Source organism: Phycisphaeraceae bacterium, assembly GCA_040222855.1.
Taxonomy (GTDB): Bacteria; Planctomycetota; Phycisphaerae; order Phycisphaerales; family Phycisphaeraceae; genus Mucisphaera.
Window position 1 is genome coordinate 461,374 of record JAVKCD010000025.1, and the last position, 57,671, is coordinate 519,044.

Here is a 57,671-nt window from a genome sequence, read left to right on the forward strand (position 1 = left end):
TTGATCTCGAGGCGTGCACGAGTTGCTCGGGCTGCCCGCATGGCGCGCGGTTTGACTGGGCCGAGCGGGTGGACCACAAGGTCTCGCATCGTCCGACGCTTTCGGCGCGTTGGACGGACCTGATTGATCGGGTGGTGACGCATACCTATGTCGGGCCGGGCGTGTTTGCGCTGGTGATGGCGGGGTTGTTCACGACGCTGTTTGTGATCGCGGACACGCCGATGGGGTGGATCGAGTCGTTGTTTGGTTCGCTCGGTGAGGGTGTTGGGGCGGTGCTGCCGGACGGGTATTTCAAGAGTCTTATCGTGGATGGCGTCATCGGCGGAGTGGGTGGGGTTCTGGTGTTTCTGCCTCAGATTCTGCTGTTGTTTTTCCTGCTGAGCCTGCTTGAGGACACGGGTTATCTCGCGCGGGCAGCGTTCGTGATGGACCGATGGTTCCGGAAGATGGGTCTTCCCGGTCGGGCGTTTGTACCGATGCTGTCGGCACATGCGTGTGCGATTCCAGCGATCATGTCGACGAAGGTGATTGAGAGCCGGCGCGATCGGCTGATCACGATCCTGATCATCCCGCTGCTGACCTGTGCGGCTCGGCTGCCGGTGTATGCCATGGTGATCGGGTTGCTGTTTCCCGATGATTTCCTGATGGCTGGCCTGCTGATGACCGGAGCGTACGGTCTGGGGATCGTGGCGGCGTTGGCGGCTGCTTTTGTGATGCGGCACTCGATCCTGCGTGGGCGGCCGGAGTCGCTGGTGCTGGAGCTGCCGACGTACAAGCTGCCGAGCCTGCGGAATGCACTGATGACGGCGTATGACCGGGGCATGGTGTTTCTCAAGCGGGCGGGCTCAGTGATCATGGTGATCGCGCTGGTGATGTGGGCGATGGCGACGTTCCCCGCCTTGCCTGAGGATCGCCTGATGGAGGTGGCCTCGCCCGCAGATCAGGCTCGACTCGTTGAGTTGGCCGCGTTGGAGACACTTCCGGCGACAGATGCCGACATGTTGGAGGCGATCCAGGCCGAGCGTGACGGGTTGTACAACAGCTATGCGGTGGCTCACTCGGTGGCCGGGCGGATGGGCAAGCTCGCCGAGCCGATCTTCGCCCCGCTGGGTTTCGACTGGAAGATCAACATCGGCGTGATCAGCTCGTTTGCGGCGCGCGAGGTCATCGTCTCGACGCTCGGCATCGTGTACGGGTTGGGTGATGATGCGGAGGACGAGGTGGCGCTGCGGACCGTGCTGGCGCAGCAGACTCATCCGGATGGTTCGCCGGTGTTCACGACGGCGCTGTGCCTGAGTCTGCTGGTGTTCTATGTTTTGGCAATGCAGTGCCTGCCGACGCAAGCGATCACCAAGCGTGAAACCGGATCGTGGGGTTGGGCGGTCTTCCAACTCGGCTATATGACCGTGCTGGCGTACACCGCTGCGATGGTGACCTACCAGACGGCTGCTGCACTCGGGTACTGACCAGGCCCGGCAATGGGGGGCACGGGGCGGTAGACTCCCTCCATGCTCAGACGTGCCAACCAGTTACGTGATGTGATAATTGAACGCTTCCCGACGGCAGCCGCCGGGTCCGTGCTGATCCGCGCGGGTGAGACCCGAGTGCTCTGCACGGCGAGTATCGCCAGTGAGCCGCCACGGTGGATCAAACGCGATGAAGCCGGTCAGCCGATTCACGGCTGGGTATCCGCTGAGTACGCGATGCTCCCCGGGTCTACCGGCGATCGCAAGCGACGGGGGCCTGACGGTCGATCGACAGAGATCCAGCGATTGATCGGAAGATCGTTGAGAGCAGCCGTCGATATGGACAAGATGCCTGGGCTGTCCATTACCTGCGACTGCGATGTGCTGTCTGCAGACGGTGGGACTCGGACAGCGGCGATCACCGGGGCGTGGGTGGCGCTGGCTCAGGCTATCGCCAAAGCCCGGGAAGATGGGCTGATCAAGACGAACCCGATCATTGGTCCGGTGGCTGCGGTGTCGGTCGGGATTGTTGATGGCGTCGCTCGACTGGACCTTGATTATATTCTCGACAGCGGAGCTGAGGTCGATCTGAACGTCGTGATGAACCATCGCGGCGAGTACATCGAGGTGCAGGGGACCGCAGAAGGCAAACCGTTCGATCGGGGGCGACTCGATGGATTGCTCGATCTGGCGGCAGGTGGAATTCGTAAGCTGGTCAAGACCCAGAAGGCCGCGCTGGCGGCCGGATAGACCGAGGGATCGGGCTGCATGTCCTGGACGTTGTCACGGTACATCCTGGTTGAGCTGATTAAGGTGCTGACGCTGGCGACGATCACGCTGGTGTGTGTGATCTCTTTTGCCGCGGCGATCAAGCCGTTGTCGGACGGTCTGCTGGGGCCTGCGGAGTTGCTGCGGTTTGTCGGTTACACGATGCCGACGATGCTGGGTTTTGTGCTGCCTTTTGCAGGGGCGTTCGCCTCGACGCTGGTGTTCATCAGGATGGCTTCTGACAACGAGATCATGGCGTGCTGTGCCTCGGGAATCAGTCATCGAGCCATTCTGTTGCCGGTACTCGGGTTGGGGTTGGCGGTGTCGATGAGCCTGTTTGCGTTATCGAACTTCGTGATCCCCGGTTTTTATAAGCAGGCCGCGATGACGATCGAGAAGGACCTGCTGACGGTACTGGTGGCCAAGCTCAATGATCGTGAGCCATTCACGCGGGGCAACTGGGTGGTGTACGCGGATCGGGCTGAGTCACTGCCGCCGCCGACGGCTGAGCCCGGACAACCGGTGGCAGAGAAGCTGGTCAGGCTTCGCGGGGTGGCTGTTCAGGAACTGACGCCTAGCGGAGCGATCCGTAACGATCACACGGCTGAGTCGGCCACGGCACTGCTCTACCGCGATCCGATCAGTGGGGACTCCGTGGTCACGCTCCGACTCGACGGCTTCGTGTCGTTCTCTGCGGTGGAAGGTGATTTTCGAGATGGTTATGTGTCATCGCTCAATCTTCCACCCCTGAGGCTGCCGAGTGTGCTGCGCGATAACCCGAGGTACTTTTCCTGGCCCGAGCTGGATGAGCTGGCCAGGAACCCGCAGCGGTACGATCTGGTCCGGGATGCTTCGCTGCATTATCTCCAGTTGCTCGCGGCGGAGCGGTTACTAGAAACCATCGTCGAAGAAGTGCGGTCCGGAGGAATCCGCTTGAAGGACCCAGTGTCGGGTCAGGTAGCGGTCATCAGTGCTCCGGAGGCGATAGATGTTGGCCGTGCGGTTGAGTTAAGGGGTTCACTGGATTCGCCGGTTCGCTACTGGGTTGAAGCTGACCCGGACGCTGCGACCACCTCGGCGAACTCATTGCCGCAGTTGCCCATGACGGCTGAGCGTGCCTTTGTGACCGTGAGTAGCAGGGGGGATAGCACTGGCGATCCCCGGGTTTCGGTGGAGTTGCGGAGCGTTACCCTTCGTGATGAAGTGAGGGGGCTGACCTCACAGGTGGATCGACGATTGCTCCCGGAACTGGCACGGCCCGAGCCGATTCTCGGGCAGGCGATTGATTCGATCGCAGGGGAACAGCTGCTCGATGGCACGTTCGCTCCGAAAACCGCTGGCGAGGTCGAAGCCACCTCGGAGGCGATCGCATCGCTGCGCTGGCACATCCAGCGGCTGGCGTCACGGATCATCTCGCAACTGCATGTACGGGCTTCACTGGCTGTGTCGGGCTGTCTGCTGATGCTGCTCGGAGCCTGTGTGGCGATGGTGTGGCGAGATCAGAGCCCGCTGATGGCTTATTCATGGTCATTCCTCGCGGCGATCATCACGATCATCATCATTCACTCGGGTGCGAATCTGGCGACGCGGATGGACCTTGGCGTTGGTGCGGGGCTACCGATTCTGTGGTCAGGCATTGTGCTGCTGGGGATCGCGGTGGTCGCGCTGTGTGTGAGGCTAGAAAAGCCATGACGACCCTCGATCGCTACATTTTGAAGCAGTTTTTCCTGAACTTCATCGTGTTGATGGTTGTGCTGATCGGCTTATTCGTGCTGATCGATCTGATCCTTAACTTCGATGAGTTCATGGATGCCGGGCGAGCCCGCGCCGATGACTGGGGCGGGGTGTTGCCGGCGACCGCCTACGCGGTGTTTGATTACTACGGACCTCTAGCCGTTCTGGCCATCGTGAATACAGTCGGACTGCTCGCTGTTGGAGCGATGGGTTTTACACTGGTCAGCATGTATCGCGGGCGTGAACTGGTGGCGATCGCGGCCAGTGGCGTGAGTCTGCATCGTGTGGGGCTGCCGATTCTTGTCGGTGCTGCCCTGTTATCGATCGTGAGTCTCCCACTACAGGAGACCGTCATCCCGGGTCTGGCGAGCAAGCTGACACGGGGGGCATCAGAGGTCGAACGCGATACGCTTGATGCCTTTGCTGTCCGTTTGATCCCTGACGAAAAAGGTTCTCTGGTGTCTGCCGCCAGTTTTGATGCGCAGACAGGGCGGCTTGAGGGGGTGTCCGTGCTGGAGCGTAACGACAAGGGCATGATGACCCGAAGGATCGTCGGTGAGTCGGCTGCGTGGGATGAGCTACGAGGCGGGTGGGTTTTTGATCCTGTCGGCTACGCAGCGGTTCCCTTGGGGCCAGCGGCTGACCCGTTGACGCCTGCCGCCACGGACCCCGAGCCGGTTGAGTTTTACGAGACGGAGTTGTCGCCCACACTCATCCTCGCGCGTCGTAAAGCGCTGTTCAAGCGACTGCTCTCGATGGCAGACCTGCAAACGCTCGAGCAGTCCGACGCCTTGCATCCCAGGGAGCGAGCGAGTGTGACCCAGATCATCTGGGGCCGGTTTAGCTTGCTGGTGGTCAACGTCCTGGTCGTGGCGATCGGATTGCCCCTTTTTCTGCTGAGGTCGCCTGCGAACCTGATGTCACAGTCAATCAAGGCGGCGCTCCTCTGCATCGGGTTCTGGGGCGCGGCTTTGGTAACCATCCAGACGGCTGGCGGGCTGAATCCGGTCGCGTTGGCCTGGTTACCAACAGTGCTCGGGCTCCCCTTAGCCACGATGATGCTGCAAGCGACGGAGACCTGAGATGGCCATGTCGTCCGCCTGGCTCAGGGGGCGTGGGGCCGCCTCGCGTTGGCATCTGTGGCTGGCGCGGCGCCCGATCGGGCTGGAGGGCAGACCCGGAGGCAGGCGTTGGTCGGTTTTGCTGGTTGCTATTGGCATCGTGGCCATCACGCTTGCCTTCACAGCGGATCATCCAGCGATCTATGCGGTCGATTCCTGGGACGCTTCCACCCGGCTGGTTTTGTCCTGGTTGACTGAGTTTGGCGGGTCGCGGGCCTACTTCCTCGCGGCGGCGATCTGGCTGATCCTGACAGGGCTTGCGCAGAGCTGGCGGGCCTTCAGGCCTGCGGCTCTGGTGGTGATGCTGGTTTGCGGCGTTGTCCTGATCGGGCTGGCGTTCGGTATCGAGAGTGACGGCACGCGTGAGCGAGCAGGCAACTTCTACGCAGGCCTCATGCTGTTGACGCTGGCGATCGGTCGCGTGGGCGTCAGGTTCGTACCGGTGGTCGTACTGGTCGTAGTGAGTGTGGCGGTGTCGGGGATTCTGGTGAATCTCATCAAACCGGTCGTAGGGCATACACGGCCGAAAATGCTCTTGAATGACGGCGTTGACGAGTGGCTTCCGTTCTCGCTTGGGTATGACTACGGCAGCTTCCCTTCGGGTCATGCGGCGACGGCGGGGTCAGTTGGCGGCGCTGTCGCGATGACGTTCCCTGCGATCCGGGTTCCGATACTCATACTTTCGACGATGACAGCCTCAACTCGCGTCGGGACCCTGTCGCACTATCCCTCGGACGTCGTGGTCGGTCTCTGGCTCGGGTGGGTCACGCCAGGGGTTCTCGCGGGGATCGCCAGGCGGACAATCAGGCCTCAATCAGAATCCAATTCATCGTGATCCTGAATCAGTTGGTAATCGCCATGGTTAACAGGCATCAACCATGTCTGGATAGTGAGGCTGCGGCCTTCAGAGTCAGATGAGTAGTTCCATGTGCTCTGAGTATCGATGAGGCGAGCACCGTAGGCTGACAGATCAAGGTCAAGCCTTTCGAGCCAGCGAGTGGTGATCACGAGCGCCTCTGGCGTGCTGCGATCAGAATCAGCCCAGGCCTCAACTGCTTGTGGAGAACGCTCCATCCGCAGGACCGGGTGACCGACCGTGCGACTCAGATAGTAGATTAGTGAGGGCTCGCGGTAGCCCAGGGTGTAGACAGCGGCTTCTTCGGGTAACTGGCGGCAAACGGCCGCGGCGATTTCGGGGCTGACCTTGATGGTCCTCTCGACCCACGGCAAGACCAGCGTGATGCACAGCACGACAACTATGGGCGTCGAGATGCCCAGGAGCCAGGTGAGTTCCAGCAGGCGGCGGTGGCGCAGGTGACCCAGCACCCAGGGAATCAGCAGCAGGATGATGACCGCTGGCGCGGCCGCTCGCCAGGCCAGATCGTTGGCTTGGAGCTGCTGGGGGAACCAGATCAAGCCTAGCCCAAGACAGGAAGCGATCAGTAAATAGATCAGGCGGCCAACTCGGGCGAATCGGTTGTCCGCCCGTCCGGGATTCAATGCGACCTTATCGACGAAAATACCGACAAGCAGGGCGAGTCCCGGCCAGATTGGCAGGACATAGTGGGGGAGCTTCGTGGCGATCAACGACATCACGATCAGTGTGGGGAGTATCCAGCCCCAGAGCAGAGCACGCCCCCTACCCGTGAGGATCGCTCTGCGACGGAGGCCGTTGATCGCGGAAGGCAGCATCGCGGTCCACGGCATCAAGCCGATGAGAACAATCGGGATGTAGACTGGAAGTAAGGCCACATATTCGAGGGCGTTGGACCCGCCATGACCTTCCTGTGGCGAAACCATCCGATCGACAACGTGACGGCCGAGACCGATATCGATCATCGCGCCTTGAGACTGAGTGTTGGCAGGGATCAGCCAGAAGAAAAACAGAATCACACTCAGGGCAGCGGTCACCCACAACCCGACCCAGAAGCCGATGCCTAGCCGCCAGTCATCTCGCTGATGACGACCGATCATCCACCCCGTGAACAGCATGTTGGCCAGCGGGACAGCGAGAGCGATGGGCCCCTTGACGAGTTGTCCCGCCGTCAGGGCGATCAAGAGCACCGGCATCTGCCACCACGATGGTCCGCGCATGACACGGTGAACATAGACCGCGCAGGCCTGAGTCATGCAGCCCAGCAGCAACCCATCGGCTGTGGCGAGCGTCCCCATCACCAGAGGCATGATCGACGTGAGCATGACGAGCATCGAGATGACACCAGCACGGCCACGGCCGGAAATCCAAACTCCACAGAAATAGGTGCTCAAGGCCGCCCAGAGCACCCCAATAATCGAAGGCAGGCGGAACGCGATCTCAGTCTCACCAAATGATTGGAGTCCCACGACCATCGCCCAGTAGACCCCCGCAGGCTTGTCCGGCCGGACCTCACTATTGAACGTCGGTACGAGATAGTCGCCGGTCGCCAGCATCTCGACAGCTGCGCGAGCGAAGCGAGCCTCATCCCGGTCCCAGAGGCTTGAGCTGACCGCGATCGCAACCAATAGCGTCATCCCCAGCAAAAGCAGGATGAACGCCAGGCCGGCCAGCCGGGGCTCTTTCTGCAAGTCAAGAACCTGACTGCCAACGGGCTTATCGAGTGTGGGATGATCGGGGCTGCGGCTCATCAGGACCCAGTTTATAGCGAGGGCTTTCTGGCCGGGGCGATGAGCATGATCTATCCTGCTTAAATGAATCGGATTGAAACCATCTTCGCGGAGCAGGCCGCCTCGGGCCGTCGGGCACTCATGCCTTTCATCACGGCGGGAGATCCATCAGTCCGGATGCTCCCAGGGCTCCTCTTGGAGGCTGAGCGAAGCGGGGCGAGTCTCTGCGAGATCGGCATCCCCTTCTCTGACCCGATCGCTGATGGTCCGGTGATCCAGGCGTCCATGACGCACGCGCTGAACCAAGGCGTGCGGGTCGAGGCTATCTTCAAAGCGGTCGCTTCGATCCGTTCGCAGACCCAGCTGGGGCTGGTGGCGATGGTGAGCTACTCGATCGTTCATCGCATGGGGCTCGAACGCTTCATCGGTGAGGCGGCGGCATCGGGATTCGATGGGCTCATCTTCCCCGACCTCCCGCTCGAAGCTTCCGAGCCCGCTCGAACCGTCGCTCACCGGGCGGGTCTGGTTCTCAGTTTGCTGATCGCCCCGACGAGTTCGCCCGAGCGTGCGGCCAGCCTCGCTGAGGCCAGCAGCGGCTTCGCCTACATCGTATCGAGGGCCGGGATCACCGGCGAGAGCACGACGCTCCCTGAAGGCCTCGCGGATCGCTTGGCCACCCTGCGTCGCCAGACCTCGATCCCGCTGGCGGTGGGTTTTGGGGTCTCGACCCCGGAGCATGTCCAATCACTCTCGAAACACGCCGAGGGTGTGATCGTTGGGTCGGCACTCGTGAGACGGATCGCCGAAAACCGGGATGCGGGGGATGAGAAGGTCGTGGCTGAGGCAGGACGGTTCATTCGAGAACTAGCGACCGGGCTGCCGGAGGGTGCCTCGGCATCGGGAGCTTTCAGGGCATGACCCAGCCGATACCCACCCAGGCCTTGCGGATGACGGTGGCGGGGATGGGTCTGCTGTGGTCTGCCGGGCTCTTGTTGATCGGATTCTGGGTCTGGGACCACTTCGCGGCTCAGGCCGTGATTGGGCGACTCCTGGCCATCGCCGCCATCGCTGCAGGTGAGTTTGTGCTGATGTGGCTTGTGCTGGATGACGCCCTCCAACAGGCCGATGGTCTAGTGATTGGCTTCTGTAAGGCTGTTGCTGGCGTGACCTTCTGGGCCGCTTTAGGGCTGACAGTCGTGCTTATGGGCGTCCATTGGGTCGCTTGAACGATAGAGTAGGGGGGTTGCTTCCCCTTTTTGACGCTTAGTCGAGAGATGATCCATGGTGCATCGTGAACGGCGTTTAAGTGCCTTGCTCCTCGTCCTTAGCCTGATGATGATGTCTGTTGGGGCATCCACCGCTCTCAGCCAGACTCCAGCGACAGATTCACTCGATCAGTTGCTCTCCGACCGTCTGGTGCTCTATGCCCTGCAGTACCTTCAGGGCGACGGGGGCGTGGCTGACTTTCAATACACTATGGCAGACGTGCTCTTCGAGCAGGCAATCGCACTCACGCCCGAGAGCGCGGACATCTGGCGACTCCGAGCAGACCTCGCCGCAGGTCTGGGAGACCGGTCGTTAAGGGCTACGTCGCTCCGTAGGCTGATCCGGTTAGAGCCCCAAGATGACGCCTCTCGACTCGACCTCGTCTATCTGCTCCTCGACGACATCCAGACTCTCGACGGCCGGCTGGATCGGGTCGAGCGCATGCTCACAGCGACGGGCAGCCAGCAACTCTCCGCCCCTCTCCGCTCGAGACTCGCGGTGTATGCCGCCGCAGCAGCCCGTGAGATGGGTGATGAGCAGCGGTTTGGCGCTTGGCTTAAACGCGCCATGGAATGGGATGAAGCCAACGATTCGGCCTTCAGAATGGCGCTGGACTACGCCATCGAGCGTGAGTCATCGGTCCTGACGCTCGCCGCCATCACCATGAAACTTGTCGCCTCGGCGCCCATGGATCAGGGGGCAAGAATCGAGCTGGGCACCCTCTTCCTTCGTGAGGGTGCGTATGAAAATGCCATCCAGCAGATCATGCTCGCCTCGCAACTCTCGACTCGCCCCTTGCCCCCTGAGCTGGTGGGGTCAGTGATCGTGAGCATGATGGCCTCTGGTGACCTCCTGGGGGCAGAAGCCCTGCTGGACCGCATGCGTATCACATATTTTGCTGGACCGGAGGATGAGGAAGGTAACCCGACACCCGGCCCGCTCCCGCTACCGTTGGAAGTCTTACGCCTGGTCATGCTGTCGGATCGTGAGGACGGTGCAGAGGAGGCGGCCTCGGTCTACGCACAGATCTCGCTCGCGCTGCAAGAGCGTGGAACCAGTGGATCACTAGCCGATCTCGGACGAATCACGGCGATGATCGGGCCAGAATCCATCGATCGGCTAAAACTGGCCGATGAGCTGACTGAATCAGCACCAATGATCGCTGAACTTCTTCGCCTGACCGTCGAGCTTCGCGAAGAGAATCCTGATCTCGATCAGATCAACCGACGCTTGATTGTGATTGCCGCCGAAGAGGCCATGGCACGATTGCTGCTCGCGTCGATGCCACAAACCAGTGACGAGCGTGCACGGCAGTTGTACGCCCGAGCCGTCGCTGACGGTCCCGAAGAGCTACCCGCGATCTTGGCAGGCATTCTCCATCTCCAGCGTTTTAACGAGGTCGTGAGCCCGACTCGTTCCGGTCGCCGGATGGTCGAGATGCTCGATGGCTACCCGAGTCGCCTCTGGAGCCTCGACAACAACTTCCAGGCCTGGACCGATGTCGATCTACGATTGCTGGGCGGGGGCAGCTACGACTTGCTCGATCCGATGCCTGCGACCCTCCGTGTGGCTAACCTCACCAGCCTCCCGATGACGCTCGGGGGCTCGGGCGGGACCATCAGCGACGTGGTGATGGTCAACCTCACAGTCTCGGTCATGGGCAGGCCCTACGCCCAACTCCCGCCCGTGATCGTCGATATCGACCGCCCCCTCACCCTGGGTCCGGGACGGGCCGTCGAGGTGCCGGTGAACTTCCGGCAATCGATGCTCGCCGGGATCACAGCAGACAACCCCTTCACGACCATCTTTGTCGATCTCAACGCCGTACTCGACCCACGGCCGACCCGCTTTGGCGGAATCGCTTCGGGCCCGTTAGGGGCTGCCGATGCCCTGAGAGGCGTGAGCGTCCGCTGCCCCCCTCCAACGCAGGAACGATTGGACGAGTGGATCACCGGCATGAACAACCTGGAGACGAAGGACGAAGTCCTCGCCGGGTTGCGCGTGATGGGTTCCGCGACCCAGGGCCTCATCCGTGGCCTCAATGAAGACTCCGTCGGACGAGCTGCCGGCGAGCTGATCCAGGCTTATCTGCGAGCAGACCCCAAGGCTCAGACCTATCTCATCATGGCGATGCCACCCGTGGAACGTAACAACACCCTCCTCATGACGATGCTCGATGATGCAGCAGCATCGTCTTCCCCGATGGTGCGCATGGGCTATCTGTTGCGACACGTTGGGGACCCGGATCACCCCGCCCTGGTTGAGGCGACCGACTCTTCAGACGCCACCCTCCGCATGTTTGCCGGCTCCTACCAGAGCTTTCTGAGGACAGCGATGGCACTCCGCGAAGAGCAGGGGCAACAAGCCCCGCAGACAGGCGGGTTCATCGGACTGCCCACACCCGAAGAGCTGCTGCGGCCAGTGAGTGCCGATGACCCGTTCGCCGTTCGGGAACCTGACGATGAGCAAGAATAACGGCTGGCTCATCCTGCTTGATATCGACGGCACGATCCTGACGACTGAGGGCGTGGGACCACGCCTGATGCAGCAGGCAGCCGATCGCTTGTTTGATGGCAAACTCCGCTTTGAAGGCGTTGATTTCTCAGGCAATCTTGATCCGCTCATCGTTGCCGAAGCCGCGACGCGATCGAGCTTCGATTGGAATCAGGAGCACCACACTCGTTTCCGCTCAGCGTACCTGGACGTGCTAAGCACCTGGCTCCGGGATTCAACACCTGGGCTGCTGCCCGGGGCGCAATCGCTGATCGAGTCCCTGCATCAGTCTGAGGTGCATACAGGATTGCTCACTGGCAACTACCCGGAAGCCGCCCGCCTGAAGCTCGATGCCGTGGGTCTGGCCTTCGATCGCTTCCAATCGAGCGCTTTTGGCGATGACGCGTGCGACCGGCCAGGACTCGTAGCGGTGGCTCGTGATCGCCATGAGACGCCACTCGAAGCTACTCGTGTCGTGGTCGTTGGCGACACGCCTCGGGATGTCCACTGCGCCAAAGCCCACGGCTGTACGTCCATCGCCGTCACAACCGGTCGGTTTGACCGCAATCAACTCGATGCCGCCGGGGCCGATGCCGTCCTCGATTCACTTGAATCCGCCACCCCGGTTCTCGCTGGCTTAGGGATCGACCTGATCGAGTAACACGGTAGTGGGCTGGGATAGCGTGCCGAGTTGCACTGTAGACAACTCACCCGCCGTGCTGGCCGAATCAAGGACCGGCCCACCAAAGAGCCCGAGGGCTAAAGCAAGAACCGCTGCTGCGCAAGCACCGCTGATCGCGAGTGACCCATAGGTTCCGGACGCATCCTTCTGCTCACCACTCTGGATCATGGGCCCAGCAGCCAGCCGGAGGTAGTAACCCGCGGAGATGGCCGAGTTGATGACCAACAAGGCAATGAGCACCTCGTGGCCGTCACTGAGGCCTGAGGTCATGATGTGCAGCTTGCCAAGGAAACCGATGAGTGGCGGCAACCCGAGCAACGACAGCGAACCAACAGCCAGGCTCGCGGCCAGCAGCGGGTGAGCGATCCGCAGCCCCTTGAGATCAGCGTAACGATGCCCCTCATCGGGCTCGGATTTCAGAGCAGCAAGTGCCGCAAAGCACGCAATCGTCCCCGCAGCGTAAGCAGGCAGATAGAACAGCAACGCTGCCAGTCCACTCGATCCGCCAGTCTCCCCCGGCCCGACCAGCAGCGGGATCAAGAGGTAACCGGAGTGCGCCACAGACGAATAAGCAAGCATCCGCTTGACGTTCGACTGGACCATCGCCAGCAGGTTGCCCGCGAACATCGTCAGGACCGCGATCGCTGCGACCAGGAAAGCCAGAATCTCCCCAGCGTCCGTTGCCATCGGGTTTTTATCCAGCGGCCATCCGACCAGCCCAAGGACCAGCATCATCGCGGCGAAGCCAGCGGTCTTCGGGATCACTGCCAGGAACGCGGACACCGGCGTGGCCGCCCCCTGATACACATCGGCAGCGTAGAAGTGCATTGGAAACGCCGCGAGCTTGAAACCAATCCCGAGAATCGCCAACACAAACCCCGTCGTCAGAACAGGCGACAGCGTGCCGGTCTGAGCAACCTCCGAGGTGATCGCAGAATGGATCGCGCCAAAATCAGTCGCGCCGGTTGCGCCATAGATCAAAGCGAAACCGTATAGGAAGATCGCCGCGGAAAAAGCCCCCAGGAAGAAATACTTGACGCCAGCCTCCTGCGACCGATCATCACCCCGGGACATGATCACCAAGACGTACGTCGGCAGTGAGGTCAGCTCAAGCGCCAGGAAGAGCCACACCAGATCATCAGCCCCCGCCGTTAGCATCGCACCGGCGATCGACAGCAGCATGAACGCAAAGAACTCGCCACGGCTGGATCGCCCAGGCTTGAACTGCGGACCGGCTTCTGCATCCATGACCTGCTGGATCCGATCAGGTACACCCGCCGCAACCAGAACCAGCAACAAACCCGCCAGCGGGATGAACACACGCAAATAACCAATCGCACCCACCAGCCCGACGCCACTCTCAAGGGGCTCGGCAAACCACGCTAAGCCACTCGCAACCACCAGCGACAGGCCAGCCGCCGCAGCCGTCAGAGACCGCGTCGCTTGAGTCCTCGCCAGACCCAGCGAGAGACACACAATCGCCCCAATGAGCACGGCCAACTCGGGCCAGAGGTTCAGGAGTTTGTCGATCAGTGGGTTCATCGTCGGTGGCTTACTCAGCTTCGTGGACAACGGGAAAAACCGAAACACTCGGCTCAGCGACCATCAAGGCAGGCTCACTCACTTCTGCGGTGACCGGCGTCTCAATCACGAGACGCGCCTGCTGAGTCATGCCGGCCACATCCGGCTCAAGCGTCGATAGCATCGGGTAAGGAAATAGCCCAAAGACCAGACAAAACAGGGCCAGTGGCGCCAACGCCATTAGCTCACGACCGGAAAGGTCCTGAGCATCCTCGGGCCTCTCAACCGCCCCCGAGTTTGGATAGCTGATCGCCTTGAGCGGGCCAAAACAGAAACTACCCGCCAGCCGGAGCAGGTACAGAGCCCCGATGATCAGGCCAAGACCAGCCAGCAGAGCATAAACGGGACCAAGTAGCCCTGGCGACAGAAAGGTGCCCATCAGCGTCAGGAACTCACCCACAAAACCATTCAAGCCCGGCAGCCCCACACTCGCCATCACAAAGAAAACAAAGAAGAACGACCACGCAGGCATGACCTTCGCCACCCCCGTAACCTCGCCGAGTTCCCGAGTTCGAAAACGGTCATACAGCATGCCAACACACAGCAGCAGTCCACCCGCAGCGACGCCGTGGTTGATCAGATACGCCGCCGCCCCAACGCTACCGATGTTGTCCGCATCGAGTGCAAAGATCCCCAGGATCACAAAACCCATATGAGAGATCGACGAGTAGGCGATCAACCCCTTAGCGTCGGGCTGGACCCAGGCGATCAAGCCAGCGTAGATCACGCCGATGACCGCGAGCACACCCAGCAAAGGCGCGTACTCCACCGTCGCCAGCGGGAGCATCGGAACCACAATCCGCAGCATGCCATAAGGCCCGAGCTTGAGAACCAGGGCCGCCAGATCAATCGCACCATCCGCCGACGAGCCCTGATGCGCCGTCGGCAGCCAGTTGTGCAGCGGAAACAACGGCGTCTTCACACCAAAACCCAGCATCAACGCCAGAAACACCCAGCCCTGCTCGGTCCTGCTCATGCTCGGGGCGGTCCGCAGCAGATCATCGATCGCGAAGCTCCACACGCCCGTCTCAGCAGCGTGGTGCATGGCGATGTAGGCAAGTCCCGCCGCCGTGAACAACGCACTCACAAAGCCGTAGACGAACATCGTCGTCGCCGCCTTACCACGATCCAGATGACCAAAGCGCCCGATCAGGATGTACGACGGCAGCAGCGTCAGCTCAAAGAACGCATAGAACAGAATCACGTCCCGAGCCATAAAAGCCCCGAGCATCGAGAGCAGCAGCAGATGAAGCCAGCTAAAGAACGCCCGACGATCGTCCGCCGACTGCGGCTTCGACGCGATCGCTGCCACCGGCATAATGATGGCGGTCACCAGCATGAGCCAAAGCGACAAGGCATCCACACCGAGTGAGAACGTCAACCCCAACTCGGGCATCCACTCGGTCTGCACAACAAACTGCACACCGCCTGCCGACCAGTCGTAACGATCAAACGCGATCAGCACCAGCACAAACGTGACCAAGCTGCCGATGAACCCGGTGTTCCAAACGGCCTGCGAGGTCTTAAGCAACGGACGCACCTGCACCAGAAGGGCAGTCACCAGTGGCACTAGGACCAGCAGCGGCATCAACCAGGATGTGGCGTTGCTGTCCATTTACGTGAGCACCATAAAAACAAGCAGGCAGATCACCCCAACGCCCATCGCCATGCCAAGGGCATAGCTCTGGAGTCGGCCGTTCTGGCCCTGCTGGAAGGTCAAAAAAGAGACGCCCGCAGGCAACATCGCAATCAGCGACACCAGCCCACGCAGACCGAGTTGATCAACAAGCGTCGATGCATAACTGATGATCAGAGCAGGCAGCCCGATCACAACGTGATAGGCCTCGTCGACATACAGCTTCTTCTCCAGCAGCGTCTTGATCGGTCCCAGCGATACCGCCGCCGCGTCGCCTGCCGACCTGCTCACCGCATGGAAGAACACGGCCAGGCCGATCCCAAGCAGCGCGACGATCGAACTGATGACGATCACCGCCGTGTGGATGTCCATCCCCAGAAGCGTCTTGTCCGCACCGTGATCGTCGTAGCCATGAGCTGGATGCCCGGTGACCTGATAGGCCGCATCCGGATTCGCCGACGACTCGTGGATCGCATAACCCATGATGCCGTGATCAATCGTGTGACTGTGCCCACCATGATCCAGAACATAGCTACCGGTGCCGAGATACCACCCGCCAAGGATGGCACCCACCGCCAGCACCACCAACGGCAGATTCATCGGCCACCACGGCATCTCGTGAGGCTCCGCATGCCCGTGATCATCACCATGGTGATGATCACCCATCTCCCACTGCTTGGGGCCAAGGAAGACACGAAACCACACCCGGAACGTGTAGAAAGCCGTCAGCCCAGCCGTTAATACAGCCAGCCAACCCAGCACCGAATAGAGCGCCCCGCCCTCGCCGGCACCATGCTTAAACACGATGTACAGAATCGCGTCCTTCGAGAAGAAGCCCGCCGTCAATGGGAACCCCGCAAGAGCCAGACAGCCCATCAGCATCAGGATCGCCGTGACCGGCAACTTGCTAAAGAGGCCCGACATCTTCCGGAGATCAAGTTGCCCCGCCATCGCGTGCATCACGCTGCCCGCCGTCAGGAACAGCAGCGCCTTGAAGAACGCGTGCGTGACCAGATGAAACACAGCCGCAAAGGACCCCATCGCACCCAATGCCAGGAACATGAAACCAAGCTGAGAGACCGTCGAATACGCATACACGCGTTTGATGTCGTGCTGTGCCATGGCGATCAGCCCTGCGACCAGAGCCGTGAGCCCGCCGATCACCGCCAGCACCTCAAGAGCCAACGGCGACAAGCCGAACACCGGCATTAGCCTCGACACCAGATAAACCCCAGCCGTCACCATCGTCGCCGCGTGGATCAGCGCCGACACAGGCGTCGGCCCCTCCATCGCATCCGGCAGCCAGACATACAACGGGATCTGAGCACTCTTGCCCGCAGCCCCCAGGACCATCAGCAACGGAATAGCCACCAGATCCCAGCGAGTCTCCAGCGTCTGCGGGCCGTTGGCAGCCAGAAGCTGCGCCGCCTGATTCAGAATCCCTGTCTCGCCCGACAGATTCACGGTCCCGAACGCCTGGTACGCCAGGAAGATGCCCAGCGCAAAACCCAGGTCCCCGATGCGATTAAACACAAACGCCTTCTTCGCCGCCTTAGCCGCAGCGGGGCGGTGAAACTCATGCCCAATCAACAAGTACGAAGCCAGCCCCACACCCTCCCAGCCCAGGAACAAGACAATCAGATTGTCCGCCATCACCAGCGTCGTCATCGCGAAGATAAACAGCGTCACCCCCGCAAAGAACCGGCTATACCCCGGATCGCCCTTCATGTACCCCGTCGCATACAGCGCGATCAGCGTGCCAATGCCCGTCACGACCCACAGCATCACCAGCGACAACGGGTCCAGCAGATACCCAAAGTTCACCTCAAACGATCCAAACGACAACCATGGATAGAGCACCGTCGAGACCGAACCCTCTTCGAGAATGCTCTGTGTGGTCATCGCCGTCAGGACAAAGCTCGCAAAAATCGAGAGCACCGCGATCAGGCCAGACAACCGACCCAGCGGCGCAACGTACACACCAATCGTGCACAACACCGCCCCGATCAGGGGAATCCAGGGAATCCAGTTGGCCAGTTCAGCCTGCATCCGCGGTCGTTATCCCTTCAGGTCGGCCCATGCCTGGACGTCGAGCGTGCGCTTCCTGCGAAACAGCAGGACCACCAGACCCAACGCCATCGCAGCCTCTGCCGCCGCGATCGTGATCACAAAAATGACGAACGTCTGCCCGATCTCGTGCACATGATGACGGGCAAAGGCCACCAGCGTGACAATCACGCCCTGGAACATCATCTCCGTACACAGAAAAAGGATGATCATGTTCCGGCGCGTCAGAAAACCAATCATCCCCAACACAAACAACACCGCGCCAACAGCGAGGTAATGGGCCAGGGCCAGGTTGCTCAGTTCGTGCGCCATCCAGGGCTATCCGGCCATCTCGGCCGGTCCATCTACAGTAGTTAGCGTTCAGGCCGCGGCAGCCGGCTCGTGATGATCGTCCGGAACCTCGGTCCTCGCAATGACAACAGCACTCACCAGCGAGACCAGCAGGATCACGCCAGCCAACTCAATCGCCAGCGGGTGAGAACGGAACAAGTCCAAACCCACCGCCTCAAGGTTCGAGGTCTCCTGACGAGCATTCTTCAATGCAACCACCTCAGCGGGCAGCCGATCATCATTCGTCCGCACCAGTGGCGTCGCCTCCGCCTCGACCACCATGGCCTGCGGCAGCGTGTCCGCCTGGAAACTAAAGTTCAGCAGCGTCGCCAGCAGGACAAACCCAGCCAGAACCGCCAGCATCGGCTCGCGCGCCCTGCGGTCATAAAGCGGCGAAGCGTCCTCAGCTTCAGCCTCCGCCGACTGCGAGGCCAGCATGATGACAAACATGTAAGTCACCAGAATCGCCCCCGCGTAGATCACAACCATGGCCAGCGCGATGAACTCCGCCGATAGCGTCAACAACAGCCCAGCACTCGAGAGCACCACCATGATGAACCACAACGCAGCCCGAACCGGCTGGGTATGGGTGATCACCCGAACCGCCGAGGCGATCGCCAAAAAACTGAAAACGTAGTGGTAGAAGAAAGCCGAACGATCCATCCCCAGCGCCTCGGGCAGATCACGCCCAAGGACCACCCACAGCATCGCGATGAACGCCAGCCCAACCACCGCACCGATGAAACGAAGCGCTGTAGCCCGCTGAGGCATCATCAAAAACAGCCCGATCGCTCCCAGCACGGTGGCGGCAAAGAGGCCGATGTTGTGCAGATTGACCATCAAAAAGCCTGTGGGGCGTGGAAGGTGCGAGGAACTGGCGCGGCGCGGCGACAAACACCGTCCGCACGCAAGGACTTCGCAGAATAGAAGCCCCCCCGAATCCATGCAACATCAGGTCAGCAACGGATTTCAGGAAGCGAGGCTCGGGATCGGTGCAACCACCTTCTGACGCATCATCGCCGGGCTGTCAATGCTCTGATCCGGCTCCGCCTCCCCGGTCCGAAGCGATTCGAGCCGCGTCAGATAAGCCGCCACCGTGCTCACGAACGTCGCATGGCTCCACGTCAGCGGGGAAACCGACAACGGGGCATTCGTCTCCGGGTGAACCTGCTCAGCCAGAATCCGTGACGGCAACGCACGGTCCGCCGTCCAACGGATGAAACGCGACGCCTCACGAAGCTCGTCCTCAGTCTTCGCCTTGGCGATGTAGTAGTCCGCGAGCCACAGCGTGCAGATGAACCACGGGTTACCCGGGATCTTGTCCACATCCTGACTCACCTGATGGTAGTAGTCGTTCCGGTACCTGGCCACGCCACCGACATCAGTCTTGACCCAGAGCTGATCCTCGATCGCATCCATCGTCTTCTTCACCCGCTCGTCCTCAACCGGCAACAGCCCCAGCGCGAAGATCGCATACATCGAGCTATCCAGAACCTCATCCCGGTAGTACTCGATCTCGTCCGGCGGGACCTCAGGCAAAGACACCCGATCCAGCGCATCCAGGTGCTTCTGGCCCTCAGGCATCGGATCACGACCAGCCAGGATCTCCGCCATCAACCGCGCCGTCCGCTCGGAATCCACAGGCTCGATCCGCCTCAAAAAACGCCCGTGCTCCGGACTCCAGAGATGACGGCAAAAGCCATCACGAATCTCATACGCCGCGCCGCCATAACGCTCAGCAAGCTGGCTGTCGCCAAAAGCGTTGGCAAAGTTCTGCGCCGACTTCAGGCCAGCATAAACCGACGCCACCGTGAAGGTGTGCACGCCATAACGCTCTTCCCAAAGGTCATAAGACGGCAGCGGCAACCCCGTCGCCGGATCACGGAAACGCGTCATGAAGTTCGCCGCTGGCTGGATGAGCTTCATCCACAACGGCCGCACGAACTCGATGTCACGGTAACGCACAAAGTGTCGCCACAACGCCCAGATGACCAACGCCGTCTCGTCCTCCTGAATCGGCACCTGCGGCTGGCCGTTGGACGTCCACGGGTGCCACGACGACGCCGGACTGCCATCCGGCCCGTACTTGTGCAGGAAATACCCCCGGTGATTGATGATCCGAGCACACAGCGAGAAAAACCCCCGCGCCACATCAGGATACCCCGCCCCGTCCAACGCATCGGCCACAAACGCACCATCACGCGGCCACAGATACGAGTAAGTATCCCGTGAAAACTGCATGATGTCCGAGTCGTTCGCCGCGATGATCGCCCCACCATTGTCGATCTGCGAGCGCACCACCAGCAACGACCGCTTGTACAACTCCGACACCTCAGGCCCCAACCCCGTCTCATCCCGGTCACACAGCGGGACCCGATTGGCATTCAGCCAAAGCCGCCAGTAGTTCACCGTCCGGTCAATGATCCCCTGCGGGCTCTCCCGGTGGATGAAGTGATGGATCTCCTCCAGATCGTCATAGCTCTGCCCGAACGCAAGCACCAGATAAACCACCTGCTTGCCATTCGGCTCGAGCTGAACCCGCGTGAGCATCGTCGAATCCACCGCCCCCTGACCAATCGGGTTGTTCCCCAGATGCCCGTCCTCAGCATCCCGCCAGGTGCCCTCAGCCCCACCAAATCCCGCCGTCCCCGTGGCATACTCATGAATCGCTGGCTCACCTGACGCGTAGAAACAGGCCAGCACATAGCGCTGCATCCGGTAGTGGATCAGCGACTGAACCTGCGGGTCGTAGTAAGCCGTATCACCCACCCGCGTGCCATATAAAAACAGGTCCTGATGATGAAGCACCCGCGCCTCACGCACCCGATCCGTCAGGTTGTGGACCTCAATCCGCCTGATCAGCAGCGGGCGATGAAAATCCACCGCATCCGTACACCGAAGCTCGAGCTCCAACTCCGGATGAACCATCCGAACATCCGTCGCCAGCGTGTCCGCCAGGTACCCCGGCTTGATCTCCCACCCCTGGTCCGACCAGAACAGCCGCTTACGCCGACGCTCGTTCTTAGGCGGAGTCCCGATATCGGACCATACCCCGAACCCGCAAGCACCACCCGCCCCGTGATTCTCCTGCCCGACATGCGGGTAGTACAGATCGCGGATCCGGTAATGATGGTCGAAGGTCACCAGAAGCTGACCGTTGCCTACTGGAATGTCTCGGGGCATCGGCGGTCGGTTCCTACTTCTCTCGCCGACAAGCGGCCTTGAGGTGTGATCGAAAGGCGTCCGAAGGTGCCATCATCATCGGCTAATTCGAGCTTCCGCTGGGAAGAAGTCGTTTCCACCGATCAAACGATCGCAGTTCAGGCTGCAGGCCGCACCCAGAGGTTACTCTTCGGCAGCTACTTCAGTCCACACCGGCGGCCACGCCAGACCTGGCTCCCGTCGAAACAGCCCGACCGCCTGACGCTTCCGAAGCACATTCGGCAACTCCTCACTCACTAGCACCGGCTCTCGATCCCCCACCAGCACCAGGGGCGCAATCACCCACGCCGCATCATCCCAGGCACCCTCCACAGGCGATTCCGTCGACTGATTCAGCCCCATATAGGTCTGCAACGGGTGGTACCCACTCCGTTCAAAAAGCACCCGCTCGTCACCAACCTCCCCCTCGATCGCCCGGGCAAACGACCTCGCATTCTCCGCCCAACCCACCTGCCGCTCAGGATTCAGCAGTACCTCGTTGCCAACCACAATCCCCATCACCACAACCGTCGCCGCCACGGCACCCCGGAGCACCCGCTTCAAACCCGCCCAACCCCTCGCCCACGGATGCGACACCAAACCTACCCCCATCAACGCAGCCATCGCCGGGTACATCGGCAGCAAGTAGTCATCCCGCTTCGACACCACCAGACTCATGAACCCCACCACCACAAGACACCACACCCACGCTGGCGTTAAGCAGCTCATCCGGTGACGCACGATCTTCTTCCGACTCAGCCACAACGCCACAAACAACCACGACCAAGGCAGAGCCCGAAACAAAAAGAAAAACGGCAACTCCCACGACGTCAGAATCAGCCCCAATGGATACGCAAGCACACCACCCTGCCCCTGAACCCGCGACAGTTCATTACCCAGCATGGTCTGACTCATGTAGTCCGGCGCGATCACATAAGAACCCCAGACCCACCCGACAAACGGCACCACACTCAACGGCAACCCCCACACAATCCCCGTACGCCAGACCGATCCCCACCGCCCACCCACGAGCGGCGCCGCCACAACCGCATACACCGGCACCAGCAACGCTGGCGGGCCCTTCGTTAACCACGCCAACGCCACACTCACCCACACCACCACCGGCCAGAACCAGGGCCGCTCCGGATCCTGAAGGCATCGTGTCACCGCCAACCAGCCCACCACCAGAAAAAACGCCAGCAGCATGTCCGGCCTCGCGACATACGCCAGACTCATCACAGGCGGCAACGACACCCAGATCAGACACGCAATCACCGCCGCCGCACCAACCCGATCTCGACCCCACCGTGTCGGACTAAGGACACACACCACAGCCCCCGCCGTCAGACCCAGCAGCCCAAAAAACGTAACGATGCTCGGTAGCTTGAACGACCAGTCCTCGTGAATCCCCAGACCACCGACAACCGGCAACGACACCCAGTTGTAAAAAGGCGGCTTCGTCGCCCACTGCCCCCGCACATCCTTAGGCAGCACATACCGCCCGTGCTCAGCCATATCCACCGTATACGACACCGTCTTCGGCTGATCCTTCGAATCTAGATCCGAAGGCCCCTGCGTCCGTGCCGCAATCATCAGAACACCCAGCAAAACCACCGCCACCATCCACCACCGCCAGGTCCCCGGGCCCCGAGGACTCAGATTCTGCATCACATCACGCATCAAAACTCCGCCCATACCCCACCAGGACAGGTTACATTACGACGCTTAACCTTCCCGTAACCCGCTCCACACCGAACGCGGGCAACACCCGGAGGACCACATGCCTCAGATTACCATTGACGGTCAACAATGCTCGTTCGAGGGCAAGCAGACCATCCTTCAGGTCGCGCTCGACAACGGCATCGAGATCCCCCACTACTGCTACCACCCCGGCCTCTCCGTCGTGGCCAGTTGCCGCATCTGCCTTGCCGAGGTCGCTCAGCCCAACCCCCGCAACGAAAACAAGCTCGAGCTGATCCCAAAGCTCCTGCCCACATGCCAGACCCCCGCCGTCGACGGCTCTGAAATCTACCTCCAAAGCCCCAAGTCCATCTCCAACCAGAAGTCGGTCATGGAGTTCCTCCTGATCAACCACCCGCTCGACTGCCCCGTCTGCGATCAGGCTGGCGAGTGCCACCTCCAGGACTACAGCTTCAAGTACGGCCGCTCCGAATCACGATTCGAAGAGACCAAGATCAAGCAGCCCAAGAAAGACCTCGGCCCCAACGTCCTGCTCTACTCCGACCGCTGCATCATGTGCTCCCGCTGTGTCCGCTTCACCCGCGAGGTCTCCGGCACCGGCGAGATCGGCGTCTTCGGCCGCGGGTCCAGCGAACAAATCGATGTCTTCCCCGGCCAACCCCTCGACAACGAACTCTCCGGCAACGTCGTCGATATCTGCCCCGTCGGTGCCCTCCTCGATAAAGACTTCTTGATGTCCATGCGCGTCTGGAACCTCACCGCTACCCCCGGCATCGACGGCATCACTGCCTCAGGCGACAACATCTCCGTCGAACACAACGACGGCACAATCTACCGCGTCAAACCACGGACCAACATGGAGATCAATCACTGGTGGATCTCCGATGAAATCCGCTACGGTTGGAAGTTCGTCCATCGCGAAGACCGCCTGACCTCCCCACTCATCCGTAGCGACAACCAACAGCAACCCGCCGATTGGGACACCGCCACCACCGAGGTCGCCAGACAACTTGCCGACCTGGTCAAGTACAAAGGCGACGGCTCCCTCGGCTTGATGGTCAGCCCCATGCTCACCAGCGAAGAAGCCTATCTCCTGGGCCGCTGGATCCTCCAGCTCGACCCCGGCGCAGTCATCGCCGTCGGTCCCATCCACATCGACGGCGAGGACAAGACCTTCCCAGGCGGATACACCGTCCGCGCCGAAAAAGCCCCCAACGCCCGAGGCGTCCGCCGAGCACTCGAAAAAATCGCCCAGACAGTCCTCACCTATGACGAGTTCCTCGATGTCATCCGCGAAGAAGACTCCGGCCTCTCCGGGCTCGTGCTCACCGGCAACACCCCAGAGCCCACATGGGACGATGTGCTGATCACCGGAGCTAAAGGCCGCTTCACCATTCTCATCGACACCCTGCCCAGCGACATGGCCAACGCCGTCGATGTCGTCCTCCCTTCATCCACCTGGGTCGAAAAAGCCGGCACCTTCGAGAACGCCACCGGTCGCCTACAGGCCTTCGTCTGCGCCATCCAGCCCATCGAAGGCTCCATCCCCGAAGGCCAGATCGCTCTCGACCTCATGGCCGCCGCCGACCTGGCCAAACCAAGTCGCTACGACGCCGATCGCGTCCGCAAGGACATGGGCGGGGAGTTCGCCACCGACGTCCACGTCGCTCAACGCCGTGGCCAGCGCGAAGCCGACCTCCAGTACGTCACGCTCTAAACCCGGAAATTCGCCATGACCACTGGCTGGTTCGACCGCCTACACACCGCCCTCAACGCGCGTGGCTGGAAACCATCAATCCTGCAGACCCGCAGCGGTCGCCTCCTGATCACAGAACACAACGCCCGCCTCTTCGCCATCGAAATCGATGGCCTCGATCACAACGCCCTCTGGCACGACCCCACCCACGAAAACCCCAAGTCCAACGCAGCCCTCATCGGCGGAGACCGCCTCTGGATCGCCCCCGAAGTCGCCTACTACTGGGACAGCCTCGAACTCGCTCGCCAGGACCCAGGCGGCAACGCCCGCAACCCGCCCCAGGTCGATCCCGGCCACTACACCACCACGCACACCACCGACCAGACCCTCAGCTACCACGCCACCGTCGAGCTGACCGACTCCCGAGTCGATAAATCCATCCGCTTCGAAGTCCAGCGGTCCTTCCGCGTCGCACAGTCGCTGCCGACTTTGCCCCCAGAGGTGCGTTGCCTCAGCTTCGCACTCGACAACCAACTGACCCTCACCGCTGGCGACGATGGTGCCCTCGCCGGAGGCTGGAGCATCTCCCAACTCCCGACTGGCGGAACCCTGCACTGCCCCACGCACGGCCGAGCAACCTCCGTCACCAGCTACTACGACCCCTTCCAAGATCGTGTCGAAATCGACGACACCGGCGTCCGCTTCCGCATCGACGGTCAGGCCAAAGTCAAGATGGGACTCCCCGCCGAAACCACCACCGGACGCATGGGCTACTATCGAGAGACCGGCAGCGGGGCGGTCCTCCTGCTCCGAGCCTTCCCGACCCTCCCCGGCGAGCCCTACGTCGATGTCCCCATCGCCGCTCCCGCCGACCAACGCTACGGCACCGATGTCCTCCAGGCCTACAACCACGATGGCGGACCCAACACCTTCGGCGAAATGGAATACCACGACCCCGCCATCATCGTCGGCACCCAGCCTCAGTCGCGATCAGGGACGTCCGTCACCCACGCCCTCTTCGGCCCGGTTGATCAGATCAAGGCCGTCGGCGAAACCTTCCTGGGCATGAAACTCCGCCTGATCTGAACATTCAAGGCGACGCCAGCACAAACGTCTCCCCATTCTCAAAACGACCCCGCCTCAGAAGCCCGTCACGCACCACACCCGCCACCACGATCGGGTCCAGCGTCTTCTCCGCAGGAATTGCCTTCTCCGGAAAGTTCTGCCGCAGCATCGGCGTCTCAATCGCCCCGGGCGCAACCGCAAACGCCGTGATCCCCATCCGCTGCCCCTCGTCCGCCACCGCCTTCGTAAACAGATTCACGCCCGCTTTCGCCGCAGCGTAGATATTGAACCCCTTGAACGGATCGATGCTCGCCATCGACGACACGCTGCTGATCGCCCCGCCTTTCTGCTTACGAAAATGCGGCCAGCACGCCTGCGTCAGAAACACCACCGCCTTGAGATTGATGTCCATGCACCGCTGATAAATCTCAGGCGTGATCTTCCCGATCGGCTGCAACGGCGCATCTCCCGCGACATTCGCCAGCCCATCCACCCGACCGAACTTTTCCACCGTCTCCGCCACCACCCGCTCACAAGTCTCGCTGTCCGCAAGATCACCCGGCTTCACCAGCAACTCAGGCGGATTCTCAACCTCCTCGTTAATCAGCGCGACCGTCGCTTCCAGCTTCTCCGCGGTCCGCCCAACCAGCACCACGCGAAAACCAGCCTCCGCCATCAGGCACGCCGTATCCCGCCCGACGCCGCTACCCGCTCCCGTCACGATGCATACCGGGTTCTCAACCTGCGGCCACGAACTGCCGTTCTCACTCATCGAAATCATCTTTCAAAAAAAGTTCAAGCGGGCACAGCCTCTGTCACACGCCACCGCGCACCATCGCGCACCACCGGACGGTAGATCGTGTCGCGCTCAACCGGCTCGTAACCCGCCTCGATGATCGCATCGCGCAGGTCTCGAACCGACCGCTCCTGATGGTTGTTCGATCCTCCAACCTTCGTGATGTCGTACCACACCACCGTGCCGTCAACATCATCCACACCAAAGTCCAGCGCGATCTCCGCCAGTTCCAGCGTCTGCATGATCCAGAAGCACTTGATGTGCGCGATGTTGTCCAGCATCAGCCGCGCCACCGCCAACATTCTCAAGTCCTCCAGACCCGTCGGACCCGCAAGATGCTCAAGCTCCGAGTCATCCGGGATAAACGGCAACGGGATCACCGTCTGAAACCGCCCCGGCAGACCACGCTCGATCGCATCATCCTGCTGCTCCCGCAACAGACAAAAGTGATGAATCCGATCCTCCAGCGACTCCACATGCCCGTACAGAATCGTCGCGTTGCTCATCAGCCCGATCTCATGCGCCGCCCGATGAACCTCCAGCCACTTATCCGACCGGATCTTCCCCTTAAACGCCTCATCGTGAACCCGATCATCAAACACCTCAGCCCCGCCCCCAGGCAGCGAACCCAACCCCGCCTCTTTCAAGTCCCCAAGAACACCCACCAGATCCTTCGGCCGCTTTGCAACCCGCGCCAGGTGCACAATCTCCACCGCCGTGAACGCCTTGACATGAATCTGCGGCGCCGCCGTCTTGACCGCACGCAGCACATCGAGGTAATACGAAAAAGGCAGGTACGGATGCAGCCCACCCACCATATGCACCTCGGTCGCCCCCGCCTCAGCCGCCTTGCGAGCCTCCTCAGCAATCTGCTCCGGGCTGAACTCGTAAGCGCCCTCATCACCACGCTTCCGATGAAAAGCACAAAACTTGCACGACAGGGCGCACACATTGGAGTAGTTGATGTGCCGATTGATGTTGTAGTACGTCGTTTGTTGGTGGAGTTGGTGACGAACTTGGCTCGCTAATCGACCCACAGACCATATATCTGGATGCTCCAACAGCGCCAGACCGTCCTGTGCGCTCAGCCGCTGGCGTTCGCGTACCTTGTCAGCGATCGTCTTGAGAGTTGCGTCCATCACACCATGCTAGGGCAGCCATGACCCGCGAGGGACTACCCCACACAGGATTTCCACCCATCGTCCTCGGCCACGGCGTCGACCTCACCGAGGTCAGCCGCGTCCTCGATCTCATCGAAAAACACGGCGAATCCTTCCTGGAACGCTGTTTTACCCAGGCCGAAGCCGAATACGCCAGCGACTCGAAACGGTTTGGCGAACACCTCGCCGCCCGCTTCGCCGCCAAAGAAGCCGTCCTCAAAGCCCTCGGCACCGGCCTCACCAGCGGCATCTCCTGGCAGGACATCGAGGTCATCCGCAGCCCCCTCGGCAAACCAAATGTCCGACTTTCAGGACGCGCGCACGATATCGCCGCCGAACTCGGCATCACCGACTGGCATCTCTCTCTCTCCCACACCGCTGGCTTGGCCATGGCCTCCGTCATCGCCACCGGCCCTCCACGCATCGAGCAGGGGGGATAACATCACACCATGCCCGGCAGATCGAGCAATAAAACACCCTTCGAGGTCATGGGACGACGCGACGCGGGCCCCGAGCCCTCGCCGCAGCCTTCCGAGGCCCCCAAGGCGGCGGATCGGCCCGCAGCGGATTCCGAGCCCACCACCGACCTGCTCGCGCCCAGCGAGCCGCTGGTGCTCCGTGTCCCCAAGGGCCTGGTCGCCGCCGTCGCCGTGGTGCTGCTGCTGATCCTGGGCCTCGCCTACTGGGTCGGCTACGAGCGTGGAGCCAACGGCGAGACCGAAACAACAGCCGCTGCAGTGGAAGCCCCACCCGGCCCGCTGACGACCCCTGCGGCCCCACCTCGCTTCATCGGGGCTGATCTGGAGGGTCCCGGAATCAGCCTTCTGGACCTCTCCAGAACCCCGCTGGGGGGCTATCAGGCCGATTCTCCCTCCGATCCCAGGCAGGACGGGATGAACTATCTGATCCTGGCCACCTATCCAGCCGCCGAAGCCCAGCGACTCAGCGAGTTTCTGGTGACTCACCGGGTTGCAAGTGTCCTCAAGCCCGTCAATAATGATCGATTCCAGGTCATCGCCGTCAATGTCGGTTTTACTCGAGATGCCTTCGAGCAGGGCACCCAGGAGACCTACCGACAGGCGTTACTGGAAGTCGGGCGTGCGTGGCACGCCCACAATGGCAGGCGCGGCAACGATGCCCTGCAGGACATGTACTTCTACCGTCACGGCCCAACGCCCTGACCCGAACTCCCGGCCGCAACCGGCCACGATACGGAGACTGCTCCCATGAGCCTCGACCGCAGCCTTCGCGCCAGTGGCGGCCTCGCCCGCCATCGCAACGTCCTTTCCCGCGCCGAGCGCATCGCCAAGCTCTCGGCTGAGGGCAAGTTTGTCCCCAGCGAGAACGATCCACTCGGTCTGCCCAAGCTGGCCAACCGAAAACTCGCCGCAGGCAAGACCACCAAGAAAAAGAAGGGCACCGAAACCGAAGAAGAGGCGAAGTAAGCCGCTTCCCGGTTGGATGGCCAGGCACTGAATCAGGGACTCGCTCATGCTCGATCCCGAAAGCTATCTTGCGTCCCGGGTCCACCAGATCGACGCTTCTGGGATCCGCAGGGTCTTTGACCTCGCCGCGAAACTGGACAACCCGATCAACCTGTCGATCGGCCAGCCGCACTTCGATGTGCCCGACGCTGCCAAACACGCCGCCATCCAAGCGATCGAGCAGGGCTTTAATCGCTATACCCAGACCCAAGGCGTCGCCAACCTTATCGCGCGAATCAATACAGATACGGCCAAGCAGTATCCCGGCACGCTTGGCGCAGCGGATCGAGCCCAGCTCGCCGAGGGTTTCCAGACGCTGATCACCTCGGGCGTCTCGGGCGGGCTGATGCTTATGCTGCTCGCATGCTGCAATCCCGGCGACGATGTTCTGATCCCCGATCCTTACTTCGTGATGTATCGTCATCTGGTCACACTCGCGGGCGGCAACCCAGTTTATGTCGATACCTATCCCGATTTCCAACTCACCCCCGAACGCGTGGAGCGGGCGATCACGCCCAAGTCCAAGCTGCTGCTGTTCAGTTCCCCCTCGAATCCGACAGGCGTCGTTCTGACGGAAGACAACGCCAAGGCCCTCGCGTCGCTCGCCGCGAAGCGGGGTTTGCTGCTGGCCAGCGACGAGATCTACGATCAGTTCTGCTACGACGGACCCTGCCCGTCGGTCGCCCGCCACACGGATCGAGTCATCCTGCTGCGTGGTTTTTCCAAGACCTATGCGATGACCGGCTGGCGTCTGGGCTACGCGACCGGCCCTCGCGCGATCATCGAGCAGATGACCAAGCTCCAGCAGTACTCCTTCGTCTGTGCGCCCTCGATGACGCAGGCCGCCGGTGTCGCGGCGCTCGATGTCGATATGCAGCCCTATGTGGATGAGTATCGCCAACGGAGAGACCACGTTGCCCAGCGGCTGCTTGAAGCTGGCTACAACCTGACCACACCCGGGGGCGCGTTCTACGCCTTCCCGGAGGTCCCACAGCACCTCGGCATCACGGCGAGCCAGTTTGCCGAGAGGACGGTCAAACAGGGCGTGCTGCTGATACCCGGATCGGTGTTCTCGAATCGCGACACCCACTTCCGGATCAGCTACGCATGCGGGCCCGAGCAGCTTGAGGCCGGTCTGGATGTCCTGGCGAATCTGGGTAAAGGTGCCTGAGACGATTTGTATTGGTTAAGGGGGGTTTCTCTCGGAACTCGTACTGGTTTTCGGTCGATGCTTCTGGTGGACCAACTGGGCTTATCCCCGGGAACCGCTGTGACCATGAGAACCGAGACCTCTGCGCTGTTGACCGTCGCCCTGCTTGCAGGCATCGCTGCGCCCACGGCACACGGCAACATCGTGCTCAACCCGAGCTTCGAGCAGAGTCCGACCAGTGAGACCTTTTCGAGCTGGGTCAGCAGCAACGTCGAGCGGATGGGACCGTTTATCGATTCGTATGACGGCAATCAGAGTGTCGATCTGGCCAAAGCCAAGTCGGGGTTCCTCCAGCAGCAACTCATCACGATCCCCGGCGAGACGTACCAACTCGAGTTCTACCTGTCGGCCAACATCTACAGCTTCAGGGAGTTGCCGAGGCAAGCTCGCGTCCTCTGGGGCGGGATGAGCCTTGGGCTCTTTACCTGGCTACAACTCGGCACCGAACCACCCGCTGAGGCCCGTTTCGAGCAGCACCTGATCTATAATCTCGTTGCGCCAACGAACCGAACCATCCTGCGTTTCGAAGACGTCTCGGCGACCAGCGGCTTTGGTGCCGTACTTGATGCCGTGAGCGTGACGCTGATGCCGGAGCCTGAACCCGAGACGATCCCAAGCCCCGCAGCGCTGCCCGGTGGCATCCTGCTCGGGCTCGCGGCGTTAACACGGCGCAAAACATCAGCCTGAACCAACGGGCTCAGGCTGATGGTCGATGGTCAGTTGATATCTGGAATCTCAAAGAGTTACGGGGTCGCGGCGGTTTCTTCTGCTTTCACCGTTTCACTATGCCGACCGTGGGTGTCACCCTCGCCGTAGGTAAAGGTCAGTTTCTTGGTGTCCAGAGAGTCGTCGAACTGGGCGCGCTCCTGCTCGTCGATGAGCCGGATACGCACCTGCGGGTACTCTCCCGACCAGTCGATGTCGAGCAGGCCGAAGTGGTTGTCACCCACAGCGTTCTCACTGGCACGGTGGTGGTTCTCTTCGGTGATGATGCGGCCTCCGGCGCTGTTGAGACCGGATGAGGTGACATCAACCGACATGTACGGGCCGGTGCCCCCGCAAACCGACACCTCGCCATGATGGCGATCGCCAGAGAGGAAGATCACGCCTTCGGCCTCGGAGTCTTCGATGGTCTGGAACAGTTTGTCTCGCTGCCAGGGCAGGGCGGACCATCGCTCCCAGCCGTGCTCATTGGCGACGACCTGGATGCTCGAAACGATCAACCTTAGTTCGGCAGGCTTCTTGAGTTCCTCTGCGAGCCAGGCCCACTGTGCTTCGCCGAGCATCGTGGCTGACTGATCGTCACGCTCCGCATACGGGCCGTGCTTGCGCTGATCCTCGGGCAGGCGTTCAAGGTCATCGCGGTGATACCGGGTATCCAGCAGGATGATCTGCGTGCGTTTGCCCTCTGGGCCGACGACCACGCTGTGATAAACACCTTCGCGGTCGTAGCGCGGTGAATCGGTGGGAACGCCCCAGAACTCCAGGAACTCACGCTGCGACTCGGCTTTCTTGGGGTACTCCTTGCCGCCGTCGTTGACGCCGTAGTCGTGATCGTCCCAGGTCGCGAGGATGGGGGTCGATGACTTGAGCTTCGCAAAGCCGGGCCGTGCGGCCAGCTCAGAGTACACGCCGCGCATGACGGCCATGTCTTCGGTATCGGCATAGACGTTGTCGCCTGCGAAGATAAACAGGTCTGGCGTCATGGCATTGATGACATCCCAGATCGGCTGCGGGCGGCCCTGACGGAGGCAGGAGCCGAACGCAATTCGCTCGAGCGGCTTCTCGGCCATCAGCGGCTTGTAGCCATTGATGACCGCCTCGACTACGACCGATGCTGCAGGGGTGCTTGCAATCTGCTGGTAGGAGGCCTGCTTCGCAGCGGCTGGCTTTTTCACAGCAACCGGCGCAGGCTCGGACGCCTTGGTGGCCTGAGCCTTCGGCTGAGTGGCCGCAGCGCTCGGTGTTGGTGGTGGCGTCGTTGTAGTTTCGGATGTCGCACAGCCCGACAACAGCAGGGCGGTCCACAAGGCAGGCACGGCCAGAACATGTCGAAGCATCGGAAGGCTCCTCAAAGAGTTTCGGAGCCCCGATTGTAGCCCTCCGCGCTACCGGTGCACGTTGAGACGCCGACTCAGGATTTGGCCTTCTCAGCCGGCGGCGCGTTGTACTGCATGATCAGGCCGATCACAGCAGGCACGGTCACCAGCAAGGGGATCGTCACGCTCGACTGGATCAGGGAATCGCTGACCGTCTGCCGCCAGGGCTCGAAGCTCATCACGAGGGCAAGACCGCCTATGACCACAAAGGTCGCTCCTGCGACGGCGGTAAACATCATCACCGACATGTCGAAGACGATGAACGCCAGCATCCCACAGACGAGGAGCCCGATCAGGGCACCGACCCAATGGGCTTCGGGGAGGGTCGAGCCGTTGGCCTGATTCAGGGCCAGCGTGAGTCCCGACCAGAGGTTGGAACCGATGAAAGCCCCGGACAGTCCGCCAAACAGAGCCACGGCGAACTTCATAAATGGACCGGCCAAGGCAGCGGCGATCAGCCCCAGGCAGCCGGCGACGACGTAAGGGGCCTGGACGAAATCTCCGACCCAGTAGCCGGAGAACATACCCAGCAGCAGGGCGAGTCCGATGGTCATCGTTTTGTAGAACTTGTAGCCGTTGAGCATGCAGGTCACGCCGATGACGATGAAGACCAGGGCCCAGACCACCGAGAGGGCCTGGAGGTTGGTGATCAACTCATCCGGTCGCGCCAGCGTATCGCCCCGGGAAAACACCGCGATGGTGGTTTCAAAGAGATTCTCGAGCGCTCCCTGCTCCGCTGGTTCAGAACCGGAACTCTGGGCGAGTAAGGCGACCATGGCTTATGTTCCTGCCAAAGGCTGATGCCCGGGATCGCTCCCGACGCGCATTATCTATCGGCCTTTTTTCGGAAAAGCGTCCACTGAAACGCAACACCCGCGAGAGTTATCAGACCCAGAACGACCAGTGTGCCCCTTGGCCCGGTCGGCAGCGATCCGGCTATGGCTGGAGCGAACTGGGCTAGAAGCCGAGTCCCGGGCAGGTAGATGAGCACCGAACCGAGCATCGAGGACTCGATCGACGACGCGGTGTGCGGCATCAGCAATCCGAGCAGCAACCCAACGACCGCTCCGATCAACGAGCCGGTCAGGACCGTTCCCTTTAACGCAGGCGTTAACTGATCCCACCAGGCACGAAGCGACGCCTCCTGGTCGGAGAGCGCTTCTCGAAGCGCCTCCAGCATCCGGCTGGCGGTCTCCGACCACATTGAACCGGGTTGATCGCCTGACGCCTGCTCCGCGCCGTCGTCGCTCGTTGGCGGGTCGCTCTCCGCGCCTTCCTCGTACGGGATCGAACTCTGGATCGCGTCGCGAACCTTGCCGACGATCTCTTGCACATGAGCCCGGGTCGTCTGGGCCAACTGGTCGTTGATCAAGTCCGAGGCGGTCTCGTCAGCGGAAGACAGCAAGGTCTGGCTGGTGTCGTCATCCAGATCGACGGCAGGCGGAGGCGTTCCCTGCCAGAGCAGGACGACGCAGGGGACTACTGCGGCCAGCAGTGCGGCACCTGTGACCGCGACAAAAGCTCGGAACAGGAAACCGGCGAACAACGCCCCGCCCAGAGCCCCGATCAACGAAGCGCCGACCAGCATCATCGAACTCAGCCCAAAGAACTGCCCCAAGGCCGCTCCGGCCGCAGAGCCGAGCGTGAGGCCCACAAGCACGCAGCTCGCGCGGGCCAGTTTCCTGCCAGCGAGCAACAGCACCAGCCCTACAAGCATCAGGCCGCCAGCGAGATAGACCTCGATGGCCAACCCTGAGACGGTTTCAAGCGTGTTGGCGGTTTGCGGGTCCATAACGGCTCCTTCCGAGCACCTCAAGGAGGATACGCCACCGTGGGTGACGGCCTGTTCCCCCCATGCTATCGCTCAGCGGCCTCTGCGCCCGTTACAATCTGCCCATGACTGAGAATCCGAGCCCAGTGGACCCCATGAGCATCGACGCCCAACTGGCCCCGCTGCGCGAGAAGATCGACCGGCTCGACCGCGATCTGATCGAGTTGCTCAACCAACGAGCCGAGGTCGTCGTCGAGATCGGCCGGATCAAACGCGACACCGGCGGGCCCATCTACGCACCCGACCGCGAGCAGCGGGTTCTCGAACGGGTCCGCGAACTCAACCGGGATCGCGTCCTGCCTGATTCCTGCGTCGAAGCGATCTGGCGCGAGATGATGTCAGGCAGTTTCGCGCTCGAGCGCCCCCTCCGCATCGGATACCTCGGCCCGCCGGGGTCATTTAGCCACCTCGCCGCGCGTCGTAAGTTCGGAGCCTCAGTCGAATATGACAATCTCGATGACATCCCGCTGATCTTTGAGTCGGTCGATCGAGGCGACCTCGACTACGGCCTGATCCCCATCGAGAACTCGACCGAGGGCTTCGTCACGACCTCGCTGGACTGCCTCATCACGGCCCGCTCCCGGGTGTGTGCCGAGGTGCTGCTTCCGATCCACCACAACCTGCTGGCCAACTGCGATCCACCAGACATCAAGGTCATCTATTCACACCCCCAGGCGTTGGCTCAGTGCCGACACTGGCTCAGTGCCCAGTTCCCGCAGGTGCCCCGGGTAGCGACATCGTCGACCTCCAAAGCCGCCGAGCAGGCAGCGAGCGAACCGGGTGCCGCCGCGATCGGCTCGGCCCTGGCCGCCCAGACGTTCGGGCTTGCTATGCAGTTTCAGAACATCGAAGACACCAGCGGGAACATGACGCGCTTCTACATCATCGCGCAGCAGGAGACAAACCCCACTGGCGATGACAAGACCGCGACTTTCTTTACCACCCGCCACAAGGCCGGTGCTCTGGCCGACGTTCTCGATGTCTTTCGCGAGCACGGGATCAATCTGACCCACATCGACAAACGCCCCAGCAAACGCAAGCACTGGGACTACGTCTTTTTCGTGGACCTGCTTGGGCACACAAGTGAGGCCAATGTCGCTAAGGCCATCTCGGAAGCCGCAGAGCACTGTCTCGAGCTCCGGGTGCTCGGGTCTTTCCCCCGCGCGACCCAACCCCTGTAGACTGCCGCGATGCGGCTCGCAATCGTCACCGAGACCTACCCGCCGGAAGTCAACGGCGTGGCCATGACCCTTCAGCAACTGGCTGAGGGCATGGTAGAACGCGGCCACTGCGTGGAAATCATTCGCCCGCGCCAGAACGCAGACGACAACAACCGAACCGTTGATGGTATCGAGCACGTCACGGTTCAGGGCGTGCCGCTGCCTCGCTACGACGGCCTTAAACTCGGCCTGCCCTCAGCGGGCACGATGATCCGAAGGTGGCGAGCCAATCCTCCCCATGTTGCGCACATCGCGACCGAAGGTCCGCTGGGGTTGTCAGCCTTGTGGGCGACCCACCGCGTGAAGCTGCCGGTCACCTCAGCCTTCCACACCAACTTCCACGAATACTTCGACCACTACGGGCTGAGCCCGCTGCGTCGTTTTCTGGTCTGGTACCTCAAGCGATTCCACAACGCCTGCTGCTCGACGATGGTCCCCGCCGTCCCGATGCGTGATGCGTTGGCTTCTCGAGGCTTCGAGCGTCTCACCCTCCTGGGTCGTGGCGTCGATACCGACCTCTTTCATCCCGACCATCGCTCGGACGACCTCCGCAGATCGTGGGATGCCAGCCCTGAGGATGTCGTGATGGTCTACGTCGGCCGTGTCGCCGAAGAGAAGAACATGCCGCTGGCTATTGAGGCCTTTCAGGCGGCTCGACAGACCGTACCAAACCTCAAGCTCGTGATCGTGGGCGACGGCCCGCTTCGCGAGCAACTGCAGCAGGCTCACTCCGATGTCATTTTTGCCGGCACCCGTCGAGGCGAGGAGTTGGCCGCCCACTACGCCTCCGGCGACATCTTCATCTTCGCCAGCACGACCGAGACCTATGGCAACGTTATCCCCGAGGCTATGGCGTCCGGTCTCGCTGTCGTAACCTTCGACTACGCGGCGGGCCAGGCGCTGATTCAGGACAACGACAACGGCCGCCTCGCTCATTTTGGGGACCGCGACCACTTCATCCAGGTCACCAAAGAACTCAGCTCCGACATCAATGCCATTGACCGCTGCCGATCCCAGGCCCGAACGACCACGCTCGCGCTCTCATGGTCAGCCGTCCACGAGCGATTTGAGCAACTGCTGATGGATGCCTCAAAGATGCGCTGTCCCGAAGCCGAGACCAGTGAAAAGACACGGGAAGCTGGCACTCACGTCTAGACTCAAGCCACCTCGTCACAGGCGCGACTCGCCTGCGCAGAGGGCACCCAGTGGCACACCCCGCTGTGGTCACGCAGCACCAGTCCGCTGGTGATGTCCACATCGATCACCTCCCCGCAGAGCATCTGACCGTTGACCTTCAGCGTGGCCTGCCTCCCAAGATCACTGCTGCGCACCCGCCAGCGTTCGGCCAGGTCACCCGTATCGAGTTTCGTGAGTGATACGAATCGCTCCAGCACCGCGTGGGCCAGCCATAGCCGGTCGATCCGCAGCCCCAGGTCCGCCAGAGATGTCGGCGCTGTGATCGAGCCATCCAGGCGCTGCGGACCTTCAACCTCAGGCGTCCCGAGCACGTTGATGCCCCAGCCAATCACCGCCCAGGACTGCCCCGAAGCGTCGGCGACACGCTCGATCAACACGCCTGCCAGCTTGCGATCGTTGAGCAACACATCATTGGGCCACCGGATTGTCGCGGCTTGATGCGTCGGCAGGAGGTGAACAGACTCCGCTACCGCGAGACAACCGATCACCGGCATCCGTTCGACTGGCTCACTTCCTTCCAGCGGCCATGCCAAGGACATCAACAAGCCATCACCGCTTGCTGCCAACCAACTCCGCCCTCGACGGCCACGACCGGCGGTCTGCTCGTCGGCCATCGCCACGGTCGCTCCACGCTGCTCGCCATCGAGAAGCCGCTTGAGAACATCCTGCGTGCTCGACGTCTGGTGATAGACCTCCACGCGTAACTGATGCTCGATTGAGGCCTCAAGGTAGTCCGCCCAGCACGACAACCCGCTGCTGACCAGCCGCACCCGTTCAGGCCCATGGATGTCGATGCCACAACCGTCTCGACGAAGCTGGTCAAAACCACTTAGCACGTCCGCGTCAATCAGCCCAGTACGCTCGGACAACTCTTCCACCGACCAATCGCTGGCAGGTTCGAGCAAAAGTGGCAACAGCTTGATGCTGAGCGAATCACTCATCGCGATCCAGCCCCAGGTCGAGCCCACGTACCGAATGCGTGAGTGCCCCCATCGAAATGCGATCCACGCCGGTCTCCGCCACGGCCCGCAAGGTCTTCTCAGTGATCCCGCCCGACGCCTCCAGCAGGACACCCGGCGCGAGGCGATCACGCTCCGCCACGGCTTGCCGCATGACCTCGTGTGGCATGTTATCCAGCAGGACGATGTCAACGCCCGCAGCCAACATTGCGGAGAGTTGCTCAAGCCGATCGATCTCCACCTCGAAAAACTCGAGCTTCGACGAGCCGTCCTTTGCGAAGGTGATCCAGCTCTTTAATCGACTCTCTAGCTCATCATCCGGAATCGATGCCAGATGATTGTCCTTAACCAGCACAGCGTCATACAGCCCCATCCGATGTGAAACCCCGCCCCCACAAGCCACCGCATACTTATCCAATCCACGCCAACCTGGCAGCGTCTTGCGGGTATCGCACAGGACCGCTTGAGTGCCCTGAATTAGACGAGTGAGACGCGAGGTTTCCGTTGCGATCCCCGACATCCGACTCAGCAGATTCAACAGCGTGCGCTCGACAGCCAGCAGCGCCCGAAGATTCCCCGAAAGTGAGAGCACGCTCTGCCCCGCAGCGATAACCGCACCATCCTCAGCCTCGCTGACGACTCGAACATCCAGGTCGAACACGTTCAGCAAGGCGGACACCGCCGACAACCCGCTGATAACACCAGCTTCTCGCGCGACCACACGAACCGCAGCCCGCTCATCAGCGTCCACCACCAACTCCGAGGTCACATCCCGACGCGCCGGGCCGAGGTCCTCCGCGAGGGCCAGTTGCAGCAGAGCCCGTAGATGTTCCTCGCCGACATAGTCGTGCAGCCGCAGCCGGAGGGTAGGGGGCGGAGGGGTCATGCGGGCACATCCCTCCGCGGCACGACTATCTCGAACCGCCGGTTGCGCTGCCGCACCGCCCAGATGTGGTCGCCCACCTCCAGTTTCTGTCGTTCGAGCCATTGTCCCCAGCCACGCCAGCGGAAATGACCGGCCCGCAGCGACGTCCGCACCACCTCGTCGCCAACGAGAATGTCGAAATCTCCCTCCGGAAACAGATCACGATCCGCTTCCGCCACACTCAGATACCGATTCCGATTGCTCGACTCCAGGACCTCGAGCATCGCCGCAGGGAACTGCCCGGCATCGAGCAGAAACCACGCCCTGCCCGACGACCGCACCGGCGGGGTTACGTCATGCACAGCACCCACACGGTCCAGCGTGACCAGCGACAGATACGGGTGATCCCACCGCGACCGCCAGTAGTCCGCCGTCGCCCCGATCGCATCGTTGTACCGCTGCCTGAGACGACCCAGCTCGTGCCGATCACGCACCTCAACGCACATTGCTTCCCGAACCCGCGCGACGGCCATCACCGGCCCGGATGACCGCTTGAGCATAATCCGATCACCTTCGATCACCTGGCCAAAGGGGGGAATGCGATTGCGAGTCAGCCGACACTCGATGGTCTTTCGGCCGCTGAGCACTTGGCCCAGATACGGCTCCTGCAAAATAGCCAGATGATCACACAAACGCTGCCGTCTCCAATACATCACACCCCAGCGACCGTATTTCGTTGCCGCTGGGCCGCATCCATATCCGCTGCACTCGGGCTCTTGCCACTGGCCATCATCGCCATGAAGCAGTCAAACAGATACGCCGCATCGTGCGGCCCTGGACTAGCTTCGGGGTGATACTGCACCGCGAACACCGGGTGATCCTGATGCCGAAATCCCTCGAGCGTCTTGTCGTTGAGGTTGATGTGCGTCGGCTCCGCCCCAACCCTTGCCAGACTGTCAAGATCAACCGCAAACCCATGATTCTGACTGGTGATCTCGACCTTCCGCGTGCCCAGGTTCTGCACCGGCTGATTCCCGCCACGATGCCCGAACTTGAGCTTGAAAGTCTCCGCGCCCAGCGCGAGACTCAGCAACTGGTGGCCGAGGCAGATGCCGAAGATCGGCGCCTTGCCAATCAACCCCTTGACGGTCTCGATAGCTGGCGTCACCGCCGCCGGGTCGCCCGGCCCGTTCGAGATGAACACGCCGTCGGGCTGATGCTCAAGGATCGCCTCCGCCGAAGTGTCGTAAGGAACAATCGTGACCTCGCACCCGATCGAGGTCAGGTGCCGGAGGATGTTGTGCTTCGCCCCGCAGTCGATCGCAATGACCTTCTTCTGAGTCCCAGGCTCCGGCAGTGACATCCGAGAGTCCCAGGCACCCAGGTCAGTGGACCACGCCTCCGAATCAGCCCGCGTCACCGTCTTGACGAGATCAACGCCCACCAGCCCGACCGACGCCTTGGCTCGCTCGACCAGATCATCATCAGAGATCGTTGGGTCCGTACAGATCACCGCTTTGAGAGCACCGACGACACGCAGACGTCGCGTCAATGCTCGGGTATCGATACCCGTGATCCCGACCACGCCCTGCTCGTCCAGCCAGGCCGATAGCTGCTGTTCTGAGCGGTGGTTGCTCTCCCGGTTGGCGAGTTCACGAACCACGAACCCACGCAGGTGAATCTTTGTTGATTCCAGGTCCTCACGCGTCACGCCATAGTTGCCGATCAGCGGGCACGTCATGGTCACGATCTGCCCCGCATAAGAGGGATCAGTCAGTACCTCCTGATATCCCGTCAAAGACGTGTTGAAGCAGGCCTCGCCCTCCACCACGGCCGGAGCCGTATGCCCAAAGGCCTGTCCGCTGAACACCACGCCGTCTTCCAGGGCCAGCCGTGCCGTTGGTTGTTCACTATTGCTCATAACCCACATCCTAGCCGTTCCGTCGGGGTTCAAAAAAGCCCACCCATCGGCAGACGGGCGGGCTCGTGTCAATCGTCAGGTCAAAGGCCTCGATCAGGCCACGCCATCCTGCTTGGCCATGTGTGCCAGCAGATCAACCACACGGTTCGAGTAGCCCCATTCGTTGTCGTACCACGACACGACCTTGAAGAACTTGGAACTCAGCTCGATACCGGCACCCGCATCGAACGTCGAGCTGGCCGGATCGTGAATGAAGTCGGTCGAGACCACCGGCTCATCGGTGTACGCCAGGATACCCTTGAGCGGACCCGATTCCGACGCCTTCTTCATCGCGGCGCAGATGTCCTTGTACGACGTCTCCTTCTCGGTCCGGACCGTCAGGTCCACGACCGAGACATCAGCCGTCGGGATACGGAATGCCATGCCCGTGAGCTTGCCCTTTAGCTCCGGCATCGCCAGGCCAACGGCCTTGGCCGCGCCGGTCGAGGCCGGGATGATGTTAAAGCCGGCAGCACGCCCGCCACGCAGATCCTTCTTGGAAGGACCGTCCTGCGTGGGCTGAGTCGCCGTCACGGCATGCACCGTGGTCATCAAACCTTCGACAATCCCAAAGTTGTCCTGAAGGACCTTGGCGATCGGGGCCAGGCAGTTGGTCGTGCATGAGGCGTTCGAGACGACTTTGGCATCCTTGGCCAACGACTCGTGATTCACGCCCATCACGATCGTCGGGACCTGGTCCGGACTGCTCGTCGGGGCCGAGATCACCACACGCTTTGCGCCTGCGTCGATGTGCTGCTTGGCACCGTCAAAGGCCGTGAAAAAGCCGGTTGACTCGACGACATAATCCACGCCGAGCTTGCCCCAGGGCAGGTCAGCGGGATTACGCTCAGCGCAACACGGGATCTTCTTGCCGTTGACGATCAGCGCATCATCCGTCGCCTCGACCGTGCCGGGAAACCGGCCATGAATCGAGTCGTACTTGAGCAGGTAAGCGAGCGACGCCGGCGGGAACAGATCGTTGATCCCGACAAACTCGACGTTGCCCTGTTCCAGGCCAGCCCGGAACACCAGGCGGCCGATGCGGCCGAAGCCATTGATCGCGACCTTGATGGACATGGATCCAGACTCCAAATCTAGGGGGTGAGGGGAGCTTGAGCGGACAGGCGTCCGGCTCGTCTAAGGATAATAAGGTACGGAGTTGGCCGCTGATTCGCAATCAGCGGTTGACCCCGCCTCGCGGGGAGACCACCATCCTAGCGAGATACACAGGTCGCGTGCGACCAACCCAGCATGGAGACGATCTCTGCCCGGCACCTCTGCCAAACCCGACGCCCCGCTCACGGTCAGCCAGGCCGCCGGGCTCATCCAGCGCACCATTCAGCAAGCCATCCCCGGCCGCATCCGGGTGCTTGGGGAAATCTCCAGCCTCTCGGCTCGCACCCACTGGTACTTCACGCTCAAAGACCGCGACGCCTCGCTCCGCTGCGCCTGCTTCGCCAGCAGCGCCCAGCGAGTCCCCTTCCAACCCGAGAACGGCATGGCGGTCGTCGCCACCGGCCGCATCGACTTCTATCCGCCTCAGGGCAGCCTGCAGATGATCGTCGACAGCCTCGAAGTCGCTGGCCAGGGCGACCTCGAAGCCGAACTCCGCCGCAGGGTCGCCGAACTGCGTGAGTTGGGCTATTTCGACGAAGCCCGCAAGAAGCCTCTCCCGCTGATCCCCACCCGAGTCGCTGTCGTCACCTCGGGTGCCGGGGCCGCGCTGCAGGACGTGATCGACACCACACGCCGACGCTGGCCCGCCGTCCAGTTGCTGCTGGTCGATGTCCCGGTCCAGGGAGCCGCCGCCGCCCCGGCCATCACCAAGGCTATTGAGCAACTTTCCCGGCACGCCCGCCAACTCAATCTCGACGCCATCATCCTCACCCGTGGCGGGGGCTCGATGGAAGACCTCTGGGCCTTCAACGAACGCTCCATCGCCGATGCCATCTTCCGCTGCCCCATCCCATTCGTCGCAGCGATTGGTCACGAAGTGGACACCACCATCGCCGAGCTGGTCGCCGACGCCCGCGCCGCCACCCCGACCCAGGCTGCCATGCAGTTGATCCCCGATCGGGCCGCGCTCGACCGACAGGTCGATCAGCAGGCGCGCCGCCTCAGCCTACTCACGCAGCGTGAGGTCGAGCGTCAACAGGATCGTCTCGACGCCGTCGCACGCTCAACCATCTTCAGGCAACCCGACCAGTGGCTGGCCTCGCAGCGTGATCATTTGCTCCGCCTCAGCGATCGCCTCCGGCTCGCCACCCGCCAGGGCGCGACCCCACACCGCCAGCACCTCGGTCGCCTGACCCGAGACCTCGCCCGCACGACCCATCAGCGACTCAAAGCCGCCAGCCTTAGCCTGGCCAGCCTGGCCCCCCAACTCCACCGCGAAATCAACCGTCGACTCGACACCGACAGCAACCGCTTCTACGCCCTGACACGCCAGCTCGAGGCCGTCGGCCCCAAACAGGTCCTCGGCCGCGGCTTCACCTACACCCTCGGCCCCGACGGCAAGCCGCTCCGGTCCGCCGAGGCTGCGAAAGCCGTGGGCAAGCTCCGTACCGTGTTTAAGGACGGGGAAGTGAAGAGCACGATCGACGACGCCCCGCCCAAGCCCAAGAAACGACGCCAGTCATCAGCCGATACCACCAGCCTCTTCGATCCACCCGAACCAGCCTGACATCCCGCTACACTGCAACCCATGGCCGCATCCAAACCCAAACCTCCCAAAGACCTCTCCTTCGAGCAGGCGATCGACGAGCTCGAGACCATCATCGAGGCCATCGAAGCCGGTGAGATCGGCCTCGAAGACGTGCTCCAGCGGTACGAGCGCGGCGTCGGCCTCATCCAACGCTGCCGAGACGTTCTCACCGGCGCCGAGACGAAGCTCAAGAAACTCAACCTCGATCAGCTCGACGACGCCAACGACCTCGATGAAGAGTCCTGACGTATGGCGATCATCGTCTACGGTTTTCTCCTCGCCCTGGGCCTCTGCATCGGCAGTTTCCTCAACGTCGTCATCCTCCGCATGCCCGAGGGCCTCAGCGTCGTTCACCCTCCTTCGCGCTGCCCTCGATGCGGAACCGGCCTCCGCGCGATCGACAACATCCCCGTCCTCTCATGGCTCATGCTCCGCGGTCAGTGTCGCGGATGCTCCCAACCCATCAGCATCCAGTACCCGCTGGTCGAACTCGCCTTCGGGCTGCTCACGCTTGGCCTGGGCTGGTGGCAGATCAACACCTGGGCACCCAACCTCCCGATTCTCGACGCCCTCCGGCTCCTCGGCCCGCTGCTGATCACTCAGCTCGTGCTGCTGGCCTGTCTTTTTGCCGCGACACTCATCGACGCCCGCCACTACATCATCCCGCTGAGCCTCTGCTGGGTCCCGTTCTTCGTCGCTATCACCCTCATGCCCGTGTCGGTCGCCACGGGCTGGCCCGCCATCGGCCCTACGCTCCCCATCGGCTGGACCGAGCCGGTAGGGGGGTTGACGCTCGGCGTGCTGATCTCCATCGCCCTCCTCCAACTCGGCGTGATCCCCCGCAGCTACGCCGACTACGAGCAGGTCATGCAAGACCTCACCGGCCAACAAGCTGACTCCGATGTCGCCGCCGAGAACGCTCTCTACCCCCACGCTCGACGGGAAACCCTCAAGGAACTCCTCTTCCTGCTCCCACCCACCCTCGGCTTGATCGCTGGCGTCATCCTCTCCAGCCCGACGCCCACCACCGGCTGGCTCGAAACGCTCCTCGCCGCGCTCGCCGGAGCGATCTTCGGCGCAGGCCTGGTCTGGGGAACCCGCATCCTCGGCACCCTCGCCTTCGGCAAGGAGGCCATGGGCCTGGGCGATGTCCACCTCATGGCGGGGGTCGGTGCCGTCCTCGGCTGGCGCGATGTAACCCTCGCCTTCTTCATCGCGCCCTTCCTCGGGCTGCTAGGCACCTTCGCCCTCACCGGACTGGCTTCCGTTCGCAGTGCCGAGGCTCGGGTCATCCCCTACGGCCCCTACCTCGCGGTCGGCTCCATCATCGCACTGCTCGCCTCAGACCCCATCCTCGAAGCTCTTGGGTTTTCTGGTATCTTCACACCCTGAAGGCCGATACCACATGGCCCGATAACCTCGCTCGCTTCATCGAAAGGAAGACGATGGGTCTCACGACACGGATGGTCGCTTGCTGCCTTGGCCTCATGATGCTCGCTTTAGTTGGATGCCAGCCTCCCTACCGCGTCCTCGAAGAGCGTGAGGCCCTCTACATCCAGAACCAGGAACTCCAGGACCAGCTCAACCAGGCTCGGACCGCTGTCGAAGTCTGCGAGCGTGATCGCTCCAACCTCCTTGGCGAGATCGAGCGTCTCAAGCGTGAACTGGCTATGACGCCAACTACCGTGGTCCCCGCCAACGCTTTCGCCGGTATCGCTGGCATCGAAACCGAACAGAGCGACACCCAGATCAAGGTCCGCGTCCCCGGCGACGTACTCTTCGCCTCCGGTGCCATCGACCTCAAGAACGCCTCGAAGAGCACGCTGAACCAGATCGCCAGCGTCATCCAGCGTGAATACCCCAACCAGACGATCCGCGTCGAGGGACACACCGATACCGACCCGATCCGCAAGAGCAGTTGGAAGGACAACCTCGAACTCAGCCTCGAGCGGTCCGCCGCCGTCCATCGCCACCTGCAGACCCAGGGCATCGACCCCAAGCGAATGTACGCAGCGGGCTTCGGCGAGTGGCGACCACAACCCACCAAGGACCGCAGCCGCCGCGTGACCATTGTCGTGGTCCTCGTCGAGTAGCGGACGACCCGACCACAACCCACCGGAGATCGCCGTGCTCGGGATCGTCAACTATGGCATGGGCAACCTGCGCTCGGTCCAGAAGGCCATTGAACGCGTTGGCGGGAGCGCCGCCATCGTCGATAGCGCCGATGCCATCTCCAGTTGTGATCGTTTGATCCTCCCAGGCGTCGGGGCCTTCGCCGACGCCATGGACCTGCTCCACCAGCGATCGCTGCTCCAGCCGGTTCTCGACTACGCCCACTCAGGCCGCCCCTTCCTCGGCATCTGTCTCGGGATGCAGTTGATGCTCGATCACTCCGAGGAAACCATCTCGCCAACCGACACGCCGGTCGCTGGTCTCGGCCTCATCCCCGGGTCGGTCCGCCGATTCCAGTTCTCTCCAGGACCCGATGGCCGCACGCCCAAAGTCCCCCACATGGGCTGGAATGCCATCAACCCCCTCCGAGAACACCTCTTGACCGATGGAATCGAACACGGCGACCACGCCTACTTCGTCCACGGCTTTTTCTGCGATCCCACAAACGACGCCGACCGCCTCGCCAGCACCGACTACAGCGGGGACTTCTGCAGCATGATCGCTCGCGGCAACCTCCTGGGCTGCCAGTTCCACCCCGAGAAATCCCAAGCCGTTGGCCTGCGCATCCTCGCCAACTTCCTGTCCTTCACCCCCCAGAACCCATCATGATCACGACCGCCAACCCCTGTTACGCCCCCATTGGCCAAGACTCTGCTGACCCGATCACCCACCATCAGGCCTTCCCACTCCTCGCCGATGCCAGCAGTTACAACGCCTGCCTCTGGGACCTTCGCCACCTCGAAAACCCGCGCGCCTACTGGCTCGACTTGTTTCGCCGCCACTTCGCATCGCTGCTCGATCATGCCCGCAGCGAACGGCTCGAATCCGGTGAGCCACCCGATCAGGTCGAAGGACGTTGCCGACAAGCCAGCACCCACTTCCTCGCCTGGCTCGATCACGCCGAAGACAGCCCGTCACACTTTGATCGCCTCGATGTCCTGACCATCTGCTGGGCCCGCGAGCGAGCGCTCCGCGCCGCCTGCATCCCCGACCCCTACCGACTAGCTAAAGCCGAACAGACCGCCGCCGCTCTGATTCATCTCCCCGGCTGGCTCACCGAACTCGACGCCATGGACCGGGATGACAAATGGCTCAGCCTCCTCCGTGGCGTCTTCGCAGGCAACCTCTTCGACCTCGGCGCGACCAAGACCCTCGATATGTACGCCGATGGCTCGGCCCCAGATTTCCACACGACACTGAACAACCTCAAGCCTCGCCCCTGGTTCATCGATGACGGAGACGCTTTCCTCGCCCGCTGGGCCGGTCGCCGTTTCCGTGAGGCGATCCTCTTTGTCGATAACGCCGGCCCGGATGTCACACTCGGCATGATCCCGCTGGCCCGTGAGCTGGCCCGCTACGGCCGCGTCATCCTCTCGGCCAACTCGGCCCCCTCTCTCAATGACATCACCCACGCGGAGCTTCTGCCTCTACTCGATCAAGTCGCCCGGCTCGACCCAACGATCGCCGAGCAACGCGCCAGCGACCGCCTCGTCGCCATCCCCTCGGGCAACTGGGCCCCGCTGATGGACCTAACCCGCATGGCCCCCGATCTCTGCGCCGCCGCTGACCGGGGCACCGACCTGGTCATCCTCGAGGGCATGGGCCGGGGTATCGAGTCCAACCACGAGGCCCAACTCACCTGCGACACCCTCAAAATCGCCATGATCAAGGACGAAGGCGTCGCCGAAGCCCAGGGGGCCTCCCTCTTCGATCTGGTCTGCCGATTCGACCCTGCTCCAGATAAATAATCTGTAGACAAGCATTTCCCCGAACTCCCTGCAATACTAAAGCAGTTCAGCCGTTGGAGACCCATGACTTTGCGCGATCCCCGCACCCGTGCCTTTACCCTCATCGAACTCCTGGTGGTGATCTCTATCATCGCCATCCTCATCGGCATCCTCCTCCCGGCCCTCTCCGGCGTCCGCCAAGCCGCCATCGCCCTGGCCTGCAAATCCAACCTCCGCCAGATCGGGCTGGTCATGAACATGTATCTCGATCAGAACGCCCAGGTCTTCCCCGCAGCCCGGTACATGCCCGAGCCATTCCTGTCCGGAGCATCGACGCCCATCTACGACTTCTTCCAGGCCTATCTCCCCGATGAGCAAAACAACGAAGGCGGGGTCTACTGGTGTCCCGCCGACGACATCGTCGCGCCGCTTGCCAGCATCAGCTACGACTACAACTCCGGCCTCGGCAACCGAAAACTCGAAGATTCCTGGTACATGAGACGCCTCCGGTTCGACCCTAGCGAAGTCTGGATCCTCAAAGATTTCGACGGCGGGAGCATGGCGTTATCGGATAACACCAATCTAGAAGTCCCCTTCTTCCACCGCAGCCGCAACGCCTACTGGGCTGATGGCCACGTCGCCGACCTCGAAACCAACTATGGAACCGTGAGAAACTAACCGGCCCGCGCCCACAGGAGATGTCCCGATGGAATCACTCAAGCACATGGACCCCAAGAAAAAAGCCATCCTCGCCTCCGGCCTGGGCGTTCTGGCCATCGTCGTCGTCAGCTTAGGCGGGTACCTCTACTGGGCCAACCAACTCCCCGCCATGCCGGAGACCGCTGACGATGTCGTCGCCCTGCTCTCCGACTCCCGATTCGACAACCTCCCGCCCGAGAGACGCGAAGCCTACGTCCAGCGGATGTTCGACATCCGTTCCACCCTCGACGAAGACGAGCGAAGCAGACTCTTCGACACCATGCGTGACAACGACATCGCCCGCGACAACATGCGTGCACTCATGGAACAGACGATGGTCTCCAACGCCCGCGCCTTCGCCCGTGCGTCAGAAGATGAACGCCAGGTGATCCTCACCAATGTTTCCCAGATGTTCCAGGGCATGCGCCCACCCGGACAACGAGGTGACGGTGGCCAACGACCCGAAGGGGGAGACCGTGATAGCCGACGTGAGCGTATGCAGGAACGCATCATGGATCGCGCCGCCTCCGGCAACCCCCAGGACTCCGCCATGATCCGCGAGTTCTTCACGGCGCTCCGTCAGCAACGTGAGCAGCAGCGCAACAACGGCTAAGTTACGAACCCAACCCGGCCTCGCGCTCAATCAGTTCCAGCAACGACGCACGCAGCTTCGCGGTCACAGGACCGATCCTCCCGCCCCCGATCTCCTGACGCTCGATCTTCGTGACAGGCAGTAGCTGCCAGCCCGAGTTGGTCAGGAACACCTCGTCGGCGTCCAGCAGATCGTCGATCGTCAGCATCCGCTTATGAGCCTCGATCCCCTCAGCCGCGGCAGACTCCAACACCGCCGCCCGCGTCACGCCGGGCAGCACCGGCGATCCGAGCGATCCCTGCACCTCCTCGCCCCGAGCGATCGGCGTCGACACCACACCATCCTTCACTAGAAACAGGTTGCTGATGGACCCCGATGCCAGGTGATTGGTGACACTCAGCCAGATCGCCTCCCCAGCCCCCGCCGCTGCCGCCTGACGGAGCGTTCGCAGCCTCTGCCAGTAGTTCAACGTCTTGTGCCCCGCTGTCGGGTCCAGCGGATTGGCGTGCGATGGAGAGATCAGCGCCATCACACCCTCCTCGAAATACCTTGGGTCGTACTCCGTCGCTGGCGTCGGCTGAATCGCCAGCGTCGGCATCGGCCGAACCGGCTCGCCACGACCCGGCAGCAGACTCACAGGCCCCGCCGTCAGCGTCAGTCGTAGCCGAGCCTCGCGCAGGTGATTGTGCTTAATCGTCTGATCAATCGCCTCGGCCAGCGAACCCGTGTCCAGCCCATCCACCAGCCCCAACTCACGAGCAGAGACTTCCAGCCGTTCCAGATGAGCCCCCGCCCGGAACGCCGCCCCGTGACGCACCGCCAAAGTCTCAAAAAGGCCGATCCCGTGCTGGAAACCGGCGTCATCGAGCCGCACCACGGCTTCCTCCGGCTCCACAAACCGACCCTGCAGGAAAACCCGCCAGGTCACCCCATCCGATCCGCTTTCCACAGGCTCGACCACGATTTGGCTCCCAAACTGTCTTAGGCTACACTACTCGGCTCGACCGGTGGGGGCCAGGAGCACGCTTATGAAGAAGGACATCCATCCAACCTACCGTCCCGTCGTCTTTGAAGACGTGTCGGCTGGTCTGCGTTTCATCACTCGCTCGACCATCCCCGCCAAAGACACAACCAAGTGGGAGGATGGCAAAGAGTATCCCCTCGTCAAGGTTGATATCTCCAGCGCCTCACACCCCTTCTTCACCGGCAAGCAGAAGTTCGTCGATACCGCAGGCCGCGTTGAAAAGTTCCAGCGCAAGTTCGCTGGCGGCTACTTCGATAAGAAGAAATAATCCCACCCACCCCCGCACGCCGGCCCCAAACCCATGGCCGACCTCCATCAGCGGATCCTGGAGAAACTCGACGCCCTGCGCGACGAGTTCAACCAGATCAATCAGCAACTCGAATCCCCCGAGGTCATCACCGACCACGAGAAGGTACGCACGCTCTCCGTGCGCCGTGCCGCGCTCACACCGATCGCCGAGCGCTACAACACCTGGCTCGAACTCACGAACCAAGGTGATGAACACCAAAGCCTGATCGACGACAACGCCGACGCCGACCTCGTCGAACTCGCCCGCGAAGAGCTCCCCGCCCTCCGTGAGCAGGCCGAAGCCCTCCTGACCGAGATCAGCCACGAACTCGTCACGGCAGATGACCGATCCGTCGCCTCGGTCATCCTGGAAATCCGTGCCGGCACGGGCGGCGACGAGGCCGCGCTTTGGGCTGGCGACCTCCTCGAGATGTATCAGAGCTACGCCCGCAATCACCGCTGGAAGCTCGAGCCCATGAGCTTCACGCCCGGCGAGCAAGGCGGGATTCGCGCCGCCGTCCTCTCGGTCCGCGGCGAGGGTGTCTGGCAGGGCCTTGGCTACGAAGGCGGGGTTCACTGCGTCAAACGAGTCCCCGCGACCGAGACTCAGGGCCGCGTTCACACCTCCACGGCCACGGTCGCTGTCCTCCCCGAGCCTGAAGCCGTCGAGGTCCAGATCAACCCCGAGGATGTCGATGTCCACGTCACCACGGCCCAGGGTCCCGGCGGGCAGAACGTCAACAAGGTCGCCACCGCCGTCCACATCATCCACAAGCCCACCGGCATCGAGGTCCGGATGCAGGAATCCAAGAGCCAGCAGCAGAACCGCGACCGAGCCTGGCAGATTCTTCGGGCTCGCCTCTTCCAGCACGCCAAGGATCAGATCGACGCCGCCCGCGCAGAATCCCGATCGGCCATGATCGGTACCGGCGCCCGCTCCGAGCGCATCCGCACCTACCGCTACAAGGACAACATCGCCGTCGATCACCGTCTCAGCGCGTCGTTCAACCTCCAGACCGTCCTCGCTGGCGGACTGGACGACATCATCGAGGGCCTGATCGCCGAAGACCGAGCCCTACGCCTCGCCAACCTCTGACAGACCCCCGTTTCCTCACCCCCGGCCAGCTCAAAACCCGATAACAACCCCGTGAAGCACTCCTTCCCCGGCTGTCCCTGCGCCGCCCGGCTCCTGACGCTCATCCTCGGCGTCTTGCTGATCCTGCCGACGTTTTCTCTCGCGCAGGAACGTGAGCAGGTCCTGGTCAGCCCGAAGCGACTCGTCCATCACTTCGATTTCGAGGACACCAACGAACAGGGCATCAAGATCGGCAGCAGTTACCCGCTGCCCAAGCACTGGTACGCCGTTGGCCGCGATCCCCTCAACCCCGACCCCAACTTCCTGAATCTCCCAGTCCACGCTGATCTAATCGCCCGCGAGCGCTATCCTTCCTACACCCACGTCGGCTTCGATGACAGCCAGACGTATTCCGGCGACTATGCCCTGCACCTAGCGCTCGATGGCGGGAACGCCGCCGCCTTCCTGCAGGTCGGCGCACTGCCCGTTCTCACCCGCAGCGATTATCTGATTACCGCCCGATTCCGCACCGAGAAGCTCAGAGGTGCCCGCGCCGCGATCCGATCTTACTTCGTCAACAGACAAGGCGAGCGGATTGCCGACAGCGAACGCAGCACCGGTCCGATCCGATCCGAGAACGGCTGGTCGGCCGTCTCCATCAAGCTCATCGGCAACTACCCCGAGGCCGCATGGATCGGTCTCGAAGTCGAACTCCTCCAGCCCACCGACTCTCCCGACAACCCTCTGGGCACCCAGCAGATCGTGCTCCAGGACCTCGATGCCAAACTCTGGGTTGATGACATCGGCGTCTGGCTTCTGCCACACGTCGAGATCGGCACGCAGGACCCGACCAACCTGATCGTCTCGCCACAGCAACCCACCATCAACGCCACGGTCCGTGACCTCACCGGACAACTCCTCCGCGTCGAGATCAATCTCTACGACCATAATCGCACCCGCGTCGAGCAGCGAACCTGGCTCGTTGGCGACGGATCGGCGGACACCTGGGACTGGACCCCGCAACTCCCCGGCTTCGGCTGGTACCTCGTCGAACTCGCCGTGTTCGAGACTGAAGGCGACTACGCTGGCAACCAGCCCCTCGCTCGGTCCATCGGTGCCCTGGCTTACATGCCCAACCACCGCCTGCGCATCGCACCCGATCTCGAACGCTTCACGCTTATCGCCGAGCGCATGCCGCCGATCGAGGAGCGACTGATCCCGAGCCTCCTCGAGCGAACCGGTCTCCGTTCCGTAGTGCTATCCGTATGGAACCGTGAGACCACCCTCGAAACCCTCAACGCCGAGCAGCACCACCTCGAAAACCTGCTCCGCACCATCATGGGAGACAACCGTTCGGTCGCTCTATCGTTCAGCCCGGTCCCGACGGCGCTGGCGCAGACGCCCGGCATCGAAACCACCAGCCCGATGACGCTGCTCCAGACCGATGAGGAACTCTGGCAACCCTTCGTCGCCCCCGTCATGCTCCGCCACGGCCAACGCATCAAGCAATGGCACCTAGGCGTGCTCGACGCCAACGAACCGTTCTTTATCGAACGACTCAGCGACACCACAAGACGCATCACCGACCGGCTTCGCCGCCTGAGCCCCTCGCCCCGGCTCCACCTGCCCTGGCGAATCGATCAGGCTCGCCGCGATGACATGCCGTCGAACATCGCCTACACGATCGAAGTCCCCGCCAGCATCCAGCCCGAGTCTGTCGAAGGCTATCTCGAATCCTGGATGTCCCCGCCTCTGATGCACAGCCTCCGCCTGGTCGAGTCCAACGCCCAGAACTACCCGCACGCCCAGCGACTCGCCTCCCTCGCTCGCCGCATGGTTATGGGTTGGGTCGCTGGCGCTGAGGGTCTAAGCATCGACCGCCCGTGGACTACCGGCTTCGAGCGCCGGCTGGCGATCCTACCCGACCCTCTGCTCCCGGCCTTTGCCAACATCGCCCAACTCCTCGCCGAGCGTCGTTACATCACCCGACTCGACCTGGGCGAGCAACGCAGAGCCATTGTCTTTGATGGCTCGCCCGGATCACTGATGGTCCTCTGGGACGGCGCGAGCGAACCCTCAGACCTCGATATGTACCTCGGTATCAACCCCAAAGCCTCTGACATCTGGGGCAACGCCTCCAGCGTCCCGACCATCGACCGCAAGCACAGCCTGACCCTCAATGAGATCCCGATCTTTGTGGAAGGCATCGATGTCCAACTCGCCCGCCTCCGCGCCTCGTTCACAATCGACGATCCCTTCATCCCATCGACTCAGGTCGTCCATCGCAGGACCATCAGCCTCATCAACCCCTTCAGCGTCACCATGCAGGGCCGACTGACCTTCACCGGTCCGGAGAACTGGCGCATCGAGCCCGTCCAGCACGACTTCACCCTCGACCCGGGCGGAACCCTCGAACTGCCCATCGGCCTCTCCTTCCCGATCCAGGAAATCGCCGGTTCCAAGGTGCTGGTGGCCCACGCGGTGTTCACCTCGAACCGAACCTACGACGTGGACCTCACTCTGCCTCTGGAACTCGGTCTCCGCGACCTCCATGTCAACTCCTCGCTGTCACTGGTCCGCAACGATGAGGGCGGGCTCGACGCCGTCGCCATTATGGTGGTGACCAATCAGGCCGAAGAATCACGTTCGTTCTACGGATTCGCCACCATGCGCGACCGCCGCGGGCTTGAGCGCATCATCGCGCGGCTCAACCCCGGCCAGACAGTCATCGAACGCTTCCGTTTCTCCGACGTAGGCGACGTGATCGAGACCACGCCGATCCGACTCGGCGTGCGTGAAGCCCGCGGCCCCGCGATGCTCAACAAACGACTCAGCTTCAACGACGCGTTTGAATCCACCGGTCGCTGAGATTCAGCACACTCATAAACCCGCGATGGTAGGAATCAAGGAACCGGTGTGTGTGGGGGATTATCCGACTCGGCTGGCGGCCTCGGTGTTGCCAGCAGACTGAGGCCCCCCGACCAGATCAGCATTGGTGGGGAAACGCTCGAGCGCTTTGAGTAGCTGTTCGATCTGCGTCATCGGCTGCATGTTGAGCAATCGACGCCTGAGCGCATTAACCGTCGCCAACTCGGGCTCGGCCATGAGCTTGTGCTCCTTGCGTGTCCCCGACGCCGCAAGGTCTATCGCCGGGAACAACCGCCGCTCGGCGATCTTCCGGTCGAGGATCAGCTCCATATTCCCCGTGCCCTTGAACTCCTCGAAGATCACCTGGTCGCCCTGCGATCCGGTGTCCACCAGGGCGGTGGCAATGATCGTGAGTGACCCGCCCTCTTCAAACTTTCTCGCCGCACCGAACAACTGTTTCGGGATCGCCAGTGCACCGGCATCAATACCGCCCGAGAGCGTGCGCCCGGTGCCCTGCATGCCCGGAGCGGTGTTAAACGCACGACCGAGCCGCGTCAGCGAATCGAGCAGGAAGACCACGTCCTTGCCCTGCTCGGCGAGTCGGCGTCCGCGATCGATCGCCAGCATCGCCAGCCCGCAGTGGCGGTCCGGAGTGTGGTCGTTTGACGAGGCCCAGACGGTACAGGGGACATTGCGACGAAAATCAGTCACTTCCTCGGGGCGCTCGTCGATCAGCAGGGCGTAGACTTCGGCTTCGGGGTAGTTGCGAGAAACCGAGTTTGCGATGTTCTGCAGCAGGGTGGTCTTACCTGCCTTGGGCGGGGACACGATCATCCCGCGCTGGCCGAAACCGATCGGGCAGAACAGATCAATCAGCCGGCAGGCGGGGGGGCAGCCATCGTGCTCAAGGGTGATCCGCGGCTCGGGATCGATCGTTGTCAGGTCCTCGTAGCGGGGATGCTCTTCGAGGTTGTTCGTGTCGACGCCCTCGACTGAGAGCACCCTTGTCGCACGCCGGGCGTCCATCGCGACCGCCGAGATGCGTTGGCGCTTGGGCTTGTTGTTCTGGTGATGCTGGCGGCCGGGGTTGCCCCCGCCCACCGGCTTACCCAGGTCCACCTCGATCATCTGGCCCGACCGCAGGTCGTACTTTTCGATGAGATGCTTGGGGATCAGCGGGTCCGAAGGCGACGCGATGTAGCTCGTGTCCAGCTTTCTGAGGCGCCCGTCGGGGCGCTGACCGATCTCAAGGATGCCGGAAACTGTGCTCATAAGGGGTCCGATACCTTCGGTGGAGCCGGTGCGGACGCGTCTGACGATAAGACGTGACCGCCTGGAGAATCTCCGGGCCGGCGTGGCGAAAACCAATGTTGTCCGCTGGACACACGGGCTCAGGCAGCGATTCGGCCTGAGACGGTGTCTTCTTCATCTCTCTGGGTGCACGGGTGATCTGCGAAAATCCGTGCTCACCTGCTATCTTTGTAACGCTCTGCCCCGCTTGGGGCAAGTCAAACCGCACCGGAGTCCCCCGATATGTCGCCCCAGGCCCCTATTCAGCCGCTTGATCCCGCCACGTCTCAGGATGTCCGGAGGGTCGCCATGGTCAGCCTCGGCTGCCCGAAAAACCTTGTGGACTCGGAGAAAATGCTGGGTTTGCTGGCCGAAGACGGCATCAGCATCGTGCCGGAGGACGATCATCCGGACGCCATCATCATCAATACCTGCGGGTTCTTGGAGGCGTCCAAGACCGAGTCGGTGGGGGAGATCCAGAAGGCGGTGGACCGGAAGAACTCGGGGGAGCTCAAGCGGGTGATCGTGGCGGGGTGCCTGGTGCAGCGGCATCGGGCGAAGATTCTAGACTGGGTCCCGGGGGTGGATGCGCTGATTGGCGTGTTTGACCGGGACCGGATTACGCCGGCGGTGACGGGATCAATGCCGACGGGGGACGATGTGCTGGTGGAGTTGCCGGTGTATTCGAGCATCGCGAGCAACGACGTGATCGCCAGGCGGCGGCGGGAGATCGAGACGGCGGGGTATCACGAGTCGGACAACGCACGGGTGCGGCTGACGCCTCGGCACTACGCGTACCTGCGGATTTCGGAGGGGTGCAACCAGAACTGTGCGTTCTGCACGATCCCGTCGATTCGCGGGAAAATGCGATCTAAACCGCTGGATCGGATGCTGGCCGAGGCGCGGGAGCTGATGAGTGACGGCGCGTTTGAGCTGAATCTGATCGGTCAGGACACCACGAGCTATGGCGAGGACATCGGTTATCCGGCGGGATTGTCGGGGATGCTGCGGGAGCTTGATAAGACGACGCGTGAGTTTGGCGGGGGATGGTTGCGGCTGATGTACGCGTACCCATCGTGTTTTACGGATGAGATGATCGACACGATTGGGAGTCTGGACAGTGTGCTGAAGTACATCGATATGCCGCTGCAGCATATTAATGATCAGGTGCTGGATTCGATGCGTCGGAAGACGAGTCGGAAGCTGATTGAGACGCTGCTGGAGAAGCTGCGGGACCGGATTCCGGGGATCGCGATCCGGACGACGTTTATCTCGGGATTCCCGGGTGAGACGTGCGCGCAGCATGACGAGCTGGTTGAGTTCGTGCGGTCGTTTGGATTTGATGCGATGGGGGTGTTCCCGTATTCGCCGGAGCCGGGTACGCCGGCGGGGACGCTGCATGAGGAGGGTGGGGCGGTTCCGGAGGCGGAGATCCAGCGGCGGATTGATGAGTTAATGCTGGCGCAGCAAGAGGTTGCGTTCGAGGGCAATGAGGCGATGGCGGAGGATGGGGTGGAACTGCCGGTGCTGGTGGACGAGGTGATGGATGGCCCGCCTGAGGGTCTGGAGGCGGAGGAGCCGGGTCTGACGTGGCATGTGGGCCGAGGGCCGCATCAGGCGCCGGGGATTGATGGGGTGACGTATCTTGTTGCTCCTGAGAGGTTTAGTCCGGGTGAGCTGATTCATGCGGAGGTGGTGGGGGCGTCGGATTACGATCTGGTGGCGGAGCCGGCGACGAGTGCGGGGGCGGATGTGCGGCTGAATGTTTTGCGGGGCTGAGCGGTGTGTTTGGGGTGCGGTTGTGAATCTGGGGTGTATGATTGATTTAGCTGGCTGGTGCAGTCGGCAGAGGTGTTGCAGAGCGATGGAACGCTTTGTGGAATCGTGACTTAGGCTTGGACAAGGACGTCGGCCGTGGCAGGCTTCTCGTGTGAGAGGTCTGTTTTGAAGGGCGTCTGATGTCTGAGTTGACGACATCGAGCGAACGATTGAGGCTGGTGCGGCCGCGGCCGGAGCGGGGTGATGTGGCTGCGCGGAGGCCTGGTGATGGGGCTGGAAAGCGTGCGCACAGGGGGCAGAATCGTCGGTTTGACGCTGGAGTCGTCGATCAAATGCGCCCAAGCGACCCACGTTGGGTGCTGGCTGTGCGCACGGCGGAGGTGATGGAGGCGGGCGGGGTACTGCCACCAGACCGTCGTGAGCGGCTGACGCGGGTGGGGCGGATGCTGGGTCTGACGGCGTTTGATGTGAGTCTGGTGATCGCGATCGTGCAGGACCAGGTGCGGCGGGGGCACAGCACGCTGAACGCGCCGGGCGCGGGTGTGGAGCAGCTGCAGATGATTCAGATGAAGCCGGGGGTGAAGGGGTCTGCGTGGTCGCGGTGGTGGCCGGCGGCGGTGGTGGCGGGGATGGTGCTGGTGGCGGAGGTTGTGGTGGTTTGGGGTTGGTTTTGGGGTTGATGAACTCAGACTGTAGCTGCTCAGCAGATTGCATAGCTGCATCGCTTGATGCAGTTACTCTCGCGTCAGAACAAATGACTTTTCTATATTTAGTATAGCTCAGGCCTACACAATCTTCTGCATGTGCCGCAAACTCAGCCTAAACGTCGGATGATTTTGATTGGGAGAGATCAGGCCAAATAAGAGCTCTGGCTGAATCGGTTATCTACTTAGCTAAGCCGCGACAAGGCTCTTGAAGTTAAATCGCCGCGCAGTTAGGATCTAAATTGTGCTTCAAGTTTTTCTGCCCATCTGAGGCGATGTCGTCCACTGCACAAGTTTGGTTAGTGCAGACCTAAATAACTTGCTGATGCTATAAAACGATAGGAGAGAAGACACATGAGACTCTTACGTTCTAATCTATATTTCATTATATTTTTTAGCCAGCTCGTCACAGTTGGTCGTGTTGAGGCTCTCGACTATCTTTGGCTCGGAAGAACTCCAGTTAGTGAAGGCCGAGAATCTTTTTCTGATGCGTCTAACTGGGTATACACACCCTTCACTGCTCGCGATGTACCCGGCACATCGGACAGAGCCACCTT

The 57,671-nt window shown here is 61.9% G+C and carries 52 protein-coding genes (2 of these 52 only partly in view); 32 read left to right on the forward strand and 20 right to left on the reverse strand.

What is annotated here, in order from left to right; all coding sequences use genetic code 11:
• The 5 genes in view from RIG82_11695 to RIG82_11715 are tightly spaced (at most 42 nt apart) and all read left to right on the forward strand, a layout consistent with a single transcriptional unit that may run on beyond the window.
• Positions 1-1,466, forward strand: the 3' portion of a protein-coding gene (locus RIG82_11695; GenBank protein MEQ9461602.1) for a ferrous iron transporter B. It extends 580 nt beyond the left edge of the window; 1,466 of the gene's 2,046 nt are visible here — the last part of the coding sequence; its start codon lies off the left edge, out of view; the stop codon is at positions 1,464-1,466.
• 42 nt (positions 1,467-1,508) lie between these two features.
• Positions 1,509-2,216, forward strand: a complete 708-nt coding sequence (gene rph, locus RIG82_11700) for a ribonuclease PH (protein ID MEQ9461603.1) — start codon at positions 1,509-1,511, stop codon at positions 2,214-2,216.
• Between the two features lie 18 nt (positions 2,217-2,234).
• Entirely contained in the window at positions 2,235-3,926 is a 1,692-nt protein-coding gene (locus tag RIG82_11705; GenBank protein ID MEQ9461604.1) for an LptF/LptG family permease, read from the forward strand.
• Complete coding sequence (locus RIG82_11710; protein MEQ9461605.1) at positions 3,923-5,050, forward strand: LptF/LptG family permease; 1,128 nt, start codon at positions 3,923-3,925, stop codon at positions 5,048-5,050. Before RIG82_11705 ends, RIG82_11710 begins: the two co-directional genes overlap by 4 nt.
• 1 nt (position 5,051) lies before the next feature.
• The gene (locus RIG82_11715) at positions 5,052-5,924 is read left to right on the forward strand and encodes a phosphatase PAP2 family protein (GenBank protein MEQ9461606.1); all 873 of its coding nucleotides are present in this window, start codon (positions 5,052-5,054) and stop codon (positions 5,922-5,924) included.
• Here RIG82_11715 and RIG82_11720 read toward each other — a convergent pair.
• The gene (locus tag RIG82_11720; GenBank protein MEQ9461607.1) at positions 5,900-7,714 is read right to left on the reverse strand and encodes a hypothetical protein; all 1,815 of its coding nucleotides are present in this window, start codon (positions 7,712-7,714) and stop codon (positions 5,900-5,902) included. The two genes, RIG82_11715 and RIG82_11720, sit on opposite strands and share 25 nt — an antisense overlap.
• A 63-nt stretch (positions 7,715-7,777) precedes the next feature.
• On the opposite strand from RIG82_11720, the gene trpA reads away from it, so the two are divergent.
• From trpA to RIG82_11740, 4 genes are read left to right on the forward strand one after another with little or no spacing between them, the layout of a single operon-like run.
• Positions 7,778-8,611: a tryptophan synthase subunit alpha gene (gene trpA / locus RIG82_11725; GenBank protein ID MEQ9461608.1), complete on the forward strand. Its 834-nt coding sequence runs from the start codon at positions 7,778-7,780 to the stop codon at positions 8,609-8,611.
• Positions 8,608-8,919 (forward strand): hypothetical protein, encoded by a 312-nt coding sequence (locus RIG82_11730; GenBank protein MEQ9461609.1) that lies wholly within the window; start codon positions 8,608-8,610, stop codon positions 8,917-8,919. Before trpA ends, RIG82_11730 begins: the two co-directional genes overlap by 4 nt.
• 55 nt (positions 8,920-8,974) lie before the next feature.
• Positions 8,975-11,434 carry a hypothetical protein gene (locus RIG82_11735; GenBank protein ID MEQ9461610.1) on the forward strand — a complete coding sequence of 820 codons (2,460 nt, stop codon included), beginning with the start codon at positions 8,975-8,977 and terminating at the stop codon, positions 11,432-11,434.
• Entirely contained in the window at positions 11,421-12,113 is a 693-nt protein-coding gene (locus RIG82_11740) for an HAD family hydrolase (GenBank protein ID MEQ9461611.1), read from the forward strand. Before RIG82_11735 ends, RIG82_11740 begins: the two co-directional genes overlap by 14 nt.
• Here RIG82_11740 and RIG82_11745 read toward each other — a convergent pair.
• The 7 genes from RIG82_11745 to RIG82_11775 all read right to left on the reverse strand — a co-directional run bounded on the left by RIG82_11745 (position 12,090) and on the right by RIG82_11775 (position 22,629).
• A complete protein-coding gene (locus tag RIG82_11745; GenBank protein MEQ9461612.1) occupies positions 12,090-13,676 on the reverse strand; it encodes an NADH-quinone oxidoreductase subunit N in 1,587 nt (528 codons plus the stop codon). The two genes, RIG82_11740 and RIG82_11745, sit on opposite strands and share 24 nt — an antisense overlap.
• Positions 13,677-13,686: 10 nt before the next feature.
• Complete coding sequence (locus RIG82_11750) at positions 13,687-15,330, reverse strand: NADH-quinone oxidoreductase subunit M (protein ID MEQ9461613.1); 1,644 nt, start codon at positions 15,328-15,330, stop codon at positions 13,687-13,689.
• The gene (gene nuoL / locus RIG82_11755) at positions 15,331-17,400 is read right to left on the reverse strand and encodes an NADH-quinone oxidoreductase subunit L (protein ID MEQ9461614.1); all 2,070 of its coding nucleotides are present in this window, start codon (positions 17,398-17,400) and stop codon (positions 15,331-15,333) included.
• Between the two features lie 9 nt (positions 17,401-17,409).
• Positions 17,410-17,730 carry an NADH-quinone oxidoreductase subunit NuoK gene (gene nuoK, locus RIG82_11760; GenBank protein MEQ9461615.1) on the reverse strand — a complete coding sequence of 107 codons (321 nt, stop codon included), beginning with the start codon at positions 17,728-17,730 and terminating at the stop codon, positions 17,410-17,412.
• 48 nt (positions 17,731-17,778) lie between these two features.
• Positions 17,779-18,588: an NADH-quinone oxidoreductase subunit J gene (locus RIG82_11765; GenBank protein ID MEQ9461616.1), complete on the reverse strand. Its 810-nt coding sequence runs from the start codon at positions 18,586-18,588 to the stop codon at positions 17,779-17,781.
• 129 nt (positions 18,589-18,717) lie between these two features.
• Positions 18,718-20,931, reverse strand: a complete 2,214-nt coding sequence (locus RIG82_11770; GenBank protein MEQ9461617.1) for a glycoside hydrolase family 15 protein — start codon at positions 20,929-20,931, stop codon at positions 18,718-18,720.
• Between the two features lie 162 nt (positions 20,932-21,093).
• Positions 21,094-22,629 (reverse strand): hypothetical protein, encoded by a 1,536-nt coding sequence (locus tag RIG82_11775; GenBank protein MEQ9461618.1) that lies wholly within the window; start codon positions 22,627-22,629, stop codon positions 21,094-21,096.
• 100 nt (positions 22,630-22,729) lie between these two features.
• Here RIG82_11775 and RIG82_11780 point away from each other — a divergent pair, with 100 nt between their 5' ends.
• Both RIG82_11780 and RIG82_11785 read left to right on the forward strand, forming a co-directional pair.
• Positions 22,730-24,367, forward strand: a complete 1,638-nt coding sequence (locus RIG82_11780; GenBank protein ID MEQ9461619.1) for a molybdopterin-dependent oxidoreductase — start codon at positions 22,730-22,732, stop codon at positions 24,365-24,367.
• A 15-nt stretch (positions 24,368-24,382) separates the two neighbouring features.
• Entirely contained in the window at positions 24,383-25,432 is a 1,050-nt protein-coding gene (locus tag RIG82_11785; GenBank protein MEQ9461620.1) for a hypothetical protein, read from the forward strand.
• 4 nt (positions 25,433-25,436) lie between these two features.
• Here RIG82_11785 and RIG82_11790 read toward each other — a convergent pair whose 3' ends face one another.
• Together RIG82_11790 and mqnE are read right to left on the reverse strand one after the other, a co-directional pair.
• The gene (locus RIG82_11790) at positions 25,437-26,183 is read right to left on the reverse strand and encodes an SDR family oxidoreductase (GenBank protein MEQ9461621.1); all 747 of its coding nucleotides are present in this window, start codon (positions 26,181-26,183) and stop codon (positions 25,437-25,439) included.
• Positions 26,184-26,206: 23 nt separating this feature from the next.
• The gene (gene mqnE / locus RIG82_11795; protein ID MEQ9461622.1) at positions 26,207-27,346 is read right to left on the reverse strand and encodes an aminofutalosine synthase MqnE; all 1,140 of its coding nucleotides are present in this window, start codon (positions 27,344-27,346) and stop codon (positions 26,207-26,209) included.
• A gap of 20 nt (positions 27,347-27,366) precedes the next feature.
• Here mqnE and acpS point away from each other — a divergent pair, with 20 nt between their 5' ends.
• From acpS to RIG82_11820, 5 genes are all read left to right on the forward strand, one after another.
• Positions 27,367-27,807, forward strand: a complete 441-nt coding sequence (acpS, locus tag RIG82_11800) for a holo-ACP synthase (GenBank protein ID MEQ9461623.1) — start codon at positions 27,367-27,369, stop codon at positions 27,805-27,807.
• Between the two features lie 9 nt (positions 27,808-27,816).
• Positions 27,817-28,548 (forward strand): hypothetical protein, encoded by a 732-nt coding sequence (locus RIG82_11805; protein MEQ9461624.1) that lies wholly within the window; start codon positions 27,817-27,819, stop codon positions 28,546-28,548.
• 45 nt (positions 28,549-28,593) lie between these two features.
• Complete coding sequence (locus tag RIG82_11810) at positions 28,594-28,812, forward strand: small basic protein (GenBank protein ID MEQ9461625.1); 219 nt, start codon at positions 28,594-28,596, stop codon at positions 28,810-28,812.
• A 46-nt stretch (positions 28,813-28,858) separates the two neighbouring features.
• Positions 28,859-30,022, forward strand: coding sequence for an aminotransferase class I/II-fold pyridoxal phosphate-dependent enzyme (locus tag RIG82_11815; GenBank protein MEQ9461626.1), 1,164 nt, complete (start codon positions 28,859-28,861; stop codon positions 30,020-30,022).
• A gap of 105 nt (positions 30,023-30,127) precedes the next feature.
• Positions 30,128-30,748, forward strand: coding sequence for a hypothetical protein (locus tag RIG82_11820; protein ID MEQ9461627.1), 621 nt, complete (start codon positions 30,128-30,130; stop codon positions 30,746-30,748).
• 56 nt (positions 30,749-30,804) lie between these two features.
• Here RIG82_11820 and RIG82_11825 read toward each other — a convergent pair whose 3' ends face one another.
• The 3 genes from RIG82_11825 to RIG82_11835 form a co-directional block, all read right to left on the reverse strand.
• Positions 30,805-32,121, reverse strand: coding sequence for an alkaline phosphatase D family protein (locus RIG82_11825; protein MEQ9461628.1), 1,317 nt, complete (start codon positions 32,119-32,121; stop codon positions 30,805-30,807).
• A 74-nt stretch (positions 32,122-32,195) separates the two neighbouring features.
• Complete coding sequence (locus RIG82_11830; GenBank protein MEQ9461629.1) at positions 32,196-32,936, reverse strand: hypothetical protein; 741 nt, start codon at positions 32,934-32,936, stop codon at positions 32,196-32,198.
• Positions 32,937-32,986: 50 nt separating this feature from the next.
• Positions 32,987-33,952 (reverse strand): hypothetical protein, encoded by a 966-nt coding sequence (locus RIG82_11835; protein MEQ9461630.1) that lies wholly within the window; start codon positions 33,950-33,952, stop codon positions 32,987-32,989.
• A 104-nt stretch (positions 33,953-34,056) separates the two neighbouring features.
• On the opposite strand from RIG82_11835, the gene pheA reads away from it, so the two are divergent.
• Together pheA and RIG82_11845 are read left to right on the forward strand one after the other, a co-directional pair.
• The gene (pheA, locus tag RIG82_11840; GenBank protein MEQ9461631.1) at positions 34,057-35,172 is read left to right on the forward strand and encodes a prephenate dehydratase; all 1,116 of its coding nucleotides are present in this window, start codon (positions 34,057-34,059) and stop codon (positions 35,170-35,172) included.
• A gap of 9 nt (positions 35,173-35,181) precedes the next feature.
• Entirely contained in the window at positions 35,182-36,366 is a 1,185-nt protein-coding gene (locus tag RIG82_11845) for a glycosyltransferase family 1 protein (protein MEQ9461632.1), read from the forward strand.
• A gap of 2 nt (positions 36,367-36,368) precedes the next feature.
• Here the strand turns inward: RIG82_11845 and RIG82_11850 are convergent, their stop codons facing one another.
• From RIG82_11850 to gap, 5 genes are all read right to left on the reverse strand, one after another.
• Positions 36,369-37,349: a biotin--[acetyl-CoA-carboxylase] ligase gene (locus RIG82_11850; protein ID MEQ9461633.1), complete on the reverse strand. Its 981-nt coding sequence runs from the start codon at positions 37,347-37,349 to the stop codon at positions 36,369-36,371.
• Positions 37,342-38,253: a carboxylating nicotinate-nucleotide diphosphorylase gene (gene nadC, locus RIG82_11855; protein ID MEQ9461634.1), complete on the reverse strand. Its 912-nt coding sequence runs from the start codon at positions 38,251-38,253 to the stop codon at positions 37,342-37,344. The genes RIG82_11850 and nadC overlap by 8 nt, the downstream gene beginning before the upstream one ends.
• Positions 38,250-38,792, reverse strand: coding sequence for a hypothetical protein (locus RIG82_11860; protein ID MEQ9461635.1), 543 nt, complete (start codon positions 38,790-38,792; stop codon positions 38,250-38,252). Before RIG82_11860 ends, nadC begins: the two co-directional genes overlap by 4 nt.
• A gap of 152 nt (positions 38,793-38,944) precedes the next feature.
• Positions 38,945-40,153 carry a glutamine-hydrolyzing carbamoyl-phosphate synthase small subunit gene (gene carA, locus RIG82_11865; GenBank protein ID MEQ9461636.1) on the reverse strand — a complete coding sequence of 403 codons (1,209 nt, stop codon included), beginning with the start codon at positions 40,151-40,153 and terminating at the stop codon, positions 38,945-38,947.
• Positions 40,154-40,246: 93 nt separating this feature from the next.
• Positions 40,247-41,269: a type I glyceraldehyde-3-phosphate dehydrogenase gene (gene gap / locus RIG82_11870; GenBank protein MEQ9461637.1), complete on the reverse strand. Its 1,023-nt coding sequence runs from the start codon at positions 41,267-41,269 to the stop codon at positions 40,247-40,249.
• Positions 41,270-41,351: 82 nt separating this feature from the next.
• On the opposite strand from gap, the gene xseA reads away from it, so the two are divergent.
• The 8 genes from xseA to RIG82_11910 all read left to right on the forward strand — a co-directional run bounded on the left by xseA (position 41,352) and on the right by RIG82_11910 (position 48,107).
• A complete protein-coding gene (xseA, locus tag RIG82_11875) occupies positions 41,352-42,875 on the forward strand; it encodes an exodeoxyribonuclease VII large subunit (protein ID MEQ9461638.1) in 1,524 nt (507 codons plus the stop codon).
• A 21-nt stretch (positions 42,876-42,896) separates the two neighbouring features.
• Positions 42,897-43,142 carry an exodeoxyribonuclease VII small subunit gene (gene xseB / locus RIG82_11880; protein MEQ9461639.1) on the forward strand — a complete coding sequence of 82 codons (246 nt, stop codon included), beginning with the start codon at positions 42,897-42,899 and terminating at the stop codon, positions 43,140-43,142.
• Positions 43,143-43,145: 3 nt separating this feature from the next.
• On the forward strand, positions 43,146-44,288 hold the full coding sequence (locus RIG82_11885; protein MEQ9461640.1) for a prepilin peptidase: 1,143 nt from the start codon (positions 43,146-43,148) through the stop codon (positions 44,286-44,288).
• Positions 44,289-44,341: 53 nt separating this feature from the next.
• The gene (locus tag RIG82_11890) at positions 44,342-44,989 is read left to right on the forward strand and encodes an OmpA family protein (GenBank protein ID MEQ9461641.1); all 648 of its coding nucleotides are present in this window, start codon (positions 44,342-44,344) and stop codon (positions 44,987-44,989) included.
• A 34-nt stretch (positions 44,990-45,023) separates the two neighbouring features.
• Positions 45,024-45,677 carry an imidazole glycerol phosphate synthase subunit HisH gene (gene hisH, locus RIG82_11895; protein MEQ9461642.1) on the forward strand — a complete coding sequence of 218 codons (654 nt, stop codon included), beginning with the start codon at positions 45,024-45,026 and terminating at the stop codon, positions 45,675-45,677.
• A complete protein-coding gene (locus tag RIG82_11900) occupies positions 45,674-46,816 on the forward strand; it encodes an ARMT1-like domain-containing protein (GenBank protein MEQ9461643.1) in 1,143 nt (380 codons plus the stop codon). Before hisH ends, RIG82_11900 begins: the two co-directional genes overlap by 4 nt.
• Before the next feature lie 63 nt (positions 46,817-46,879).
• Complete coding sequence (locus RIG82_11905) at positions 46,880-47,473, forward strand: type II secretion system protein (protein ID MEQ9461644.1); 594 nt, start codon at positions 46,880-46,882, stop codon at positions 47,471-47,473.
• Between the two features lie 28 nt (positions 47,474-47,501).
• Positions 47,502-48,107: a hypothetical protein gene (locus RIG82_11910; GenBank protein ID MEQ9461645.1), complete on the forward strand. Its 606-nt coding sequence runs from the start codon at positions 47,502-47,504 to the stop codon at positions 48,105-48,107.
• 1 nt (position 48,108) lies between these two features.
• Here RIG82_11910 and RIG82_11915 read toward each other — a convergent pair whose 3' ends face one another.
• A complete protein-coding gene (locus tag RIG82_11915; protein ID MEQ9461646.1) occupies positions 48,109-49,047 on the reverse strand; it encodes an aminotransferase class IV in 939 nt (312 codons plus the stop codon).
• A 67-nt stretch (positions 49,048-49,114) separates the two neighbouring features.
• On the opposite strand from RIG82_11915, the gene RIG82_11920 reads away from it, so the two are divergent.
• The 3 genes from RIG82_11920 to RIG82_11930 are packed head-to-tail and all read left to right on the forward strand — an operon-like array spanning position 49,115 to position 53,341.
• Positions 49,115-49,378 (forward strand): type B 50S ribosomal protein L31, encoded by a 264-nt coding sequence (locus RIG82_11920; GenBank protein ID MEQ9461647.1) that lies wholly within the window; start codon positions 49,115-49,117, stop codon positions 49,376-49,378.
• Positions 49,379-49,411: 33 nt separating this feature from the next.
• A complete protein-coding gene (gene prfA / locus RIG82_11925; GenBank protein ID MEQ9461648.1) occupies positions 49,412-50,494 on the forward strand; it encodes a peptide chain release factor 1 in 1,083 nt (360 codons plus the stop codon).
• A gap of 51 nt (positions 50,495-50,545) precedes the next feature.
• Complete coding sequence (locus tag RIG82_11930) at positions 50,546-53,341, forward strand: hypothetical protein (protein MEQ9461649.1); 2,796 nt, start codon at positions 50,546-50,548, stop codon at positions 53,339-53,341.
• Between the two features lie 60 nt (positions 53,342-53,401).
• Here the strand turns inward: RIG82_11930 and rho are convergent, their stop codons facing one another.
• Positions 53,402-54,613, reverse strand: coding sequence for a transcription termination factor Rho (gene rho, locus RIG82_11935; protein MEQ9461650.1), 1,212 nt, complete (start codon positions 54,611-54,613; stop codon positions 53,402-53,404).
• A gap of 261 nt (positions 54,614-54,874) precedes the next feature.
• Here rho and rimO point away from each other — a divergent pair, with 261 nt between their 5' ends.
• The 3 genes from rimO to RIG82_11950 all read left to right on the forward strand — a co-directional run.
• The gene (gene rimO, locus RIG82_11940; protein MEQ9461651.1) at positions 54,875-56,410 is read left to right on the forward strand and encodes a 30S ribosomal protein S12 methylthiotransferase RimO; all 1,536 of its coding nucleotides are present in this window, start codon (positions 54,875-54,877) and stop codon (positions 56,408-56,410) included.
• Positions 56,411-56,589: 179 nt separating this feature from the next.
• Positions 56,590-57,090: a hypothetical protein gene (locus RIG82_11945; protein MEQ9461652.1), complete on the forward strand. Its 501-nt coding sequence runs from the start codon at positions 56,590-56,592 to the stop codon at positions 57,088-57,090.
• A 378-nt stretch (positions 57,091-57,468) separates the two neighbouring features.
• Positions 57,469-57,671 carry the beginning of a hypothetical protein gene (locus tag RIG82_11950; protein ID MEQ9461653.1) on the forward strand. It continues 1,528 nt past the right edge of the window, so 203 of the gene's 1,731 nt are visible here — the first part of the coding sequence; its start codon is at positions 57,469-57,471; its stop codon lies off the right edge, out of view.

Excerpts from the sequence above, each read along its gene's own strand:
- rph (MEQ9461603.1), top strand. The coding sequence starts at position 1,509 with ATGCTCAGACGTGCCAACCAGTTACGTGATGTGATAATTGAACGCTTC.
- RIG82_11705 (MEQ9461604.1), top strand. The coding sequence starts at position 2,235 with ATGTCCTGGACGTTGTCACGGTACATCCTGGTTGAGCTGATTAAGGTG.
- RIG82_11710 (MEQ9461605.1), top strand. The coding sequence starts at position 3,923 with ATGACGACCCTCGATCGCTACATTTTGAAGCAGTTTTTCCTGAACTTC.
- RIG82_11715 (MEQ9461606.1), top strand. The coding sequence starts at position 5,052 with ATGGCCATGTCGTCCGCCTGGCTCAGGGGGCGTGGGGCCGCCTCGCGT.
- RIG82_11720 (MEQ9461607.1), bottom strand. The coding sequence starts at position 7,714 with ATGAGCCGCAGCCCCGATCATCCCACACTCGATAAGCCCGTTGGCAGT.
- trpA (MEQ9461608.1), top strand. The coding sequence starts at position 7,778 with ATGAATCGGATTGAAACCATCTTCGCGGAGCAGGCCGCCTCGGGCCGT.
- RIG82_11730 (MEQ9461609.1), top strand. The coding sequence starts at position 8,608 with ATGACCCAGCCGATACCCACCCAGGCCTTGCGGATGACGGTGGCGGGG.
- RIG82_11735 (MEQ9461610.1), top strand. The coding sequence starts at position 8,975 with ATGGTGCATCGTGAACGGCGTTTAAGTGCCTTGCTCCTCGTCCTTAGC.
- RIG82_11740 (MEQ9461611.1), top strand. The coding sequence starts at position 11,421 with ATGAGCAAGAATAACGGCTGGCTCATCCTGCTTGATATCGACGGCACG.
- RIG82_11745 (MEQ9461612.1), bottom strand. The coding sequence starts at position 13,676 with ATGAACCCACTGATCGACAAACTCCTGAACCTCTGGCCCGAGTTGGCC.
- RIG82_11750 (MEQ9461613.1), bottom strand. The coding sequence starts at position 15,330 with ATGGACAGCAACGCCACATCCTGGTTGATGCCGCTGCTGGTCCTAGTG.
- nuoL (MEQ9461614.1), bottom strand. The coding sequence starts at position 17,400 with ATGCAGGCTGAACTGGCCAACTGGATTCCCTGGATTCCCCTGATCGGG.
- nuoK (MEQ9461615.1), bottom strand. The coding sequence starts at position 17,730 with ATGGCGCACGAACTGAGCAACCTGGCCCTGGCCCATTACCTCGCTGTT.
- RIG82_11765 (MEQ9461616.1), bottom strand. The coding sequence starts at position 18,588 with ATGGTCAATCTGCACAACATCGGCCTCTTTGCCGCCACCGTGCTGGGA.
- RIG82_11770 (MEQ9461617.1), bottom strand. The coding sequence starts at position 20,931 with ATGCCCCGAGACATTCCAGTAGGCAACGGTCAGCTTCTGGTGACCTTC.
- RIG82_11775 (MEQ9461618.1), bottom strand. The coding sequence starts at position 22,629 with ATGCGTGATGTGATGCAGAATCTGAGTCCTCGGGGCCCGGGGACCTGG.
- RIG82_11780 (MEQ9461619.1), top strand. The coding sequence starts at position 22,730 with ATGCCTCAGATTACCATTGACGGTCAACAATGCTCGTTCGAGGGCAAG.
- RIG82_11785 (MEQ9461620.1), top strand. The coding sequence starts at position 24,383 with ATGACCACTGGCTGGTTCGACCGCCTACACACCGCCCTCAACGCGCGT.
- RIG82_11790 (MEQ9461621.1), bottom strand. The coding sequence starts at position 26,183 with ATGAGTGAGAACGGCAGTTCGTGGCCGCAGGTTGAGAACCCGGTATGC.
- mqnE (MEQ9461622.1), bottom strand. The coding sequence starts at position 27,346 with ATGGACGCAACTCTCAAGACGATCGCTGACAAGGTACGCGAACGCCAG.
- acpS (MEQ9461623.1), top strand. The coding sequence starts at position 27,367 with ATGACCCGCGAGGGACTACCCCACACAGGATTTCCACCCATCGTCCTC.
- RIG82_11805 (MEQ9461624.1), top strand. The coding sequence starts at position 27,817 with ATGCCCGGCAGATCGAGCAATAAAACACCCTTCGAGGTCATGGGACGA.
- RIG82_11810 (MEQ9461625.1), top strand. The coding sequence starts at position 28,594 with ATGAGCCTCGACCGCAGCCTTCGCGCCAGTGGCGGCCTCGCCCGCCAT.
- RIG82_11815 (MEQ9461626.1), top strand. The coding sequence starts at position 28,859 with ATGCTCGATCCCGAAAGCTATCTTGCGTCCCGGGTCCACCAGATCGAC.
- RIG82_11820 (MEQ9461627.1), top strand. The coding sequence starts at position 30,128 with ATGAGAACCGAGACCTCTGCGCTGTTGACCGTCGCCCTGCTTGCAGGC.
- RIG82_11825 (MEQ9461628.1), bottom strand. The coding sequence starts at position 32,121 with ATGCTTCGACATGTTCTGGCCGTGCCTGCCTTGTGGACCGCCCTGCTG.
- RIG82_11830 (MEQ9461629.1), bottom strand. The coding sequence starts at position 32,936 with ATGGTCGCCTTACTCGCCCAGAGTTCCGGTTCTGAACCAGCGGAGCAG.
- RIG82_11835 (MEQ9461630.1), bottom strand. The coding sequence starts at position 33,952 with ATGGACCCGCAAACCGCCAACACGCTTGAAACCGTCTCAGGGTTGGCC.
- pheA (MEQ9461631.1), top strand. The coding sequence starts at position 34,057 with ATGACTGAGAATCCGAGCCCAGTGGACCCCATGAGCATCGACGCCCAA.
- RIG82_11845 (MEQ9461632.1), top strand. The coding sequence starts at position 35,182 with ATGCGGCTCGCAATCGTCACCGAGACCTACCCGCCGGAAGTCAACGGC.
- RIG82_11850 (MEQ9461633.1), bottom strand. The coding sequence starts at position 37,349 with ATGAGTGATTCGCTCAGCATCAAGCTGTTGCCACTTTTGCTCGAACCT.
- nadC (MEQ9461634.1), bottom strand. The coding sequence starts at position 38,253 with ATGACCCCTCCGCCCCCTACCCTCCGGCTGCGGCTGCACGACTATGTC.
- RIG82_11860 (MEQ9461635.1), bottom strand. The coding sequence starts at position 38,792 with ATGCTCAAGCGGTCATCCGGGCCGGTGATGGCCGTCGCGCGGGTTCGG.
- carA (MEQ9461636.1), bottom strand. The coding sequence starts at position 40,153 with ATGAGCAATAGTGAACAACCAACGGCACGGCTGGCCCTGGAAGACGGC.
- gap (MEQ9461637.1), bottom strand. The coding sequence starts at position 41,269 with ATGTCCATCAAGGTCGCGATCAATGGCTTCGGCCGCATCGGCCGCCTG.
- xseB (MEQ9461639.1), top strand. The coding sequence starts at position 42,897 with ATGGCCGCATCCAAACCCAAACCTCCCAAAGACCTCTCCTTCGAGCAG.
- RIG82_11885 (MEQ9461640.1), top strand. The coding sequence starts at position 43,146 with ATGGCGATCATCGTCTACGGTTTTCTCCTCGCCCTGGGCCTCTGCATC.
- RIG82_11890 (MEQ9461641.1), top strand. The coding sequence starts at position 44,342 with ATGGGTCTCACGACACGGATGGTCGCTTGCTGCCTTGGCCTCATGATG.
- RIG82_11900 (MEQ9461643.1), top strand. The coding sequence starts at position 45,674 with ATGATCACGACCGCCAACCCCTGTTACGCCCCCATTGGCCAAGACTCT.
- RIG82_11905 (MEQ9461644.1), top strand. The coding sequence starts at position 46,880 with ATGACTTTGCGCGATCCCCGCACCCGTGCCTTTACCCTCATCGAACTC.
- RIG82_11910 (MEQ9461645.1), top strand. The coding sequence starts at position 47,502 with ATGGAATCACTCAAGCACATGGACCCCAAGAAAAAAGCCATCCTCGCC.
- RIG82_11920 (MEQ9461647.1), top strand. The coding sequence starts at position 49,115 with ATGAAGAAGGACATCCATCCAACCTACCGTCCCGTCGTCTTTGAAGAC.
- prfA (MEQ9461648.1), top strand. The coding sequence starts at position 49,412 with ATGGCCGACCTCCATCAGCGGATCCTGGAGAAACTCGACGCCCTGCGC.
- rho (MEQ9461650.1), bottom strand. The coding sequence starts at position 54,613 with ATGAGCACAGTTTCCGGCATCCTTGAGATCGGTCAGCGCCCCGACGGG.
- rimO (MEQ9461651.1), top strand. The coding sequence starts at position 54,875 with ATGTCGCCCCAGGCCCCTATTCAGCCGCTTGATCCCGCCACGTCTCAG.
- RIG82_11945 (MEQ9461652.1), top strand. The coding sequence starts at position 56,590 with ATGTCTGAGTTGACGACATCGAGCGAACGATTGAGGCTGGTGCGGCCG.